Source organism: Burkholderia sp. Bp8991 (genome assembly GCF_003853795.1).
In the GTDB taxonomy this organism is placed as follows: domain Bacteria; phylum Pseudomonadota; class Gammaproteobacteria; order Burkholderiales; family Burkholderiaceae; genus Burkholderia.
Genome location: NZ_QTQJ01000004.1, coordinates 112,284 through 167,938, shown reverse-complemented (window position 1 = coordinate 167,938; position 55,655 = coordinate 112,284). Strand labels below are relative to the sequence as shown.

Here is a 55,655-nt window from a genome sequence, read left to right as displayed (position 1 = left end):
TCTTTAAAAGTGATGATTTGCTCGAGGTCGCCTTGGTGTCAAAAAATTAAAGATTACGCATAATTTCCGCTTGGCTCTTGCGGAGTGTTCGATGAATTAAAATTTTCTTCGGATGTATCACGTGCGCGAACAGTGTATTTGCGAGTTGACCTTTGAGGTGGGAAGAAAGATAAATAAACTGCTCTTGCTGCAGTAGGTGTAGATGATGAACCGATCTGGCAGCCTCGGCACATTCTGGCGGGATATCAGTCAATTATGGGAAAATTGAATGTTATTGTCGAGAAAATGAAGGCGGATTGGTCTGTGGCGAGAAGGGCTGTTCATTTTGGGAAGGAATGTCATTTTTTGCTGAGATCTGATTTTTCTGATTCGGTCGCGTTTGATTCGACGATTCGGGGTATCCCGAATTCCGCGTCCGAGCTTGCGAAATTTTGGAAAATATCCGGGCGGGCAGATTTATTCAAAGATGATGAGTACGGGCAGTGGGGCGTTGAGGTATTGTCGCCTCAAGAGGCCATTGATGAAACTGCGAGGCAAAGGGAAAGAAGGGCGCGAGAGTTTCTGAATGGTGATGTTGTTTTTGCTCGCTTTTACGGGGATTCAGAATTATTGTTGATGGATCCTGCTGGTGCGGTTTACGTTGCTTTGCCTTTGGATAGCCGATGTGACTGGCCGAAGGTTGCGGATTCATTTGAAGATTTTTTGGAAAAATTGATGGATTCTCACGGAGCGAAATATTGGGAGCCACCAGAGAAAAGTCGCTAGTCTAGGAGTGGCGCGGCATGTTTGGCAATTCAAGGGGATTGCGAAGCGGCAGTCGGGGAGTGGCGCAATCGATCCGGCTGGGAACGCAACGCACTTCGAGCATGGCTCGTATGGGTCACGCGTTCGCAAGGTGAGTGAGCATGGGCCTGCCAATGAGCTGGATCTTGAATGCAACATTTGAAACCAGCTTAATACCGTCGTGACGAAGGACTATCTTGCCGACGGACAATGCACTTCGAATTTGCGGCTGAACGACGTTTTCGGCCAGGGCACGATTGTCCGTGATGGGCAGATCGAGACGCGATACGAGCGCGATGCGATCTACAGCACATTCCGGTTCTATGATCCGGATATTGGTCTGAAAGGTGCATCCAGAGTGGTACAAATAGACGTGCTGGATGATATAGCAGGAAAAATGCATAAGGATCCACATCTCGATGGTATTGGCCCTGCTCGATATGCTGAATTAGAAGATCTTAATAATCCGAGATCGAGGACCGCTTGGAGAAAAGAGGTTGATTATTCGGGCTGTAGGTGAGGATTGGAGGTGTAAAGTGCATTCCGTTAGAGTGGTTTGGATTTCTGAGGCGAAGGGGGGGAGAAAAAAACCTCCTTCGGCAGGAAGATATTATTCTGTGTCCCGGTTTCCTGAGGATGTTGATTGGCAAAATAATGCATGGAGTGTTGTTTTTGATTTGTTCGATCCTTGTCAATCCAATGGGGAAGTGGTGAGTTTTGGAGAGGTTGATTTTCTTGTAAATAATGCTCCTAAGGAGAGGGTGTTGAATCATAAAATATTTGATATTTATGAGGGCCCCAAGAAGGTCGCGGAGGTAACTGTACTTGATTGACGTGAATTAAGAAGGGTGCATCGTGTGGGCGCAGCGACAGATGACACTGGCTTGGAATCATGTGTCGGCTACGACGCCTATTCTTGGGAATGCTGCGAGTAATTCGATGCGGATTGCCGTGAGGATAGCGACAAGCCCTGGTAAAAATCGAGCCGTTACGTTGTTTCCGAAGTGAGGATTTTTGGAAATTAAATATTATGTTGTTTCGGCCTGCGATGCCGGGTTTGGTCACGGTGATGAACTTCATCTTATTAAGATTGGCGATGGCCGCGTTATAGGTTATTCATTGGAATTCGACACTTGTACTGCGGATATTGCTGATGTATGTGTCACCGAAAGAACCGGCCGCGCTAAATGGTTTGCCTGGGATGAGGGCTGGGAGTGGTGTGCTGCAAATCTAGAAGAAATAAGAAATCTGGGACTGGCTAGATATCTTGTTGGTTCAAAGAAGGATATGAAAATCAGCGCGAAGATTGATCCACTGTAAGTGCTGCAAGTGGGATTAGTAAGGCTCATGCCCCATCTATTTGTAGACCAATAAATATAAATGATTTCGATATCGATGGATTTATTCAGTTTGATTTTTTTGGCAAATAATTCTATCTTCACGAATATACGTCGAAATGCTTCGAAGATACCTAAACTTTCTGCGATGGAAAAATTCATCGATAGTGATTTGAGGAAGGCATTTCCTGGGGTGAGCGAGGATCCCGCTGGGTTTGGAATTTCCAAGGGCCATGAATTGGATGCTCTCGCAAGGCAAGGGGATGGGCAGGTGAAAATCGGAGGGTGTTTTAAATGATTTCTAAGCGCAATCGTTGCTTGAGCGTTGTTCTTCTGGAGGATGTTGATTTTCTTGGTTTGGTTGGGAAAATCGAAAGTGCATTTGGTGTGCGCCTTTCGGTGAAGGATGAAAAGGGGCGCTATATCGCAGATTGGGATGGCGATGATTTTTCCATCGAGGTCGTTGATAGAGTCGATCGCCTTGGTGATTCTTTGTCTGATGAAAATCATGTTGCGGATATTTTTATCGAGTCGGACGAGAATTTCAATGAAGAATTTGAGGGTAAAATAAAATCCGTCTTTAGAAATGGCAAGGTTGCGTGGAGTCGCGCGGTGTGGTCGCAAGTTAGTCGAGACGAAAGTTTGCGAGAGATATATCCTGATTCGGATTGATTTTAAACGGTGAGTGTTGACGGGGTTTTGTATTGGTTGCTCGGAATTTGAGCATAGAGACGTTATTTGTTGATGCAGAGACTGCTTTTAGTGCGACAGTTGTGACCTGATTCCCGTGCAGATCGTGACGAAGGACCGATTTGATGGGTCTGAGGAACTCCGCTGGCAATCTGCTCAGGCCCGGCTACCAGATTTACTTGCCGGGGGAAGCTTGGTGTGTTCGATATAGCAACTCCCGGGCAAGGACGAAGATCGATAAGTACGCTGCCGATGTCTGTCCGGACTAATATATTTTACTGATATGAGTGACGCAAAAACGAATCAACTGAGGTGGGGTGAGAGTCTATCCAAATCGACAAATCAAGAGATAAGCCTCATGGTGAAACGGATGGGCGCTCTTCCAGCGTCACCTTTCCATAAGACGGAAGATGGGCTTGCAGACTTTCGTGGTTTCCCCCTAAAGGTTCAGCTGTCCAGGGTGGCGATAAATGACGTTGATTTTTCTTATTCTATATGTCTCCTGGCGGGATCGTTGAATAATTGCAATGTCAGGCGGAGTAAATTTTTCGGCGCCAACTTCGATGGAAGATTTTTTGGGGCTTTGTTTGAGGACTGTGATTTTGAAAAGGCATCACTGAAAAGCACTGCGCTTGGGTCGGCGTCTTTTTTGAATTGCAGTTTTTCTGGCGCAAAATTGATTGATGCGATGGGTCGGGGGGCAATCTTCGAAAAGTGTTCATTTGACCGGGCAAATATGAGGAAGGCTGTCCTCCTTGGCTGTACATTCAATGAGTGTACGTTCGAGGGTGCAGGGTTTCACAATGGGTCTTTGGTGGGTTGCAAATTTATAGGGAATCGCCCGAGTGATAATCAATTGGGTAACACAATGATTTAGCATGGTAATCGTTGGATTTGAATGAAATGAGTGACAATCTCGGCCAAACAGTCGATCTATTGATTTCCCATAGCCAGATTCTAGTTAGGTCTAGACCGTATGACGAAGGTTTGAGCCAATGGGGAACGGGCAACCTTGATCAAGGTGCGGTACTTCACGACGACTACATCATTTTTGATCCACTTCCGGACGACGCTTTTGGCGCAAAGGTGTATTTGCGAGTAGCGAATAAATTTGAGATGGACGAGCAGGCGGCGCGATGCATCGTTGCTCCGTTTCGTATCACTGATCCCGGCGCGTTGGAAGTTGCATCGGCAACTGAAAAATTCAAGATTGCGCTGCCGTTACCGCTTGCTTCTTACGATGTGTATTACGAGGTCTGTGAGGGAGAGGAAGTATTCTATAAGTTTACATTTACCTCGGATGCCATGCATCGACAAGCAATGTATTTGCGCGATGACCCATGGGGTGGAAAGAAGGGAAAGCTGCTGTTGAGGGGAAGATTTGATAGGTAAAATATTTGCCTCTCTAATAATCGGAAGGGCTGGGCTTGAATCGTCGCTAACGAGGGCGGTGGACTGGTTTCTCCAGTTCTCCGCCCATTCGAAGTGCTTGTGGGTGAAAGGGGGGTGATGATTGGGTGCGCTCATGAAAATTTATAATTCTCTGTTGGAGCTAACTGAAAATATCCGATCGTTGCCAGAAAAAAGACTGGATTTACGCAAGCGTTGATTCGTGGCGGAGTGATCCAGAGGGGACGAGGTTTTTCTACATCCCGTGGGATTACATTCAAGATCTGGATGATGATGAAATTTATCTGGACAACGAGGGCATGGAGATGCCGAAATCAGTCGAGAAGTATAACTTGAGATGTTGGATGTTGGTGAATCATCTGAGCTATATTTTAAAAGGTGGGGTTGGTGAAAATGTTAATGTCAAGTGGTTTATCGATGAGGTAAATTATTATCGTGAAAACGATGAATTTAAGACTTAATTTTCAATGTCAAGAAATTTGCGATATTGCTTAATTATTCGATTCGAGCAGCTATGTGGCATTCACTCACATTGATAAGTCGCGAGCAGAAATCGATTCAAATGCAGAGTTGATCAGGCGGTCTCGGTAAGTTGGTTTCAATGACTTGTATTGCTGGGGCGGCGAGGCTTGTGCATACGATTCCCTGACTCATTGCATACGATCCAACTGGGTTGTGCAATGGTCAAATTTTATCGCTGCCGCCATGTTCGGGATGTCGCGACAACATGAATGTACCCGCTGGTCGACGACTCTAACATTGAAATAGTCGTCGGGGATATCTCTTTGGGGGGGCAACGAAATGCATCGTGTCCGTCATGCTAGCCTCACGTGGATAAAGCTGGTGGGGTTTTTGATTAGGAGATGGGTATGTTCGATATAGAGGCACATAAAAAATATCTCAAATCGATCCTCGCTTCAGGGAAGTTGGATGCCCTTGCTCGTTTCGGTGTTTGGTGCTGCTTTGGGCTTGCGCACGATGACTCAATATTCGAGTTTCTTGGTACCCATGCGGGGAGTACGAGCGTGCAGATCAGGCAGCGAGTTGACGACTACCTGGAACATGTGTGGAATGGAAACGTAAACCCCAATCCACTAAGCGATTTAGAGCAAGTCAACTGGGATCCTGATGCAGTAAAAATAGATGACGATGCAGCAGCCCAAGGTGCGACTGATTTGCTGGCAGGGCTTTCTTTCTTGGATAAATGGCGTGCCGAACACAAATTAGAACTAGTGGTGGCGTGTGCTGAGGTTTTGGTCAATCGGATTGACTATTTGGAAGGTTTTGATCTAATCGGCGGAAATGTCGATAACCCGGTTGAAAATGAAATGAACTTTCAGAGAGAATTCGCACGAGATCTTGTTGGTGGGAGAGTGTCTGATTGGGATAAGAGGAAATATCACGAGTGGTTATTCAATCTCGGATCTCCTTAATCAAGAAAGGCTGGGGTCTTGAGTGCGACGATTGGAATAAGTTGGCGTCGGTCGTACCCAAAGGATTGGCTTGGCAATGGGACGACGCTTTGTCAGAGAAGTGGGGCACGCAATTTAAGAATGGGACGGACGACTTGCCGGGAGACAAAGGTCCGACGTCTCCCTGTCAGGAATACCGCGTCGCGCCATCGCCTGGCGTTACCGGTGCGGACACTAATCGCATTGTGGTGAACAACCAAACGGGAGGGATGTATTACATACGGACGCATTATGGCTATACAGGAAATCCTGCTGTTGTTCAGATCGGGTGATTTATGATGCTGCGTAAGCCAGGACTTTATGTGGTCGATTCGGGCGAAGCGGAACGCATTGCCGAAGAGTGTAGGCACCGCGGTTGGCTAGTCATGTGTTTGCCTGACGGAGTTGCATCCAAGGGTCAGTTTTTTGATGCGATTCGTAGCACATGCCCGCTAGATCCGCCGTTACACAGCAATCGGAGCTGGGATGCGTTGTCCGATTCTCTGTGGTCAGGTTTGGATGAGGTTGAGGAGGAGGAAGTCGCAATCTTTTTGGCCCAATTCCGACCGGATGAAAATAGCAGTGCCCGAGTCTTTCGCTATCGCGACAGATATATTCGTCGATTTGTGTATTTCGTTGGCTGACCCGAGCGTCACGGCGTCCAGAACGAAGACGTTATTGGTTTTTCAAACTCCACATTGAGTGTGGGTAAGGGCATCGGCACATACAGAAGTGTCAGGGTCACCGCGGCCACGTAATGCTCGTAGAGTCTTAGCAGCGACATGAACCTCTTTCAGTCCAAGCCAGATGGCCTTCGCGCCGGGTTCGCCGGACTCAAGGTCCAAACATCAGCCGCTTCATCGATCCGGATCCCGCCAAGTCACGTCTGCATGACCAACGACGTCAACTGCGCCGCCCGCGTCACTTCCGTCTTCGCATAGATCGACTTGATCTGCGAGCGGATCGTGCCGATCGACACGCCGCGCAGCTCGGCGCATTCCTGCGGCGAGCGTCCGTCGCAGCACAGCAGCACCGCGAGATCGGCTTCGGCCGACGACAGTCCGTAGAACACGCGCAGCCGCTGCGCGCGTGCCGCCGGCGAACGCAGGTCGGCTGCCGTCATCAATGCCGCGACGCCGGGCCGCTCGCGCACGAGGCGTGACTGTTCGGGCACCGGTATCAGCGCGAGCGGCAGCGGTTCGCCCGTCGCACGGCGCAGCAACAGCCCACCGCGCGCGAACGCGTGCCGCCATTGCGCATCGTCGACGCAGCCTTCCGGTGCGAAGCGCCCGTTCGCGATCCGCAGCGCAGGTTCCGCCGCGATCAGTTGATCGGCTGCGCGATTCGTATAGCGGAGTTCGCGTTGCGCGCCGAGCAAGAACACCGGCAACGGAAGCGCATCGAGCGCCGATTCCGCGGCGGCCACGCGTGCTTCGAGTTCGCCGATGCGTGCCTCGATCCGCAGTGCGCGGCTGATGTGTGCGCCCATGCTTTCGATCGCGACGCGCTGTGCGTCCGACAGGCCCTGCGATTCGGGGCCGCTCTGTACGCTGAGGAATGCGCCGGTGTGCTCGCCGCGATGGATATACAGGCCGGCGATGCTGCCGATCCCGTACGGCCTCAGGAATTCCTGGTAGAACACGCAGTGTTCGCGCTGCGGGCGGGACAGTTGCTTGACGTCCTCGAACCAGCGACCAGTCGGCCAGTTGCCGGCGATCGGTACGACCGGGTCATACAGATAGAACTCGGTGTTGTATGCGCGGCGGCAATCGGCAACCCACGGCTTGTCGTCGCCCGCAGCCCGGTCGATGACCGGCACTCCCGCCGCATCGTCGAACGACAGCAGCGTGGCCATGCGCACGCCTACCGACGATCGCAAGCCGTCGAGCACGACTTCCCATCTCTGATCGCCCAGTGCTGCAGCGTAGATGTCATCGAGCAATGCCGATGGAATCAACTCGTTCCGTTGCATTTGGCTACCCCGCGCGATGCGTTCTTTTTGACGGCCTTTCGGGCATCTTACTCATTCTCGCGTTGGGTTCAATATGCGTGGGTGATTTCGGCCGGAAACGTGTTGCTTTGGGTGCGTTTCTCGTCAGATGTAATGGCGGTTTTCAATATTCTTGCGCGACTTTTCTGCATGCAGGACAAGGGTTGCGGTATTGCCAGATGATTACAACATTGCAATTTTTCATTTCATGCAGATACGGATACGGAAATGTCTGGGCACGGCCAGGTACGGTCATTGGTTACGGGTGCATGTCGGACATTCGAGTGTCGGCTTCATTCAGTTGTCGACCGTTCGCGGCCTGACGATACCAGTGTGGTGCTTCGTCGATTGGCTTGATCTACCGCTCCCAGCCATGCAGCGTCATTCGTCCGTCGCGTCGCTCGGACATTCAGACGGCAGCTCTGCCCAGCGAACGGCCATTTCGATTGGCGAAGGCGAACGTTGCTTCATCTGCTAATGCTGTCGTTTGTTGGGAACGTGTCGGGTTCAGACACAAGCGCCGATACCGGCACTGTTATTTTCGCACGCAGAGTTTCGCAGCGATCGTCTCCATTGGAGTGTCAGGGACGATGTCGGCATATCCAGTGCCGAGCGAAGTCCCTACCTCAGTGCCGCGCAGGGATAGATGTGAGTCGATGGAGCTAACGCGCATAGACGCGCAGTCTATTTCGTAGCGGCCCAGCCATTGATCGTATTGACCGACATCCTGGAACGTTTGCGGTGGCGAGTAGACGGTCTTGATCCATACACGAGTAATTGGCCCGCTGCGCATCAGGGAGGCCCTGTCGTAATACGAGCGGGTGCCCGGAGAATCTGCGGGGGTTACTATTTCGATCCAATCAGACGCAATAGCCGACGCAGAGACCACGGCAAGCGCAGCGCTAACGAGCGATTCTCGCACCATTATTCACACCCGTTCCAAGTGTAATCCCGAGCATGATAACGGCACTGGCAACTAAAGTGATCAAACGAAAGGCACTTATGGACTTGAGAGCTGCCATCAAGGCGTTGCTCAGTCGCGCGGCGGCTGGGGGGCGGGTGCTGCGGCCCGCGTCGGGCGGCAGTCGGCCAGTGTCGGCCATTCCGGTTCGCGTTTGGTCGGACACTCGAACGACCGCTCCGCCATCGTAAGCGAGCAGTCAACCTTCAAGTGGACGCGTCGCGGGTACGCGATTGGAATTTTGAGAGCGGGCCGCATGTGTGATTCGCATGCCCGCTTCTAGCTCAATCTGGGGAGTGTTCCAAAACATCCCATTCTGACCACTCGGGAATCGACCCGCGTCGAATAATGGTCTTGATCAACTCGACACATTTGAGTACTGCTTCGTCGATGATCGCATCAACAGGAATCTTGGCGTTCAATATTTTCTTTGCCCCAGTCGCATCCTTGCCCTCATGGACGAGCGTGCTTCTGATCTGGTACATCTCCTTCATCAAGGCAACGTTTCTCTTTCGCTCCTCTCCGTCGCCGCCAAAGAGGCGTGTCGATCGAACAGTTATTTTGTGAGTCATCTCGGCATTGCCCTGACCCAACAGTGCCTCAAACGCAATGGCAAGCTCCAGCGCTCGATCCCCGACACTTCTACGCCGTTGTGCTTGATTGAGGCGTTGAAGTGCTAAGCGGACCTTTCCTTTCGTTGGATCGTCGAGGTTCAGGTATGCATTTACGATTTCGACTGCCTCGGTGGGATCGAGCGGGGGGTATTCCTCTGATTTGTGGGGCAAAATTTCGAGTGCTCGCATCCGCCTGGCGTTCATCGACACCGCGAGCTGTATATCTGGATCATTGTACGCAAACCAGATATAGGCCGAGATCGGAACACGGGGACCGACGACGGTCAGGGCTAACGTGATTTCGCCTAAAAGCGCCTCATCTGCAACATATGCCTTCGCTTTGTCTTGATCGATACCGTTGCCCGTTGGGTCGAATACCAGTGGCGCAACAGCTCTTTCGAGAACTAAGGCGGACTTCGGTTGTACGAAATCGAGTGAGGTCATCAGCACAGAGTCAGATGCACCGAATTTGTACTCGGTGAGCATCCGCTTTTGGGGGCCATCGGGAAGATCGGCTATTGGAACGATCTTGACGCTCTTGGTCAGCGCGATCTCTTGGTCCACTGGTACACCCCAAAGAGCTTCGATCATCTTCCCAGCCGCTTTCTTGGTTCCGAGCACCTTGAGCATCCAATCGATCGCCTCCTCTCCGGAACCAGACCGGATGGTTCTCTGTATCATCCGCTCGGCAACCTGCATTGGATAAAGGCAGCCACTCGACGCGCTGTCGTATGCTATGTGTAACGTGCGGTCACCGGGGAAACGGTTGTCCTGTTTGACCGACGCTAGGATGTTTTTAGCCAAATCTCGAATACGCATGCCGGCTGCAAATCGAACGTCGCGAACGTCGGAGTCGAGTGCCGTCTTCAAATCTAGGTCGTAAACCGCCTTGACGGTTTCTTTGGATGCAGTCTCTAGTTGTTGAGCGAGACTGAGGGTGTCGCCCCGTTGTTTTCGCTTTCTGGGTGTGTTCATGTTCGCTCATTTGTTGGCCGGTCGGCGACCATTGGCTTCGGCCGAGGACACGACATGATTGATCGAACGATTGTTATACCTTGGAAGCCGCCGTTAAGGGTACGCGGGCCCGAAGGGCAGTTCAGGGTCGAGTTCTGCCGACCATGTCGGGCGGTAGCCGGCCATAAGCGGTCACCCGGTCACTACGACTTTACGCCGCCCGACCGTCTGCTTCGGTCCGGTCAGCGAACATTCCATCTTCTGTTTCGGGAACCTTGCTGCACCAGATCACCCAGATTTCGCCAGGCAGTTGCAGCGCCGATAATCAGAAGCAGCACCGAAACGGTCAACGCTCGTTCCACCCCGTGCATGAAGGACGCCGCATCTGTCTGCCGAACGAAGAAACCGAATAAAGCGACGCCGATCACACCGCCGACCTGACGGGCGGCATTCAACAATCCCGACGCTATACCCGACTGTGCACCGCTCACAGCGGCCAGCATCGCAGCAGTGATAGTTGGAATGGTCAGAGCGATTCCACTACCCGCGAACAGCATGGGTAGCGCAAGCAGCCAGAAGGACTGTGCTGCGATGGCCGGCCACATCGCGAGATAGCCGGCTGCGGAAATCAGCAGACTGACCGTTGCCAGCGCACGCGCGCCGACCCGGCTCGCCAGTCGCCCCGCGACGATATTCACAATCACCAGGATGCCCATCATCGGCAGGAATGCCACGCCCGTTCGGACCGGCGTCATATGCCAGACCGACTGAAAGAGCAGGCTCAATGTGAAGACGATGCCGTAAAAAGCCAGATTGGCAAGCATGCCGATCAGGGTCGCGCAGCGGACAACGCGGTCCTGCCACAACGCGGCAGGCAGCATCGCGTCGGGATTGCGCGATTCCAGCCAGACGAACGCGATACTCATTCCGACGAATAGGGCGAAGGCACTCTCGACAAACGCACTACGCCAGCCCAGCGCGCTCACTTCGGTCGATGCGAACGTGAGTGCTGCCAGCGCGACCGCGCCAGTGAGTTGCCCCGGGAGATCCAGACTCCGGCCGACTTGCGCGTCCGTATCGGGCGCGAACCGCCATGTCAGCCAGATGCCTGCGATGCCCACGGGCACGTTGACCAGAAAGATGCTTCGCCAACTAACCGCGGTGATCAGCAGCCCGCCTACCAAAGGGCCAGCGGCCAAAGCTATGCCGCCGCCCGCGCCCCACCAGCCGATCGCACGGCCGCGCTCCGTCGCGTCCTCGAACGCCACCCGCAAAACGGCCAGTGAGTTCGGCACCAGCAGCGCGGCCCCCGCCCCCTGAACGAGGCGCCAGCCGATTAACGCGTGCACAGATTGAGCCACCCCGCAGCCGATCGATGAAATCGTGAATATCGCGTAGCCGGCCATGAATACTCGCTTTGCGCCCCACCTGTCGCCGAGCGCGCCCGCGATGAGCAGCAACGACGCAAAGACCAGCGCATACGCGTTGACGACCCATTGGAGGTCTGTGATATCCGCATCGAAGACCGATCTCAAAGCATCAAGCGCAACGTTGACGACGCTGACATCGATCAGCACGACCACAAAGCCAAGGCATGCCGCTGTTTGAACCAGCAACGGGCGACGTCTGGACGGTATCTGCATGGTCGATCCTTCGAGTTCAAAGGACCGAAGCGTAAAGGATTGCTTTCTGTGCGAATATTCCGCAAATCCGCATAGTAGCCTGGAGAAAATGCACAGATGTTCGACTGGGAAAACCTTCGCTATTTCGTCGCCGTGGCGCAAACCGGCAGTCTCTCCGCGGCGGCACGGCGTCTGAATGTCGATCATGCGACAGTCAGCCGTCGCCTGAGCGCGCTCGAAGCCGAACTGAAGATGCGCCTGGTCGACCGGCTGCCGCGTGCGTGTCGGCCGACATCGGCAGGCACGCTCATTCTGGAATTCGCGGAGCAGATGGAGGAGCGCGCGTTTTCGATCGAGCGCCTCGCGCTCGCGGAACAGACGCCCTTGCACGGCGTGGTTACAGTCAGCGTACCGCCGGTGCTCGCAAACAATCTGTTCGCGAATCATTTTCATGAATTCGCGCGACTACATCCGGGAATTCGCTTGGCGATCGCCAGCCAGGCACAGCGCGTTTCCCTCGGACGTCGCGAAGCGGATCTCGCGGTGCGCCTCGTTCGCCCGGAGGAACCGCAGAATGTCACCCGCAAGCTTGGGGAGATGATGTTCGGCCTCTATGCAAGCCGAGAATATGCGCATGCGTTAGCACCCGACGATTGGGCATTCATTGGATACGAAGCACAATACGCAGAAATGCCGCATCAGCAATGGCTGCAATCGATCGCTCAAGGCCGCCGCATCGTCTGCGAAGTCAGCGATATCACGACGCAGCAGGTAGCGGCGCGCACGGGTGTGGGTGTTGCAGGCCTCCCCCTCTTCATGGGTGACGGCGATCCTGAATTGCAGCGGCTGCCGTTCGATGGGGCGTCGTTCTCGCGTGAGCTCTGGCTTGTGGTGCATGCCGATCTCCGACATTCGCCAGCGATTCGTGCCGTGATCGACTTCATCTCAGACGTGGCAACCAGAACCTTCGCGCAAAATTCCGCGGTGTAGCGACGACTTCGACGTTGGCTTGCAACGCCGGAACCAGGCGTCCGATCGCCACTTCGAAGCGGCCCTTGACGGCAGTGGCCGATGACCGGCGGCTAGGGGTCGACTACGGTCAGCTCGATCGGGCCGGAATCGGCCAGTTGCGGCCGTCCGCCGTCGAAAGTACGCGGTCGTTCGAGCGGCCGCTTCCCTGGAGCAGCGGACTTGCATGCTCGGACGTGTTCGGCGGTATCGGACGCTGTAGCGTTGAGACGGGCGATCTGATAGGTTTGCCGGTGGGTCCTTCGATGACTAGTTTCTCCAGAAAAGTAGAAAAGCCCCACTTTACTCGATCAGATAGGCGAAAACACGATGTCAACGCATCAATTGCAGCTCCGTCCAATCGATGACCTTCGCAACGAAAGATTCTTTGTGCCCAATTATCAGCGCGGATACCGCTGGTCGAGACGACAGGTCACGGAACTACTTTCTGACGTCTGGGATTTTGTTCAGTCCGGGGCGAAGGCCAAAAATGAGTTTTACTGTCTTCAGCCCATCGTCGTGGCCCCAGTCGAAGGTGGCAGTTGGGAAGTGGTCGATGGGCAGCAGCGACTGACGACGTTGTATCTGATCCTGCACTTTTTCAACGGTCGTTTCCAGGAAGCATTCAGGAAGCAGCTTTACTCGATTGAGTATGAAACGCGACCAGCGAGCGCCGACTACTTGCGCGAGCTACAGCCAGAACGCGCCAAAGAGAATATTGACTTCTTCCATATGGCGGAGGCCTTCGCGGCGATTCAGGAGTGGTTCGCGGGCAAGTTCAACAGGGTGAACGACATCGAATCTGCCTTCCTAAACGACGTCAAGGTCATCTGGTACGAGATTGAAACCGGAGGCGGGAAGCCGATGGAGGTATTCAGGCGCCTCAATATCGGAAAAATTCCGCTGACAGACGCCGAGTTGGTCAAGGCCTTGTTCCTGCGGTCGAGCAACTTCCAGGGGGAAGGGCAACGGGCGCTTCAGCTGCGGCAATTGCAAATTGCACACGAGTGGGATGCAATGGAGCGCCGACTCCAGGAAGATGAGTTCTGGTTTTTCCTGACCAATGCCCGTCTAGAAGCCGGTCGAATCCAGTTTGTACTCAAGCTCTCTGCCGAACGCATTAAACACTCTGGACCTGGATGGAGCAACGCTTCAGTCTTTCACACCTTTGCCCAACGGCTGTCGGAGCCCAGTTCGCACGCATGGTCGGAGTGGGAGGACGTAAAGCGTCAGTTTCTGGCAATGGAGGAGTGGTTCCGTGACGGCAGGCTCTACCACATGGTCGGCTTTTTGGCGAGCCATGATGCGGGTGAGCCCCATCGGGCGATCGCCAACGTGTCGCGTCTGTCGGCCGAAGCCGGGAGCAAGCGCGCTTTCCGGCGAAAGTTGAAAGCAGAGATCTTCCAGCGGATCTTCCGGCGCAGCCGGGATGCAGCACCGAGTGCTGGCGTCGAACTCAGCGAGTTCGTGAAAGCGGAGCTTGGGGGCCTCGACTACGACTCCGATGCTGTTCATATTCGCAACGTACTGCTGCTGTTCAATGTGGCGTCGCTGACGGAGAGCGATTCCCGTGCTCGTTTTCCGTTCGATGCGTACAAAAACGAGAGGTGGGACATCGAGCACATTCGTTCCGTTCAGTCTCGAATGCCTCGGCGGCAGGATGATCAGAAGCGGTGGTTGAGCAATGTTCTTGAGTATCTCGGGTGCGACGCGTCGGAGGTGGACGGCGAAGGCGGGTCCATAGTGCGGCCAGATGGGCACGACGACTTGGTGCAGGAAGGGAAAGCCATTATTGGCGCTCAGAGTTTCGACAGCGAAGCATTTGAGGCTTTCTTCAAACATGTCCAGGAGCGTTTTGATACCTTCCAAGACATCGACGTTGATGACACCCTCGGCAACCTGACACTGCTCGATCACGTTACGAATCGAAGTTATGGCAATGCGATCTTTCCCATAAAACGCAAGACGGTGATTGCTTTGGATAAGGTGGGAAAGTTTGTCCCTCTGTGTACCAAAAATGTCTTTCTCAAGTACTACAGTACGAGAGTTGACCGCATGCTCGTATGGTCAAAGGAAGACGCTGCCACCTATGCGTCCGCAATTCGCGACTGCCTGACACGATTTTTTGCAGAGGAGGACCTGGCATGAGCCAAGGGAAGCTGCATACGTTTTTTGGACTTCTCGAGGACGTTGACGTCATCGAGATTCCCGTAATTCAGCGGGACTATGCTCAGGGACGGACGGAGGTGGGTGACATTCGTGAGAGCTTCCTGTCGGCGATAGCCGGAGCATTGAAGGACGAAAATTCGCCGCTCGATCTGGACTTTGTGTACGGCAGCGTGGCGCATGATGGACTACGGACACTGTCGGTGCTCGATGGCCAACAGCGCCTCACGACGCTCTTCTTGCTGCATCGGTATCTGGCGTCGTTAGACGGAAAATTTGAGAATTTCCGAGAACGTTGGTGGATAAAGGAAGGAGGGCGTACGCGTTTTGCCTACTCCACCCGTCCCAGCGCTGCCGAGTTCTTCGAGGCGCTAACGGTGAACCACTTCGATATCCCAGGCGTACACGAAAACACAGCCTTATCCGCCTTGATTGTCGACTCAAAGTGGTTTTTTGACGCCTGGCGTCGAGACCCAACCGTCCGCTCCGCCCTGGTCATGCTTGATGCTATCGACGACAAGTTTGGGAACACGGAGGGACTCTATCGGATACTCGTGGAAGAGCGACGTGTCACCTTCCATTACCTCGATCTTCGCGATTTTGGGTTGTCGGACGATCTTTACATCAAGATGAACGCTCGAGGCAAAGCCCTCACTCCGTTTGAGAACTTCAAGGCTTGGATTGTCGAGAAAGTCGCGGACGAAGCTTGGTCGGAAGACTTCACGACAAAGCTGGATCAGCAGTGGGTCGATCTTTTCTGGACGGTCGCGGGACGTAACGGCGCCGGTGGCGAAAGCTTCGATGACCTGTTCATGCGCTTCTTCTATATTTCGGCCTATTTTCAGACCTGCCAACGCGTCAGTGGGTACTGGAACGCAACCAACGATGACCGCAGTTGGCTCTCAAAGCTCCGAGACGCACGGGGCTACTGCCCGCTAAGAGAGTTCGATGCTAACGGCTCGCTTATGCCGGCACAGATCGCCGAGATCGGAGTGGTACTTGACTATCTGGCGAGCGATCGGGGGGCAAGGTTCGTTCACATTCTCCAGCGAGCCTTGGCGCCGAGAGCGGACTACTACGATCTACTTCGCTTGTACGCGGTCATGGCCTTTTTGCTATCGCCCGATGTGCAAAAGCTCGACGATGCCCCCCACGAGATGTGCTTGCGTCGGTGGTCGCGCGTGACCCGGAACTTGATCCAGAACACGCGTATCGATGAACCGAGTACGGCGGTTGGCGCAATAAAAGGCTTGACGACGTTGGCCAAGCACGCAACTTCGCTCTATGAGACTCTTGTCGGGGATACGCCGGGTAGTCTCGGGTTCAATAGAACCCAGATCGAAGAGGAGCGCCAGAAAGCTGCGCTGCTTTTGAAGGACGACGAGTGGGGGAATCTGCTCGACGAAGCAGAATCTCACTGGTACCTGCAGGGGCGCGTCGGCTTCCTTTTGAAGTTGAGCACGACAGGATCTTCAGCGCCCGGCAAGGAACAGTTTCAAAAGTACACGGCGGTCGCAAAACGGGTATTGACGCAAGACATTCTTGCGTCTCAAGAGTTCGTGCTACAACGAGCGCTGCTTTCGCTGTATGACTTCCTCCCGGCGTCAACCGGAGATAATCATACCTTCTGCGTTCCAAACGCTACCTCTTACCGCGATCGCCAGGAGAACTGGTTACCGGTCTTCGAGGATTCCCGATTCCAGGAATTTCTTGATGCCATCGGTGATGACGGTCCAACCTCGCTCAGACAACTGATCGACAACAGCGCCGCGACGGGCTGGCGCGCCTTGATGGTTCGCGATCCAAAACTGCTCGACTACTGCGGCTTGCGGCTGATACGCAAGTCCGCAGATGGTGTACTGCTCCTGTCGAAGGTACGACTGTCTGGCTACTTCGCTGAAGCGCACAGCTATGCGCTTTATCTTGAACTTAAGCGACAGCAGAGGGCTGGGGAACTCAGCGATATAAAGCAGATCACCTACCGAGATGTGTATGGCGACGACTATCCAAGCCTCTACATCAAATCGGACGCTGACTATTGGATATTTTTCAGTCGCGACCAGTGGAACTGCCGGCGTACCGGTGGCGAACCAGCAGAGATGCCGGGGTCAATCGCTCTGATAGCGGAGCGCTTCAGTTGACGTGACGATATAGCATACGCCACAGACACGTGCGAGATAGGATGACGATTCGAGGCTGACCTGACTTCAATCCGACGCACCGATTACGTGCTCAACGGCCGTTATACGTTGGGAAACGGCCATCGCGATAAACTCTGTTCGAGTGGCGGTAAGGGGTCGGCTACGGCCGACCGCGTCAGGCGGCAGTCGGTCAGTTTCGGTCATTCGGTAGCGTCGACAATGCGTCTAGCTACGCACTCGCTATGCGTGAACTGTCGGGCACCGCAGGTTAAATATTGCAAGCATTTCCGTCATCGTCCATGCTCCTGCCAGACGGGACATACACGACTCTTGCGACGGCATGGACCCATCGTCCTGGACCGAAGGGCACAATGCTTGATGTGACTTTCCAATCGACGGTGACGGAATTGTTTGCTTTGATCATGTTCATCTGCGCGCTGCTAGTTGGTCCCGCCGTGTATTTCAAGGATGCCGAACAGACTTTGTAATCAGCGGGGGCGGTGGCGGTCCAACTGCTTTGGCACGTTCCTTCCAGAGCCTGGACGCTGCAGCCTAAGTCGCCGCTCTCCTCGACTTTTTGCGGTTTAGTTTGAATGACAACTGTTTTTAGTTTGAAATCATTGGTCGATGGTATATACGCGGAGCACTGGAAATTTTGACCCGCATGGTTCCCATTAACCGCCACCAACACGGATTTTCCAAATTGTCGAGTGAGTGGCACTTGTATGGAGCCAGGATCCAACTGATACTTTAGGGGCAATAGCTTGCCTCTTGGAGTATTGTCAAATCTAGAGGTCGCTCCATCGGACACATCGGTCATCGTTACTATGAGTCTTGTGCTAGATTCTTGCTTCCAGTTTAATGTAATCAGGGCGTCTTGAGCGCCATACGGCGACGCCCAGCAGGTTAGACCTTGCTTATTTGCCATGCATTGTGCCCAACTCTGCACAATCGCATCTGAAGCTAAGCGCTGCATTAGATAATCGGCTGAGCTGGACGCGTCTCTCGAACTGGTTGTATTGCATGCGCTGCTTTTCCATGCGTTAAATTGGTTCTGACTAAAATTGCTAGAGTCGACATGTTTTCCGCCGAAATTCAACCCAAAACTGTCGTAGCCTATATCGATATTAACTCCGCCATTCAAAGAGCTTTGAGAGTTGATGAGATTTATCGCTTCTTGATACGACGAAGCGCATAGTTGAGCATACGCTGCCCTGTTAGCGGCTTCCGAAGATGCGAAATTTGTCTGGTTAAAGGCGCCATTCCTAAGGATGTCCCTGCAACTATCGGCTTGGCTAGGCTGTTGAGCATTCGCCCCACTGCAAACCGCAAGCAAAAAAGCAAGCATATGTCGCATGGCGATTCCCAAAATTATTGTTGGAATTTAGGATAGTTGTTGGAAGGAGGTGTGACCTCATAGGGATTTCCCTATGCTGAACTATATCGGTAGAAGGATCCGGCGCGTATATAAGAGTCTTCAGGTGTCGCGGGGATTCAATCGAGCTGCAGACCCAGCATAAGCGCTGCAGGCATGGGTATTGAAGTAGTTCGCCCTAGAGAATATAAGGTTGCTTGTGGAAAAGCTGCTATTTATGTAAACATGATGAATAACGTGCCATTCGGATTAATGCGGATGGGATTAACACTTTCAAAGTAGAAGGTGTAAGAAGGATCATTTTCTAGAACAAATATTCAAGAGCGTTTTGGCTGGTCTGGCTAAGTGCCTAGGAAAGGCGGGATTCGCTCTCGGGAGTTTTCGCACCTGTGTGAGCAAGGCCACGAACGCCCGCTACCCGAAAAATCGTACGTCTGTTTTGGCGACGGCCGTTGATGAAATGACGGCGAGGCCATCTTAGACGTCATCTGATGCTGACTGAGAGGTCCGGTCTTGGCTTGCGCAGGTGACCTTGCGGCGTCGGTTGCTATGGCCGGTATTGGGCGGAGGCGCGAGATCCGATTCAGGGCATGCCTCTGCCCAGGCTTCAACCTCGCGCGTCAGCCATGCTACCCGGCGGTCGGAAAGCAGGCGTGGCTTCGGGAATTCTCTCTCGCGTACTAGTTTCTGGACGGTCGCTTCCGATAGCGAAAGAGTGATTGCCACTGCAGGCAAGTCGAGGTAGAGCGGCTTTATGGTGGTCGATGCGGGCATGCTACGATCCCTCAGTCTCAAAAGGATTTACTGATGCGATGCAAAAGAAATTTGTGATGCGGGGGTGCGACCTGCGAACCGCGCGTGACGGAGGACGGCAGGTACGCCACCTAGGTCGAGGTAGCGAAGTTGGGTATCAGCCGGCAGGCTGCGTTCTGGAGTCTCGGTGAGTTCGCCACGGAGGCCGAGGCGGTCGAGTACGCGAAGAACTTCTCAGTGGAGTGGCTCAGCCGTTACGGCTAGGATTCGCAAAGGGAAAACGTATGGTTTGCCGTGCTTGCCAGGCACTTCAAGGCCGTCCACTTTCGTGTGCTCCCCATCCGTCGCTGAGGCTCAGCGAAGAAGAACAACGTTTCACCGCAATATTGCAGGGCGTTCAGGTAGCCGCAGTTCCAGCAAGCTACCGATGTGAAGCCTGTGGGGCTCTGGCTTGGCAAGGCATGCCAGGCGACGACGATTTCGATTGTTGGGTTGTTCCTGAGGCCGAACGCATGGATTGATGTTGTCTTGGCGACGAGCACGATACAATCAATGTGCCAATATTGGCGACCACTGACGGGGTTAATCATGGCGATGAATCCGAAGCAGACGTCGAAGAAGGTGGCGGCAACTGCAAGCCAGCAACTGAAAAGCAAGAGTACTGGCGCCAAGGCAAAACAGACCGCCGCAAGCGCGCTAGCTCAAGCTCCGCTAAAGAAGTCGACAGCTAAGACTCGCGGATAACATGATCCGCTGCGGGGGCGGCTCGCCCCCGTTTTCACGTTCGAACCCATCCCGTCGACGTCGAACGGTCAAAACATACACTGAACTGGCAAGAGGGGGAAGCGCTTGTATGGACAATAGCGAACGCGAGAAACTATTAAACCTTGCATTTCGCCCGCATTATCCGATCGAAGAGCGCGAAAGCTTCTTCGGTCGCGAGCAGGAACAGCAGCGTGTAATTCAGGCACTACACAGCCCTGGGCAGCACGTCGTCATCTATGGGGAGCGCGGCGCAGGTAAAACCTCATTAGCTCGCGTGAGCACGATCGGAAGCCCCCGAATTGACGTTTTCTGCGAAAGCGATTCATCCTTCTCAAAGCTTGCACGTGACGTCATTCTTAAGTATCAGCAGGCATTCCCGGCCAAGCTCGTTTATGACGCCGCGACTGACCGTGTCTCCATCGAAGGGGTCATGCGTTCAATCGACAATTTGGACGGAAACAGCCTGAAATCGCTGCTGCCCAACGAGACGCTCGTGATCATCTTCGATGAAGTTGATCGACTTCCGGCAGATACACTCGCGAGTCTTGGCGAATTTGCAAAGAATGCAGCCACCGACCTCGGTAAATCGACTCTTGTGTTCGTCGGCGTCGGCACTACAGTGAACGATCTGCTACGTGGTCACGAGTCTGTCTTCCGGAACATCAAATCTGTAGGGCTAGGCCGATTTGAGCGAGACTCAGACATAAGAGCAATTCTAGAAAAAGGTGGCGGAATTCTGGGGCTCAAATTTTCCCCATCAGCCATCTCTGATATTATCCTGGCGTCTGACCGTCTGCCGTTTTATGTTCAGTTACTCGGGATCACGTCTGCCCGTGTGGCGATGATCGAAGGCTCGAAAACAGTCACAAAGGAGCACGTTACAAGAGGCGCTGAGGATGCGGCTCAAGACGCGGATGAAACGCTGCGAGACGCGTACGAGTCGGCCATCCTTTCCTCGCGGAGTGATGTCTACAGGTACATCCTGTGGGGATTGGCGTCGTTGGACGGGCGCATGGAGGGCGCCGTCGGGCAGATCGCAGAAGTTGCATCAAAGTTCGCGCCAGGCAAAGACATAAGCGCGCAGGTAGCGGGTACCGCTTTGAAACAGCTGATCTCTGACAGCCGACAAAGCATCATTTCGGCTCGCACAATGGGACCGAGGAAAACCTTCTATTCTTTTTCACATCCGCTGATGCGCGGATATGTAAGGTTGCGAATTCATGCCGCTAACAACCGCACAGAGTGACTTCGAAAAGAATACGCAGTTGTGTTTGCATTCATATTGGCAGATTAGGGCCGCGAACGCCGCAATGATGCAGTTCACTCAATCTGGACCGTGGACGACCCTTCCACTGGAGTTCGGTAACTTGCCTCGCACGACGCAAGTTCGACCGCCGCAACAAGTGCCAGTTAGCGCTGCATTACGCGAGATCGAGAGCTATGTAAAGAATGGGAGGGCCATCACGGATTTCTTTTTTGCGGTGATCTCGCACTTTGAGTCTTTCCTTTCCGCAGCGTTGGCCGCAAAAGCTCAATCCACAGATGGGACACTTGGCCAGCTCATGGCGCGGGCGAAGCAAGGGTATGCCATCCCAACTTCGCCGGAAACAGAAATGGCGGACGAGGTTCGGGAACGCCGGAATATGCTGGTGCACCATCGAGGAGTGGCACAGCAGCGCTACGTGTCTGTTGCCAGTGTTACATCGCTGCCTAGCCATATCCGTTCGACAGCACTTGGACAGGTGTTAGCTATCGATGACAGCTATTTTGCTTACGTGTGTGATGGCCTAATCACTTACGCGCGACTTTTTTAGTGGCTCGTATATGTGAGTCGGCGCAGTGCGCATCTTCCACCACGCCGCTACGGACGGTGGATGGCGTCGACAGAAGGGTCTTCGCACGTGTTAAGGAGGAGCGGAAAGGGTTATGCGTAGGGACTTGTCGAGCGTCTTGAGATCTGAACGACCGTTGTACCTTGTAAACTGACGCGGGAGCCACGCGAGGGCGAACGACAGCAACGGGTCGGCTACGGCCGAGCACGTCGGGCGGCAGTCGGCCAATAGTTGCCATTCGCGCAACGCAGAAGGCCGTCGTTCCAATGGCCGCTTCACTTCGGAAGCTGCCGGATGCCCGGTGGAATAAAGTCGGCCTCAACTGACGGGCCGAGGCTTCCGACCACCAGACCGCCGATCTTTTGCGGATTCGCGGTGTCGATGGTGATAGCGTGCATTTTCATGTTCAATTCCTCGTGCAGGGGGTTGCAGACAGGAGCCTGACGAGCTTCGGCTCAACGTGCGCTGTCGATGATCGAGCCGCCATCGGGAGTGAGACTCGATCCCGTGATGTACTGCGAATCCTTGCTGGCGAGAAACAGGACAACAGGGGCAATGTCCTCTTCCGGCGAGCCGTAGCGACCGAGCGGATTGGTCGGCGCAGGCGCGTTGGCCTCCGGCCCCCACGTCTCAGCGACCGGCAAGACGTTGTTCACGGTGATCTTGTCAGCTCCCCATTCGCGCGCGGCCGTCCGAGTCAGGGCGCGGACGGCCTCTTTAGCCATGTTGTAGGGGCCATAACCGACGAGGCCGACGACACCTGCCATCGAGCCGAAGTTGATGATCCGACCTTCGCCGCTTGCCTTGAGATAGGGATAGCACGCCTGCATCGTGCGCAGGTAGGCAATCGGGCCAACTTCGAAATTGCGCTGCAACTTCTCCACCGACAGGTCGATAATGGACGAGAAAGGAACAGTGGGGTCGAAAGCGTTGTTTACGAGGATGTCGATGCCACCATAGCCGGCGACAACCTTGTCCACCGCCGCCTTGACATGATCGGGGTTGCTGATATCGCAAGGCACGCCAAGCGCCGTACCACCGGCGGCGGTGATGTCGGCAACGACGGCTTCTACGTTCGCAGGCGTAAGCGAGAGAACTGCGACCTTGGCACCTTCTGCTGCGAACAGCTTCGCGGTAGCTCGGCCAATGCCGCGACCGGCACCAGTGACGATGGCAACTTTTCCGTTGAGTCGGGCCATGATTTTTCCTTTCAATTGGAGATTGCTTGATGCGTTGCTGCGACTACGCCATATGGCGAGGGAATGTCGCGGGCGACGTTTTGAGTGGTGAACGAGACGATCAGCAGCACAAGGCCGATCACGGCCGGTACCGCGCCCTTGGGCTTGTGCACGCCGAGGTGCGCCGAGCCGGACAGAAGCAGGTGAAAGAAGATGCCGGCATAGGCCAGATCGCTCAGCGGCACGCTGAATCGCGACAGGATCGCAATCGGCCCGAGAACTTTGACGACGGCCATGAGAGGCACGAGGTAGGGAGCCGGATAGTTCAGCTCGGCATGCGCCTGGCGCACCCAATCCCTTTTGGCAATGTAGAGCACCGCAGATGTCATGTAGAGCAGTGCCAGCAGTGTCGTGCTGATCCAGTATGCGTAGTTCGCAGGCATTTGAGGGTTCCTAAAGATGTTTCTTATCGACGTACCTCAAGGATGTCGTCTAATATGGAAACCATCAAGTAGGATGATTAATTAACGCTTAGTATGAAAAACCATACCAAAGACCCTGACGAGATCAACATGCACGACGAAATGCGCCGGGCATTTGCGTTGCTTTCAGGCAAATGGAAGCTGGAGATCATGTGGCTGCTCAATCAGCGCATCTATCGCTTTGGAGAGTTGCGAAAAGCGATTCCCGGCATCACCCAACACATGCTGACGGCTCAGCTTCGCGAGCTAGAGGCGGACGGTCTGATATCCCGTACCGTTTTCGCGGAAGTGCCTCCGCGGGTCGAATACGAGATCACTCAAAAGGCCCGTGGACTTGGGCCTACGATGGAAGCGCTCACGGTTTGGTGGAACGAGTACGGTCGAACCCTGCCGGGCAAGCCAACTTCACGCGGTCGGAAGGCCAAAGGCAGCTAATCTGACTTTGCGGTCAGATGCGCTGATTTCCAGTCAGCCGATCAACTGGCCTCGCAGTTTCCGAAACTCCCAAGATACGACGCGACCTCGCACCGTAGGAGCATGTGTCAGCGCGACAGACTCACTCGTCGTTCCGCCAAGTCAACCAATCAGGCTGTACATCGAGTGACGGGTCCACTCCGATAACTGCCGTTGGGCGGGATCGATAACGAAGGTCTGGAGTGGGTCGATTGCAGCCTGTCAAAGCTATAGAAAGCGAACGTTTCCAGCGAGCAACTTCGTCATGACGGGAAGTCGGAAGAGACGGAGCAGCAGTAGCTTCTGTATCGAACTCTGCTCTTGCCGCGCGTGAAGCCAATTCATTCGAACTGTTTCGAATGATCGCGTCCCGAGGCCGATCGACGGCCGCGTCGATTAGCTTTTCCTTCCGCATCTGCGCATGCGATGGCGCGGCGCACGCGAGCGAAGTTGCGTACCTATGCCTAACGGCTAACGTTCGCGTAAGCCGCAAATATTGGGCGTCAGCGATGGTCTAATAGGCAATGTCCAGTGATGATCGCGCGTGCATCGCGCGCGCGAATGGACGCAACGTAACCGGTCCCTATCGAAACATTGCTTTCATCGGGGCAAAAAACAAAGGAGGAATCCAGACCACAAAAAACGCTGTAGTAAACGAGCGCGGGCCGCAAGTGCTACCAACACTCACGACCCGCTAACCACAGCCAACTTATAGAGAGTTGCCCATGGCTAAGCCGAATCATAAGGCACGACCACCGAAGACGGAACGTTTCGTCACGATCCAGGAAATGTGGGGTACCCCGAAAACGGACATCAAGCCGGAGAAGTTCTACCCGTACATGAAGATTGGTGGAATGTGGCTGATCGAAGATGCGTGTTTCGTACCCGGCCAGAAGGCGCGGATCGATATTGAGCCTGGCAGGCTGATCATCACGAAACTGTAAAAGGCAACGCCGCAAGACGCGGCCGCGCTGCGCGACGTCGCGCAGCGCGCCAGGCAACGCAGGGTAGCCGCTATCAGCCGCTCCAATGCATCACCAGGCGATATTGCACGACGACCGCGACGTTCCGGCGCCACCTGTAGCCGTGCAATGCGTACCGGCGCCATTGTCGTAGAACGTCCGGGTCTCCGGTTGCGGCACTGACGGATCAAACGGATTCGGCGTACCGTGCGGCCCGCGCGCGGCATCGTAAGTTCGCGTTGGCGCATACGAGCCGCCGCTGCCGACAGATCGCGAGCCATTTGCCCTCAGGTATTCGTTCCAGTTCTGCGCGCGCTGTTCATATCCGCGCAAAGTGCGCCCGAGGCTGTCGCTCCCACCCGCGCCGAGCGCAACGCGATTCGCGGGCAACACGAAATCGGATTCGGGTACGGCCGGAGTGTGCGATTCGAGCGTATCGCCTGACACGCGCACCGGCCGCGTATCGGGCGTATCGAACGGGCTGCGTTCAGCCGGCGCAGCATACTGTACGCGCCGGGTTGCGCGTGCCGAGCGCCCATCATCGCGAGCCACGGCCTGACGTTCCGAACGAAACACGTTGGCACCGCCCGAACGATCGACGAGCGAATCGCGGCCCGAGGCGTCGACGGTAGAAACAGAAAGCGCACAAGCAAGCGCGGCAGCGGAAGAAAGACGGAAGGGATGATTCATACGCGATCCGAAGCAGGTGATGTGCATTGAAAAAACAACGGCAGATCACTGGCTGGCGAGACTGAACGACGGACGGGCGTTGAAGCGGCCCTGATGCGACGGCGAAGCGCGGCGGGCGCGGTTCGCAGGGAGGCTGGCTGGATTGCAGAGGCGAGTTCACATTATTTCATAAAAATAACAACCAGCTTTCGTGGGTGCCGTAAACGTCAGCATATGGAAGGATTAACCGATCCAACCCGCCGCCCCGCGTTGGTGCGCGCCCACGCAATCCTCAGTCGATTGATTTAAAACACACCGACCCCTAAAAACGAAAAATCGCACGACCCACAACCACAAATCGCCGCAAACCCCCACCCATCAAGCCACTACCCCAAAACCCCACCCAAAATCGCAACCCAATTGCACCCACCGCAAACGTTCTCCACCCACCTGAGTTGCTCCCAAATCGCCACCTCTCCCCCGCCCAGTTTCTCCGTGTTTTCCCTCATAGAAGCGGCATTTTTGACAGACGATTTAAAAACCCCCATATAATTTCGACTGCCTTGCCAACGGCTGTCGGACCATCCATCCGAACAAGCAGTTGGCAAGCGGGGCAGGCGAAACGCTTGCGCAATGCAAGACGCATCACGATGTCTTTCCGAACCAGACGTCCCCCTTGGGGGACTGCAAGAGCCGGGCCCCGCTACGCAACATTCATCCGCAGGTCCGTCTTCATGTGTCTCGGGCGTGTCCCATGTCCTCGCCCCGGGTGCTGTTCGATTGCGCAAGTCATGCCGCCTTTGCCCGTATGACTAAACAACATCGAGGAGCTCCCAGATGACGCTGTCCCGTCTTACGTCCATTTCCGTCGCCGCCGTGCTGTTCGCCGCCGGCGCCGCCGCCGCGCAAGCGGAAACCGTGAAGATCGCCATCGCTGGTCCGATGAGCGGCTCGGTCGCCCAATACGGCGACATGGTGAAGGCCGGCGCGCTGACCGCGATCGAACAGATCAACGCGGCAGGCGGCGCGGGCGGCAACAAGTTCGAAGTCGTGCAGATGGACGACGCATGCGAACCGAAGCAGGCCGTCGCCGTCGCCAACAAGATCGTCAGCCAGAAGATCAAGTACGTGATCGGCCACGTGTGCTCGGGTTCGACGATCCCCGCCTCCGACATCTACGAGAACGAAGGCATCGTGATGGTCACGCCGTCGGCCACCGCGCCGCAGCTGACGGAAGGCAAGAAGCGCCACTTCATCTTCCGCACGATCGGCCGTGACGACCAGCAAGGCCCGGCCGCCGCGCACTACATCATCAACAACGTGAAGCCGAAGAAGGTCGCGATCCTGCACGACAAGCAGTCGTACGGCCAGGGCATCGCGTCGTCGGTGAAGAAGGACCTCGAAGGCGCGAAGATCCCGGTCGTGCTGTTCGAAGGCATCAACGCCGGCGATTCGGACTACTCGGCGATCATCACGAAGCTGAAGTCGCAAGGCGTCGATTTCGTCTACTTCGGCGGCTACCACCCGGAAATGGGCCTGCTGATGCGCCAGGCGCGCGAGCAGGGCGTGAAGGCCACGTTCATGGGCCCTGAAGGCGTGGGCAACAAGGACGTGACGGCGATCGCCGGCCCGGCTTCGGAAGGCATGCTGGTCACGCTGCCGGCAGATTTCTCGGCCGACCCGGCCAACGCTGCGCTCGTGAAGGCGTTCGCGGACAAGAAGCGCGACCCGAACGGCCCGTTCCAGATGCCGTCGTACGCAGCGGTGAAGATCATCGCCGATGCGATCGCCGGCGCGAAGACGACCGACCCGACGAAGGTCGCCGCGTACATGCACAAGACGACGTTCGACACGCCGATCGGCAAGGTCGCGTATGACGCCCAGGGCGACCTGAAGGCGTTCAAGTTCGTCGTCTACACGTGGCACAAGGACGCGACGAAGACCGCCGCCAAGTAATCCGGCGTACCCGCCCGCGCGCCCGCCCTGTCCGAGACCCGGACGGGGCGGGCGTGCATTCGCGCCGCGCATGACCGCATTGCGCGGCCGACGGGCGGCCCGAGACGACACCGTGCGTTGCGCGCGGCCGACCGCCGTGATCCGGCGACGGCACGCGACCCAGCGCCAACGGGAGCTTCCCGCACATGACTGACTTCTTTCCTCAATTCGCCCAGCAGCTGGTCAACGGCCTGACGCTGGGTGCGATCTATGCGCTGATCGCCATCGGCTACTCGATGGTCTACGGCATCATCGGCATGATCAACTTCGCCCACGGCGAGATCTACATGATCGGCGCATACGTGGGCCTCGTGACCCTGACCGCCATCGGCATCTCCGCCGGTTATCCGCTGCCGCTCGTGCTCGGCGCCGCGCTGATCGTGTCGGTGCTCGTCACCGGCCTGTACGGCTTCGCGGTCGAGCGTGTCGCATATCGCCCGCTGCGCGGCGGCCCGCGCCTCGTGCCGCTGATCTCCGCGATCGGCATGTCGATCTTCCTGCAGAACTACGTGCAGATCGGCCAGGGCGCGCGCGACGTGTCCGTGCCGGTGCTGATCTCCGGCGCATTCGACATCCATCTCGGCGGCGATTACGACGTGACGATTCCGTATGCGCGTCTGCTGATCGTCTGCGTGACGGTCGTGCTGATGATCGCGCTCACGCTGTTCATCTCGCATTCGCGGATGGGCCGCGCGTGCCGCGCCTGCGCCGAAGACATGAAGATGGCGAACCTGCTCGGCATCGACACGAACCGCGTGATCTCGTTCACGTTCGTGCTCGGCGCGATGCTGGCGGCCGTCGGCGGCGTGCTGATCGGGCTGACGATCGGCAAGTTGAATCCGTACATTGGCTTCGTCGCGGGCATCAAGGCGTTCACCGCCGCGGTGCTGGGCGGCATCGGCAGCATCCCGGGCGCGATGCTCGGCGGCGTGCTGCTGGGCCTCGCCGAAACCTTCGCCGCAGGCTACATGCCGGCCGAGTACAAGGACGTGGTCGCGTTCGGCCTGCTCGTGCTGATCCTGCTCTTCCGCCCGACCGGCCTGCTCGGCAAGTCGGACATCGAAAAGGTCTGAGGGAGACGCAGATGAGTCAAGTCATTTCCGTTCGCCGCCCGGCCGCCGACGCGTCGGTCGGCCAGGCGCTGAAGAACGCCGCGGCCGCCGCGCTGCTGACGGCGATCCTCACGATTCCGGTGCTCGGCCTGCAGCTGAAGCTCGACGGCTATCAGGTGGTGCTCACGCCGCACTGGCGTCCGGTGTGGATCGCGGTCGCGGCCGTGTTCCTGTTCCAGCTGTTCAAGCCGTGGCTCGTGCGCGCGAAATCGGCGGTGAAGCTGCCGGCGATGCCCGCGATGGGCGCGCAGCAGCAGCGCGCGATCATCTGGGTGCTGCTCGCGGTCGGGCTCGTGTGGCCGTTCTTCGGTTCGCGCGGTGCGGTGGACGTCGCGACGCTCGCGCTGATCTACGTGATCCTCGGCCTCGGGCTGAACATCGTGGTCGGTTTCGCGGGGCTGCTGGATCTCGGCTATGTCGGGTTCTACGCGGTCGGCGGCTATACGTACGCGATGCTGAACCAGTATTTCGGGCTGTCGTTCTGGGAGTGCCTGCCGATCGCGGCGATCGCCGCGGCGACGTTCGGCTTCCTGCTCGGCTTCCCGGTGCTGCGCCTGCGCGGCGACTATCTTGCGATCGTCACGCTCGGCTTCGGCGAAATCATCCGCCTGCTCGCGAACAACCTGACGAGCCTCACCGGCGGCCCGGACGGCATCTCGAGCATTCCGAAGCCGACGGTGTTCGGCTTCGAGATGGCGCGCTCGGCGAGCGTCGAAGGCGCGAAGACCTTCCATGAACTGATCGGGCTGGAATACAGCGGCGAACACATGGTGATCTTCCTGTACCTGATCGCGCTGGTGCTGGTCGGCTTCACGCTGTTCGTGACGAGCCGCCTGATCCGCATGCCGATGGGCCGCGCGTGGGAAGCGCTGCGCGACGACGAGATCGCCTGCCGCTCGCTGGGTCTCAACCCGACGCGCATCAAGCTGTCGGCGTTCACGCTCGGCGCGGCGTTCGCGGGCATCGGCGGCGCGTTCTTCGCGGCGCGTCAGGGCCTCGTGAATCCTGAATCGTTCACCTTCATCGAGTCGGCGCTGATCCTCGCGATCGTCGTGCTCGGCGGGATGGGCTCGCAGCTCGGCGTGATTCTCGCGGCGATCCTGCTGACCGTGCTGCCGGAAGTCGCGCGCGGCTTCGCCGAGTACCGGATGCTGATCTTCGGTCTGGTGATGGTGTTGATGATGATGTGGCGTCCGCAGGGCCTGCTGCCCGCGAGCCGTCCCCACGTGGAGCTGCCGCAATGAGCGCGAATACGGAACTGTTGAAGGTCGCCGGGCTGCAGATGCGCTTCGGCGGGTTGCTCGCGGTGGACGGCATCGATTTCGACGTGCGCCGCAACGAGGTGTTCGCGATCATCGGGCCGAACGGCGCGGGCAAGACCACGGTGTTCAACTGCGTCGGCGGCTTCTACAAGCCGACCGGCGGCGACGTCGTGCTCGACGGCCACGCGATCGCCGGGCTGCCGAGCCACCAGATCGCGTTGAAGGGCCTCGTGCGCACGTTCCAGAACATCCGCCTGTTCAAGTCGCTGACGGTGGTCGAGAACCTGCTCGTCGCGCAGCACCGCAAGGTGAAGTCGGGGCTGTTGCCGGGCCTGTTCTCGACGCCCGCGTATCGTCGCGCCGAGAAGGAAGCGCTCGAACGCGCGGCCGTGTGGCTCGACCGGATGGGGCTGAAGTCGGTCGCCAACCGGCAGGCGGGCACGCTGTCGTACGGGCACCAGCGGCGTCTGGAGATCGCGCGCTGCATGATCACCGAGCCGCGCCTGTTGATGCTGGACGAACCGGCGGCCGGTCTCAACCCGCAGGAAAAGATCGAGCTGCAGCACCTGATCGACAAGCTGCGCCACGAGTTCGGCGTGTCGGTGCTGCTGATCGAACACGACATGAGCCTCGTGATGGGCGTGTCGGACCGCATCCTCGTGATGGAGCACGGCCGGCCGATCGTGATCGGCACGCCGGAAGCGGTCCGCAACGACCCGCGCGTGATCAAGGCGTATCTGGGGGAAGAGTGATGCTGAAGCTGGAACAGGTCCATACGCACTATGGCGCGGTCGAGGCGCTCGCGGGCGTGTCGATCGAGGTGAAGAAGGGCGAGATCGTCACGCTGATCGGCAGCAACGGCGCCGGCAAGACGACGCTGATGATGACCGTATGCGGCACGCCGCGCGCGTCGTCGGGCCGCGTGCTGTTCGAGGGCAACGACATCACTGCGATGTCGACGCACCAGATCATGCGGCAGGGGATGGCAATCTCGCCGGAAGGACGGCGCGTGTTCCCGAGCCTGACGGTGCTCGAGAACCTGAAGATGGGCGGGTTCTTCGCGAGCCGTCATGAAATCGACGATGGCATCGAGCACGTGTTCAAGCTGTTTCCGCGCCTGAAGGAACGCGCGGCGCAGCGGGCCGGCACGATGTCGGGCGGCGAGCAGCAGATGCTGGCGATCGGCCGGGCGCTGATGAGCAAGCCGCGCCTGCTGCTGCTCGACGAGCCGACGCTCGGCCTCGCACCGCTCGTGATCGCGCAGATCTTCGACATCATCCGGACGATTCGTGACGAGGGTGTCACGGTGTTCCTGGTCGAGCAGAACGCGAACAAGGCGCTGGGTGTGGCCGATCGCGGCTACGTGCTCGAAACGGGGCGCGTGGTGCTCGCCGACACGGGCGCGAACCTGCTCGCGAACGACCGCATCAAGCAGGCGTATCTCGGCGGTTGACGAGAGAAAGCCGCCGGCCTGCAATGGGCTGGCGGTTTACGGGAATGGTGTAGCCGATTCGGCTTCGATCGTAGCAATTTCGACTACACCTGGCGAAGCACTCGGATCGACGCAAAATCACTACGGCGACGCGAAACACCTCTATCAGCAGCGGTTCGGCCTCGACCTGCTGATGACTCTTCTACCCTAGCTGATCCTGAACGTGCTTTTCAGCACGTCGCGTAAATGCAGCGCGGCGCGATTGCTGTCGTCCGTGAGGATCGTGATCAGGTGCGGTGGCAGATCCGGCAGCGCGATCCCCGCGACGTTGCTCGTCAGGTTGCCGGACACACGGTCGTGCTCGATGATGCCGACCGCGAGGCCATTCGCGATGCACGCTTCGACCGCCGGCGAGCTCGCGCTCTCGAGCAGCATCCGGTGCGCGATCTTCGCCTTCTTCAGTGCGTTCAGCGCGGTGTCGCGGTACGGACATCCCTGCAGCTGCACGGCGATCGGCAGCGGCGCGTCGGGATTGAACTTGAACGTGCGCGCGGCGACCCACACCGGATGGGTCTTGCTGAGCAGTTCCGCGTGCGGCAGCGCTTTCGGCACGACGGCAATCGTGATGTCGAGCTGGCCGCGGGAAAACAGCTGCTGCAGTTCCTCGCTGGAGCGCGCTTCGACGGTCAGTTCGAGCAACGGCCGGTCGGCGGCGAAGCGCGGCAGGAATTCCGCCATGAAATGCGCGGCATACGAATCGGGGATGCCGAGCCGCAACTTGCCGGTCAGGATCTGCGGCGACAGCGATTCGACCAGCCGGTCGTGGCTCGACAGAAACTCGGTGGTGTCGCCGAGCAGCTTGTGGCCGAACTGCGTGAGCTCGACGGCCTGGTTGTTTCGCGTAAACAGCCGCTGCGCGACCATCTCCTCGAGCTTCTGGATCTGTGCCGTGACCGACGACGGGCTGCGATTCACATACGCGGCCGCATCCTTGAAGCGGCCGAGCTTCGCGACGGCGTGGAAGGTACGCAGCAGGTCGACGTCCAGGGTGCGCGGCATGATTTTGATTTTCCGAATCAGTGATTCAGGTAATGTCGATTGACGGAATTATTGCGCCTCCCTATCCTCGGGTCAACAGGCGGACGACGGCAGGCATTCGATCGAGCGTGACACGTATCCCGGGGAACGATTCATGTCTATCAATGATTTTGTAGTGGATGCATTGGTGCGGGACAGGAAGCTGAAGGCGGAGTCGGTATGGACGGTCGAGAATCACGAGAAGTATTCGACGTTGCAGCGCACGGACGATGCCGCGCGGCAACGCGAGGCGGGGCGTGAAGTCTTCTCCTTGATGCGGAACCTGAACGAATTGGGGGTTCGGAGTCCTGCATTATGTGCGGATCGCAACGGAAAAGGATCGTTGCGCGAAGCGATCGGTGCATTGAGCGAGCGTCTCGCCACGTTGTCGCGCGGCCGCCATGTTCACTACATCGAACTCGGGCCAGAGCCGGTCAAGACGACCGAACTGATGAAGGGCGTCAGCGGCGGCGGGCCGGACCATCTGCGCTACACGGCGGTCGATATCAACGAGTCGTCGGAACACGCGATGCGCGACGCGATCATGCCGTTCCTGAAGACGCCCGGCTGTTTCAACTACATCGCCGACGACTACCGGAACGTGCAGTGGAACCACATCGATCTGGGCCAGGACATGACCTTCATCACGATGCTCGGGTTCCAGGAAGGCAACGAATTGCCGGTGACGATCGGCCGGCTGATCCGTAATCTCGGCGGCAAGTCGACCTACGTGGTGTCGGAGATGCAGCTGTTCGTGGAAGGCCGCGAAGCGCACATCTACGACTTCTACCGCAACGAGAACATGGTGCGGTTCTCCGAAGTCGTCAGCCGGCAGCAGGGCTTCGAGCCGCACGGCGAGCATGACGTGTCGATCGTCCGGCTGAACCTGCTGGGCGATCAGTTCCACGTTGCGGTTACGCTGCAGCCGGTGTCGAAGGCCGGCGTCCACGGGCATCTGATCACCAACGTCTGCCTGAAATACACGCCCGAGCAATTCCGCCACGTGCGCAGCAGTCACGGCAACTGTCGGGTGATCGACGAGCTGCGCAGCGGGGACGGCAGCGTCGTGTACCAGATTGCGCAGTTCAAGGGCTAGCGCCCCGGGGCCGCAACGACGAGAGCGAGGCACGCGATGAACAAGGGAAATGCACTGCCGGTGTTTGCGCGCGGGTTCGATCGGGTGAGGCTTGCGCTGCGGACCTCACTGGCCGGCGACGCGAATGTCGTGGACGACACGGTTACCGTTGCGGAACGGATGCGCTGGACGAGCGGCTTCCTGCGCGACGGCTATCAGGTGCGGTATCGCCGCAACCTCGACGATCTCGGCTATCGCGACGTGCCGATGCGCGGCACGCAATCGAACGCGCTCAACGCTGTGTGCAGCCTGCGCGGGTTGTTCTCCGACGAAGCGGTTCACGCGTTGCGCGAGATCGGCCGCACGCTGGAACGCAGTGCGTCGCACAGCAACTGGATCATCTCGAAGCGGGTGCGTGCGGTGACGAACCGCTCGCGCTTCATCGACGCCATGATGCACGACCGCGCGTTCCTGCTGCGGCTGTCGCGTCTGGCCGGCGCGCCGTTGATCCCGTATCCGATGATCAATGCGCGCTCGCAGTTCAACTATTACTACCCGACGCGCGAGCGCGACGACAAGGAACAGGTCGGCATGTGGCACACCGACGGCACCAGTTTCGTGCTGAACATCGTGCTGTCGGATCGATCCGAATACGAGGGCGGAAACTTTCTGTTTTACGAATCGACTGCCGACACGTTCGATCGGCACGATCGCGAACGCGCACATGTGAAGACGGCGGATTTGAGCCAGGCGGGCGACGCGCTGCTGATCTACGGCAGCAAGCTGTTTCATGGCGTCGAACCAGTCGAGGCAGGGCGGCGCATGTCGCTGGTGCTGTCGTTTCATTGCCCGTACACGCGCGAGGACGACAACGGCTTCTGGCATCTCGCGTCGGACGACGGCATCCCGCGCACGGTCGTCAACTGGCTGGCACTGCAACGCAGCCTTCGCGACGACGCGGCGATGCAGTACCTTCGCCTCGGTCTCGAACCGATCCGGTTCGAAGAGCTGGGCGACGCGCGCACATCCACGGTCACGTTCTGAGGGGCGCCGTTCCGATGCAGCTTTTCCTGATCCAGCTCGTGTTCGTGTTGTCGTGGAGTTCCGGCTTCATCGGTGCCAAGCTCGGCGCGGAGACGGCCGGTGCGTTCAACCTGCTGTTCTGGCGTTTTTTGCTCGTCACGCTCTGTCTGGCGATCGTCCTCAACAGGCGGCTCGGGCGCCTGACGCTGGAAAAGATCCGCTATCATGCGGTGATCGGCTTTCTGTCGCAGTTCCTCTACCTGGCCTGCGTCTACGTCGCGATCCAGCATGGGCTGCCGCCGGGCATCGCGGCGATCGTCGCGGCGTTGCAGCCGCTCATCACGGCGGCGATGACGACGTTCGAAGGCAGCGAGCGCAGCGGCGCGCGCCAGTGGGCCGGGCTCGTGCTCGGATTCATCGGCGTCGGCATCGTGATCGGCGGGCAATACGCGCTGCCGACCGAATCGGTCGGCATCGTCATGTACCTGCTGCCGCTGGTGTCCGCGCTGGGGCTGTCGATCGCGACGATCTATCAGCGGCGGCGCGCGCTCACGACGGCGCGCAGCAACGAGGACGGGTTGTTTCTGCCGCTGTTCGTGCAGGGGGGCGTGAGCCTCGTGCTGTTCGCGGCATGCGGGCTCGTCACCGGCGATCTGCATGTGCCGACGCAGCCGAACGTCTGGTTGTCCGTCGTGTGGCTGACGGTGTTCTCGACGTTCATGGCTTACCTGACGTTATGGGCGCTGCTCAAGCGCATGCCCGCGACGCGCGTGGCGACGCTCGTCTATCTCGAACCGCCCGTGACGCTGACCTGGGCCGCGTGGATGTTCGGCGACCGGATTCCGGTGACGACCTATCTCGGCATCGTCGTCGTCGCGCTCGGCGTGTGGCTCGCCAGCAAGCACGGCGAACGGTTCGGCCGGACGCGTCGGCCAGGCATGGAAGCGGCCCGCGGCAGCGAGCCGGACGCCGGGTTCACGCGTGCAACGCCAGACCCTTCACGGCTTTATCCACGGCCTTCTTCGGCCCGTGCAATGCAAGGCCGACCAGATCGAGATTCGTCGCGTCCCCGGCGCGAAACACTTCGCGATTGGCCGCGTCGTGCCCGGTCGAGAACATCGCGCGCACGTACGGCACGATCCTGACTTCGCGCGACAGCGCGTGCCGATGCGCGGCCTGCAGGCCGTCGAGATCGGCCGCGAACACCAGCATCGGCTGGCCGAACATGCGGCCGTAGCGATTCCCGGCCGCATCCTCGTAAGGCTCGCCGAGCGCTTCGGGCGCGCCGGCCGCGACGCCCGTCGCGAGAAATGCGACCACGTTGAGTTTCTGCCACGCCGCGAGATCGTCGCGCACGATCAATGCCACTTTCGTATCGAACATGAGTGCTCCTCGTTGAAGCGCTCATGATCGGATGGCCGGCGCGATCAGTCTGGAACGTTTGTGCACATCCGCCGATAGGCGGCCGGCGTCATCCGGTACGCGCGGCGGAACCAGCGGCCGAGGTGACTCTGGTCGGCGAAGCCGACGTCCGCGGCGGCCTGCGCCGGCGTGCGGCCCGCCGCGAGCAGCCGGCGCGCCGCGCGCAGGCGCAGGCGAACCAGGTACGCGTGCGGCGACGTTCCGTACGCGCGCCGGAACAGCCGTGTGAGCCGGAAGCGATCGATGCCGGCCCGCTCGGCGAGTTCGTCGAGGCCGAGATTGCCGTCCAGATGCGCGTGCAGCAGGTCGCGCACGCGCACGATCGCCGGCGGCACGGTGCCCGTGCTCGTGTCGGCGCTTGCCGTGACCGAATCGCGCAACTGACCGCCGAGGCGCGTGAGGAGACGGTCGAGCGTCTGGTCGCGCGCGAGCTTGCCTTCGTTGCCGTGGATCGCGAGAAACGCGTGGCGGATCGCGTCGACGAGGCGGCGATCGTCGACGAGCGTATGGCCGAACGCGGCTTCGACGCCGCTCAGGCCGGGAAGATCGATTCGGCGTGCCGCACGTTCGACCCACGCCTGTGGCAGGTACAGCATCGAGTAGGTGAAGCCGCCGGCTTCCGGCGCATGGCCGTCGTGCAGCGCGCCCGGTTCGATCAGGATCGCGCGGCCCGGCACGCTCGTGTGCAGCGACCGATGACACTGGAAACGCTGCACGCCTTGTTCCGTGAAGCCGATCAGCATGTCGTCGTGATCGTGCGGATCGTACGCATGCCCGCTGAAATGCGCGCGCAGGCTTTCGATCCCCGTTTCCGGATCGCGGCGCGCGACGAGCCAGTGTTCGTTCGTGCCGTTGTCGTTTGCCGCGCTTGCCATCGCTCGCCTCGCTGCCCGTCGTCGTTGCCTGCCGGATAGTGTACGCAGATCGTACGCGCTTCGTGCGGCAGCGACGGGCGGCGGGGTTACAGCACGCGTGCGATCGCCTGTTCCAGCAGCGACAGCCCGAGATCGATTTCCGCTTCGCTGACCGTCAGCGGCGGCGCGATCCGGAACACGCCGCCCATGCCGGGCAACTGCACGATGTTCATGCTGAGCCCGAGATTCATGCATTCGCGCGTGATCTTCGCGCCAAGGCCGTCCGCCGGCTCCTTCGTCCGCCGGTCCTTGACGATCTCGACGCCGAGCAGCAGGCCGCGCCCGCGCACGTCGCCGATGCAGTCGAAGCGCTCCATCAGGTCGAGCAGCCCGCGCCGCAGCCGGTCGCCCATCACGTTCGCCCGCTGGACGAGGCCGTCGCGCTGCACCACGTCGAGCACGCGCAGGCCGACCGCGGCCGGCAGCGGGTCCGACACGTGCGTCGTGTAGAACAGGTAGCCGAGTTCGTGCGCGCGTTCCTCGATCCGCGCGGACGTGACGACCGCCGCGAGCGGCAGCCCCGCGCCGAGCGTCTTCGACAGCGTGAGGAGGTCGGGTGTCACGCCGTCGCGCTGGCACGCGAACATCGTGCCGGTGCGTCCGACGCCGGTTTGCGCTTCGTCGAGGATCAGCAGCATCCCGCGCTCCTCGCACTTGCGCTTGAGCGCCGCCATGTAGCCTTCCGGCAGTTCGATGATGCCGCCCGAGCTGAGGATCGGCTCCGCGATGAACGCGGCGAGGTTGCCGCTCGACTGGCGATCGATCAGGTCGAATGCGTAGTCGAGCTCGGCGAGATAGTCGTAGGTGCCGTTGCGCTCGAAGCGCGGCCGGTACGCGAATGGCGCCGGAATCGCGAACGAACCGACGGCGGCCGGCCCGACGCCCTTGCGGCCGGCGCTGTACGTGGCGGATGCCGCCGCGCCCGTCATCCCGTGCCACGACTGCGCGAAGCCGACGATCTCGTACTTGCCGGTGACGAGCTTCGCCATCCGGATCGCCGCTTCGTTCGATTCCGCGCCGGTGCTCAGCAGCAGCGCGCGATCGAGCCCGGGCGGCGTGAGGTCGGCGAGGCGTGTCGCGAGGTCGACGACGGGGCGCGACAGCATCCCGCTGAACAGGTGATCGAGCTTGCCCGCGTATTCATTGATGACGGAGACGATCTCCGGGTGGCAGTGCCCGAGCACCGCGCTCATCTGGCCCGACGTGAAATCGAGGATCGCGCGGCCGTCCGCGTCGTAGACGAAGCTGCCTTGCGCGCGCTCGATGATCATCGGCTCGAACGTGCCGCCGTAGCGGATCAGGTGCTGCCTGGCGTTGTGCCAGAAGGTTGCGTCGTCGTTCAGGGACATCGGGCTTCTCCGGACAAGGGCCAAGGATCGCTTGCAGTCTAGGCGCCGGTCTGGTTTTATGGAAACGAATAGTTCTTATGCAAGGTAGAAAAGGAGCTAATACCTTGGCACGTTCGCTCGAAATCGACCTGCTGCGCTCGTTCGTCGTCATCGCCGAAGTGCGCTCGCTCAGCCGCGCGGCGGCGCGGGTCGGCCGCACGCAGTCCGCACTCAGCCAGCAGATGCGGCGGCTCGAGGAAAGCGTCGACCAGCCGCTGTTCCAGCGCACCGGGCGCGGCGTGCTGCTCACGCATCCCGGCGAGCGGCTGCTCGTGCATGCGCAGCGCATCCTGCGGCAGCACGACGAGGCGATGGCCGACCTGTGCGGCACCGGGTTGTCGGGCACGATCCGGTTCGGCTGCCCGGACGATTACGCGGGCGTGTTCCTGCCTTCGCTGCTGCGGCAGTTCTCGAGCCAGCATCCGCAGGCGATCGTCGAAGTCGTGTGCGGGCCGACGCCGCGGCTGCTCGAACAGCTCGACAAGCGGGCGGTCGATCTGGCAATGGTGTCCGTGCCGGACGATGGTTCGGACGGCGACTTCATCCGCCGCGAGCAACTGGTCTGGATCGGTTATCCGGGGCTCGATGCCGCGCGGTTCGATCCGTTGCCGCTCGCGCTGTCCGATCCCGATACGCTCGATCATATTGCGGCCTGTGAGGCGCTGCGTCGCGCCGGCCGCGATTATCGCGTCGCGTATGCGAGCAGCAGCCTCGCGGGGCTGACCGCGCTGGTGCGTTCGGGGCAGGCGTTCGCGGTGATGACGCAGACGGCGGTGCCGGCGGATCTGGCCATCCTCGCCGGCGATCGCGGACTGCCGCCGCTGCCGGCGGTCGGCATTACGCTGCGGTTCGACCGGAAGCGGCCGTCGCATCTGACGACGGCGTTCGCGGAGCATATTCGGGCGGTCTTGCCGGTGCTGTGAGGGCGGGGTAGGGCGTGTGGGTGATCGGTCGAGCGATGCGCCGTTTTCTGATGGAGAGGGGGAATGCTGATGCAGCAGTACCTGCGCCTTGTCTGATAGGGATCGGCACACGAAGCTACGCCACGACCTACGCTCGATCTTTTCAGGACTGGCCGATGCCGACCCGGTGCGGACAGTCAGGTTGGCCCGACATTAACGACCGCTTCCGAAGTCAAGCGGACCGCCCATCGAATCTGACCGATGGTTGCTCGCCCCGCGCGATTTCCTGGGCGCATCGAATATGGCCATTCGGCGGCTCAGTAACCATCTACCGAGTTCTGTAGATAGCGCGGGGCATTCGACACCCCCGGTTTGATTGACAGCGATATCTCGCTGCCCCGTTCCGCAAGCCTTGGCAAGGTAGCGACAATGTCGGGTAAGTCCGCCTTGGCATCTCGGAGCGATGTAGATCAATAATCCTTGTGAATGGCTGCGGGTCTGAAGGCGCGGACGATAACGGCGAACGCGCGCAACGTCGCGGCGAATTGTCCACTGGCGGAGTGCGGGTAGACTCGCTCATTCGACCGGCGCACACGAGCGGTGATGTCGTCCAGCGACAGGAAACAGCCGGGAGCACACATGGCTTTGATACCCAGGTGGATCGTAGCTTCAATTGTCGTCGCGGCATGCTGCGGCCTTGCGGTCGATGGCGGCTTAGTGGGAGGCGCAAAAGCTCAAACATTGCCGACAACGCTCGACAAGGAGATAAAGTATTTCTACCGGGCGCCGAGCACGGAAGCGGTGGCGAAGATTCTCAAGGACTTCAGCAAACCACCATACGTCGGCAATGCTGCGAGCTACCCGCCGTTGGCCGGTTTTCTCGCGGCGTTTTTTTCCAGGTATCCGGGTAGCGTCAACGCAGTTGTCACCACTGACGTCGATCCGCGTGTTCTATGGTCCGTTGCAATTGGGTTGCGCCTGGCCGGACAGGCCCAAAAAGCGGAAGCGGTTGCGGCGCGCATGCAGGCAGCGGGGCTCAAGTCACCCGAACTGGACAAACTTCCAGCATCGCTCGGCATGATACGGGCACAGACGCCATCCGACTTCGACCTGCTGTGGGGAGCGAGCTCTGCGACTGGCGATTCACGCTATTGCCTGGTCATTCTTGACGCATTTCGGTCCTATGCGAACGAGGGCAATAATGCCAAGGTGTTGGTTGCCATCGAAAAAGAGGTCGAAAAAGGACCGAAGGGCGACCTGCACTGGGTTCGCCAGCAATGGGGGAACGCGAAAGCGATTGAACTCATCTACATGGCCTCTGCGCTCTGGGGACTCAGATCGAACGCCGCCCAACATGACTTTGTCAGGGCCGCAATTGGTCAATATATAGCAGCACATCCCGACGAGCCTGCAGCCCGTGCGTTGGTGGGCAAGGTTTGATTGTAACGATTGCGCGAGACGAGATGGAGCGAGGCAGGTCAATACGGGTCGCCTTGCGCGAACGCGTGATTACCGTTTTCGTCTTCTCCATCACGTGCGATCGCTGGTGTGCGTCGTTGCGTTGCAAACGACTTAGGTATTTCTGGAACGCCCTGGGTGGCTGCCAAGTGCGGAGCGTGACGGAAAGTTACCGCCCCTTCTCAGACATTGCGGGACGTGAGACCGAACGACAGTTACATCGCAGTACCTTGCAGGGATCCGTGGCGTTTCTGAGGCATGTATGCGCCGCGTAAAGCGCAACTTGTGAGCACGAGATCAGTATCCAGATGCGCCTGAGTTGGCGCTCGACAGCAATACGTTTGATAGCGACTTACAAAAATCAGTAGTTCTTTCAAGGTGGCAACATGCGAGCACACGCAGAAGCCTGGGTTGCTGCAGCTATGCAAAGGTCCTTTTCGTGGACAAAGCCGACATTCGAGTGACAGCTCTCCGGCGCCCACCAAAGTCCGCTCCTGGCCGAACGCGACCGACCGCCGCCCGGTGACAGACGACCGGCGCAGATCGACCCGAAGCGGTCCCTCGCATTTCTCAAGATCGGTCATTGGGACGGCGTGTGGTGGGATGATCGCGCTATCGCTTCTGCCACCTAGCGTACGCGTCAGTACCCATGGCATCGAAGTTCGGCATTTCTCCGACCCGCACATGCTGAAAGAAGTCCAAACAATGACTCCATGATGATGTGTCGGGATCGGATTCAATCCAGCGCAAATATCCCAAGTGCTTCCAATCTAACGACCTGTCGTCATTGCAGCGCCAAAGGACCTCTTGTGCGATTGCCTCGCACCAAATCAAAGCGTCATCTGCTGAGTTCGCCGCGATGAAAACACCGGTCGTAGATTCATAGTCTTCGACCACTCCACGCTCGAATAGCTGCCGTGGCTCAGGCTCGTGGTACTGAAAAATGACGAGGAATTCGCGCGTCATGTCGCAGAAGGTTTGTTGAACGACAGTCGCCGTCCGTTGCCGCTGATTGTCGACGAATCCGGCACATACGTCGACCATCCGCTCGTGGCCGAACGCGGCCGGCCGCCGCCCTGTGACGCGCGACCGGCGCAGATCGACCCGTTGCGGACGATGAATGTGCTCCCCAACGGACATCTAAGGGTAGCCTGCGTGCGCATCGCACCAAAAGTGCATCAGGCACCAGTGTTCAAGGAAGCATTTCTATGTCGCGTGCAAGCGCTTCGTTCTTTCGTGCGATCCACAGAAAAAGAAGCCCGAGACCGCCAAAGATGATCACATAGCCTATGAATTCTGCTGCAAGAACGCTCCCCGATGATTTGGGGTGAATTGCTAATCCCAATCCCAGAACGAACGGGACGATAAGCAATATCCTGCCAAGCCAGCGCATCTGCTTGCCCGTCGCTCGCAGCTTCTGCGGTGAGGTGCCGTTCTCACGCGCGAACTGAGCAGGACTCAGACCCTGTGCCTTTTCACTTCGCCAGCGCATCGCTCGAAGCACTGCAACCAACAAAATTCCTACCGCAAGAAATATGTTGTACGAGGCGTGCATGGTTGGTTAGCGATAGATTATTAGATGACGATTCGGCAGGGCGCGGTGAGCGCGATCGATTGTCGACGATTCGGGGCGGCGTGTCGAATGTCTGCTTCTGGCCGACTGCCGCCCGACGCGGTCGGCCGTAGCCGACGGCGGATTCAGCCAGTCGCTTTCCTCTACAGCGGACGTTCAAGCTTTACGTTGCACATGCCCAGATCGACCACTGGCCCGGAGTCCTTAGCCAGTAAATCCACGATCTGCTCGCTGACGAGCTCAGCCCAACAGCGATATTGCCCAGCCCCGGGGTGAAATCGATCACGGGCCATCTCGAGCGGCTTTGCTGCCCAATCAAGCGATATATAGCGCGCGGCAGCGTCCTGGCTAATCCACCGCCGCAGCGTGCGGTCCAGAGACGCGGCATATCGGCCCAGGTACCAGCGCAGCGGGTGCTGCGCCGCTGGCAGAATTCGCAATGGCGGTAGCCCTGTTGCTACCAGACCGAATGCGCCGGTGCGACGGCGGACTTCTTCAACCAGTCGCCGATAGTCTTGCAGGAACTGGCGTGGCGAACGTTGCGACGTTACATCGTTAGTACCCAATGCGGTCACGAGAAAGTCCGCCGGCTGTAATTCGCTCTGCCTTAATAGCGCTAGAGACTCTTCAGTGTTGACCCCCGACTTTGCCACCAGTTGCCATGTAACGGGCCTGCCCAGTTTGATAGCCAGCATTTTGGCAACCGGTTGCGCTAATGCCTGTACCTGATCGTCGACCCCCACTCCTGCCGCCGACGAGTCACCGACAACCAGAATTCGCAAGGCCGGTTGCAGGGCCTCTCGCGAGCCTTCCCTCCCGCAACGAGGCCCTGCTGCCTCCGGTAGGCGTAGCGCCGTTCGCCTTAGCCTGCGTGCCTGTATCACCAGAATTGGGCCGAGGACAAACTTGTAGAGTGGCAACATTTTCAGTTCAGATCAGAAGAGGAACAACGGTAGCCCCATGCACGTTTTGACACGGTCTGGGCCGAACCCGGCCCCGACGATGAGCCGGCAATGCGCTCTGCCGATGATGCTTCCGAATCCGACAGTACCCGACCCATCGCGGTCAGACGGTCAACACGGAATCATCGGCTTTTGGAAATCACGTCACTCATGTAGTTATTCAGATCGCGAAAATCCTGAACGGTCCAGGAGTGCGGCGCAAGCTTTACGCCGTTCTCCCTCAAAGTTCTCGGAATCAGGTCCCCGTTCGGACGAAGTATTACCGATGAAACAATGACGCCTGGATAATCATGGAGTCGCTTTTTGAACGCAGCAGTTGTGAGGTCAGGCGTGGCAGGATTGCTTTTCTTGGCCAATGGCCCGGTGCCCCTGATATCTGCGCCATGGCACATCGCGCATCTTTGTATATAGAGATTTTTCCCGTTAATGTTTTGCGAGAAGGATGGTGAAGGTTGAGTCAATACCAACGCTCCTAGCGAAGCGATCAACAATTCTCTTGTTTTCATTTGGCCTTGTCGTGTCACGCAGATTGCTGTGCCCGGGAGTATAAACGCGTGATCGTGGAATGGTCGCTCTTGGCCGTACATGGAAATTGGCCGATCAGCCTGATTGGAGGTTGGCTACGCAATCGTTGATTGCCTGTTCTAACTGCGGATTGGATAAATCGACACCGACACGCGCAAGCGAAAGCAGCAATTGCTCCGCTGCCGACAGCCGACAGCCGCTACCGCCGCCAACCGGCGTTGCAGGCGGCCGTCACGGCCGCGATGATGGGCGCCGTCGAGAAGAGCCGTGCGGGCATCGCGGCTGGCGTGCTCAATGCGAGCAGGCAAAGCGGCTCCGGATTCGGCGTGGCGATCTTCGGCGCGCTGATGAGCACCGCGCAGACCCCGGGGGGAGGCGTGCGCGTCGCGATCTTCGTTGCGATCGGGTTGTCGCTGGCGGCGGCTGGATGCTGGCGCGTCACGCTCGTGCGAGCAGTCCGCGAGCCGAAACGCGCAATCTGATTCACTCGAGCATTCAACCGGATCGCCGTCGGACGCGGCCTGCGACGCCGTGTTGGCGGGCGCGCATCACGTGTCCGGGCCGCCGTTTCGCGCATCGATGGCGCGACGCCGGCCGCCAGCTGCGTCTCGTTCTTCGATGACGCACCGGTCCACGCATCGGCCCGCCTTGCCGATGCAATAAAAAGAACCGCGAAGCCTTGCGCTTTCGCGGTTCTTTTAACGCGCCCGAAACACGGTGCAACCGTGTTCTGGTGCCGACGGCGAGACTCGAACCCGCACAGCTTTCGCCGCTACCCCCTCAAGGTAGCGTGTCTACCAATTCGGCGGCTATCTGATCTGGCGACTGCATTTGCGCTCACGGAGGTCGCTGCGCATGGCGGCCGACCAATCCGTCGGTGTCGTCGCGTGCCTATGTGCTCTCTGCATAGGAAATGCCGAAACTTTGCATTGGACCGCATATTTTGCGATTCCTAGAATCAGGCGAACGTCGAGCCTTGTTCGACAGGTTCGTTCAGCCACGTCGCGCTTGCCGCGCGGCAGCAATCCCCGAGGAATCGTTCCATGCAGATCAGTACACCCGTCGCCGCACTGTCCGAGGACATGAAAGCGTGGCGTCGACAGATTCACAGTCGTCCGGAAATCGCGTTTCAGGAAACCGGCACGGCAGCGTTCGTCGCGGAGTTGCTGCGCTCGTTCGGCATCGATACGCATACCGGAATCGGCCGTACCGGCGTGGTGGGCGTGATCGACGGTAACGGCGGGCCGGGCCCCACGATTGCGTTGCGCGCCGACATGGATGCGCTGCCGATCCAGGAGGAAGGCCGGCCGGTTTATCGCTCGGTCCATCACGGACTGTTTCATGGCTGCGGTCACGATGGACACACCGCGATCCTGCTCGGCGCGGCGAAGCTGCTGGCCGGCCATCGCCAGTTCAAGGGGCGGGTCGTGCTGGTATTCCAGCCGGCCGAGGAAATCGTCAAAGGCAGTCAGGCGATGCTCGACGATCAGTTGCTCGCGCGTTTCCCGTTCGACGAAATCTACGGGTTGCACAACCATCCGCAGCTCGAACCGGGCAAGATCGGCGTGCGCGTCGGATCGCAGCTTGCCGCGGTGGATTTTTTCTCGATCGAGATTCGCGGCACCGGCAGTCATGGCGGAACGCCGCATCGTAGCGTCGATCCGATTGCCATCGGCGCGTTGCTCGTCACTGCATTGCAGACCGTCGTCAGCCGCGCGATCGATCCGCTCGACAGCGCGGTGCTGAGCATCTGCCAGTTCGTTGCGGGGGCGACGGCGAACGTCATTCCCGATCGCGCGTCGCTGCAAGGCACTACGCGCGCGCTGTCGCCGCTGGCGCGCGAACGCGTGCATCGGCGCATGCGAGAGATCTGCGACGGCGTTGCGCTGTCGCACGGATGCGCGATCGATCTCGACATTTCGCACGGCACGCCGGCCACGATCAATGCGGAAGCTCCGGCGCGATGTGTCATGGCGGCTGCCGATACCGTGGTCGGCGCCGCGAACGTGCTGACCGACGTGGCACCGTTGATGGCGGGTGACGATGTCGCGCGCTTTCTCGAGGCGCGACCCGGTTGTTATTTCTTTCTCGGGCAGGGCGGTCACATGTGCCATCACCCCGAATACGACTTCAACGACGACGTGGCGCCGATCGGCGTCGCGATTTTCGACGAAGTCGTGCGTCGCCGTCTCGGCGTTTGACGGAAAGCGTCGCGCGACCGAAGCATTCATAAAAAAAATGGAGGAGAACATCATGGAACATGCAACGTTTCGCGCCCGGCGGACGATGGCCTCGCTGTCGGCAGGCGTGTGCGCCGCGGCCGCAACGGGCGCGGCATGTGCGGCCGAAGCACCGGCGCAGCGCGTCGCAAGCGGGTATACGCTTGCGCCGTTTCTGCTCTTCGTTGCGTTGACGCTCGGCATCACGTACTGGGCATCGCGTCGCAACCGCTCGGTTTCGCAGTTCTATACGGCCGGCGGCAGTGTCACGCCGTTGCAGAACGGCTTCGCGCTCGCAGGCGACTACATGTCCGCATCGTCGTTCCTCGGTGCGGTCGGCATGATGGCCGGCTCGGGCTACGACTCCATCATTTACGGCGTCGGCACGCTGATCGGCTGGCCGATCCTGCTGTTTCTCGTCGCGGAACCGCTACGTAATCTCGGACGCTTCACGCTCGCCGATGTCGTCGCATTCCGTCTCGCGGAGCGTCCGGTTCGGAGCCTGGCCGCCGTGAATTCGCTGGTGATCGTGCTGTTCTATCTCGTCATCCAGCTGGTCGGCGCCGGCAAGCTGATCCAGCTGCTGTTCGGCGTGCCTTACATGGTGGCGATGCTCGCGGTTGGCGCGCTGGTGCTCGTGTACGTGCTGATCGGCGGGATGCTGGCCACTACGTGGGTGCAGATCGTGAAGGCGGTGCTGATGGTGGCGATCGGTACGTATCTGGCGTTCAAGGTGCTGCAGGCGACCGGCTTCAGCGCGAGTCGGTTGATCGCCACGGTGGTGCAGTCTCATCCGGCCGGCTCGGCCGTGCTGGCGCCGAGCCGGCTCGTCACGAACCCCGTGGATGCGATTTCGCTCGGCATGTCGTTGATCTTCGGCATGGTAGGCCTGCCGCATATCCTGAGTCGCCTGTTCACCGTACGCGACGGTGCCGCGGCCCGGCAATCGGCGTTCTACGCAACCGCGCTCATTGCGTGGTTCTATACCGCGGTCGTCGTGATCGGCGCCGGTGCGATCGTATTCGTGCTCCGCAATCCCGCTTTCCTGGATCCGGTCACGCACACGCTGATCGGCGGCGGAAACATGACGGCGATGCATCTGAGCCATTACTTCGGCGGAGACGTCTTCCTCGGCATCATGTCCGCAGTTGCGTTCGCAACGATCCTGGCGGTCGTTGCGGGGCTCACGATTTCGGGCGCATCGGCGGTCGGTCATGATCTGTACAAGCGCATCCTGTGCAGGGGGCAAGCCGATCCGGCACGCGAACTGGCGGTATCGCGCCGGGCCACGTTCGTACTGGTCGCGGCCGCGCTGCTGCTGTCGCATCTCGTGCAAAACCTGAACATCAGCTTCCTGGTCGGGCTCGCGTTCTCCATTTCGGCGAGCACCAACTTCCCGATCCTGATGCTGTCGATGTTCTGGCGAGGATTGACGACGCGCGGCGTACTGGCTGGCGGGATAGTCGGGTTGGTGTCGTCGGTCGGGCTGCTCGTGACCGGGCCGACGATCTGGGTGGGCATCCTGAAGCACGACAGTGCGCTCTTTCCGTACGCGAACCCGACCCTGTTCTCGATGACGCTGGCGTTCGGCGTCGCATGGCTCGCATCGATTACCGACTCGTCTGCTCGTGCGGCGGCGGAGCGTGCGGGATTCGATGCGCAGATGTTCCGCAGCGCGACCGGCATCGGCATCAGCGCTCCCCAAACTCACTGATCACTGGAGCAACCATGTCGAACGTCAATCACCCGGCAGTCGTCGCGCGCAGCACCGATGCGAACGCAAGCGTCGACGCACGCACGCGCGACGTGGCCCGTCTGGTCCGGCGCCGCACACGCCTGAGCATCGGCATGAGCGTGCTCGTGCTGGGCATCTACTTTGCGTTCATCCTGACCGTCGCGTTCGCTCCGGCCGTGTTGACACGCCACTTCCCGGTCGAATCGCCGATGACGGTCGGGATCGTCGTCGGGATCGGGCTTTACTGGTTCTGCGCGATCTCAACCGGCGCGTATGTGTGGATAGCCGGCCGCTGGATCGACCCGCTCGTCGGGCGGATTGCCCGATGAACGGGCGGGCGCGTCCGGGTTCGCGATGACGAAGCCCGTTGCGCGGTCGCATGGCGACCGGTACGAATCGATATGCCGCGCTGTCGGAACCACGCCGATTTGTCCGGGACTTGCGGTCGAGCCGAATGGATGTCCTGATCGTCGTGCGTCGCGGTAGTCCAAGGTCACAACGCGTCGTTCGCGCAATCCACATCGGAGCCGTGTCTCCTTGTGCGCGTGTCAGTCATGAAACTGATACGCGCTTTTTTTTGACGAGGATGGCCATGTCGGTCGTGACCGACATGATCGGAACGGTCCGGGAGCGCGATTGATTCGTCGAGATCGAAGCGCCGCTCGTGTGTTCCGCACACGATCATCGGAGGGTCATGCAACTCTTGCATCGCCGGACGACAAGAATCTCATTGGATAGTGATTTTTTAGCTGAATACGATGCATCGCGGTCTCGAAGATTCACGCGAACGCATACACCTGTGCCGCACATGCGACGAAGAAGATCGGTTTTCAAATGATTCGGTATGCGAAATGAATATGCCGTAGCGGGCGGGAATGCGTTGGGCCGGATCGAGGCACAATCCAATCAATCGATGGGGCGACATGAAAAACAGAAAATCAGTGAGGAGACTGGCGACGACCGCGTTGACGCTTGCGTGCGCGACGGGGGCGGATGGCGCCCGCGCGCAGAGCTCGGTGGTCATGTACGGCATCCTGGATATCGGCATCCAGAGCTTGACCAACGCCGGATCGAACGGGAAGTCGTCGCTTGGCATGCTGGGCAGTGCGTTTCTGCCGTCCCGCTTCGGCATCAAGGGCGACGAGGATCTCGGCGGGGGCTACGGTGCAATCTTTCAGCTCGAAAACGGCTTCGACCTCGGCAAGGGCACCCTCGTGACGCCGGGCACGTTGTTCAACCGCCTTTCGAGCGTCGGGTTTCGATCGCCTTATGGCCGGCTGACGTTCGGGCGGCAATACAGCGTACAGTTCGACAAGACGGTGCTCTATGATCCTACGTATTTCGCCAACGACTCGACGCTTTCGCTGAACGCGATCCCGCTGGCGACGCTGAGGCTGAACAATGCGGTGAAGTTCCAGTCACAGCCGTTTTACGGATTCAATGTCGAGGCTGAATATGGCTTCGGTCAACAACTTCCGGGCAACGGCCTAGCCGGCCGGTATGTCGGTGCGGCGCTCGAATATGACCGGGGAGCGCTTGCCGCTCGCGTGCTTTACGAGCAGAGTCGCGGTACGAGCGCAGGCGGCATCGATGCATCGGGGCGGGTCGATGAGCGGTACAGCGCGGCGCTTCGTTATACGGTGGGCGGCGTGACCGTTGCCGCGGGCGTCACGCGCGTGGTCGGAGACCTCCAGTTGACGCCGCGCGGCGTGGCTTACTGGGGCAGTGCGAAGGGTTTCGCGACGCCGACGATTCAATGGTACGTGCTGGGCGGCCGCTACGCGTTCCAGAGCACGCCGGGGCACCCGACGCTGTTGGTCGGCGGAGGCGAGTATCTGCTGTCGAAGGCGACGTTTCTGTATGCGCATGTCGGCACGGTCTGGAACTCCGACGAGAGCGCGTTCGGCGTCAACAGCTTTTCCAGTGTGGGCCAGCCTGGCAAGAGTCAGGTCGGCGTGAGCGTCGGCATTCATCACCGGTTCTGACGCGGCACACAGGCGCCACGATCAAGCCGTTGCGGCGAAGGGCGCGACTATACTTTCCGCACGTGGGCAGCGTCGCTGCCCGTGAACGCCTGATTTCACATGAACCTTCGCAAACTGCAACACGTCCTCGCGCTCGCTCGGTGCCAGAATTTCAGTCGCGCTTGCGCGGAGGTGCACCTGAGTCAATCCGCGCTGTCACGCAGTATCCAGTCGATCGAAGCGGAGTTCGGTATTTCGCTGTTCGATCGCGGCGCGCAACGTATCACGCTGACGCCGCACGGCAAGGTATTCGTCGAGCGGGCGCGCCGGATCGATTTCGAAGTGCGGGAGCTCAGGCGCGACCTCGCGCTGCTCGAGCGCGGGGAGTTCGGCGATCTCTGCATCGGGCTGGGCGCGACGCCAGCCGCGCTGCTCAGGCAACCCATCCTGACGTTCGGGGCCGTTAATGCGCCCCAAGTACGCGTGGTACTCAAGCGAGGCAATACTGCCGACCTGCTCGGCATGTTGCTGGCGGAGCGCATCGACATGTTCGTTGGCGATATCGCGTCGCTCACGCAGCAGCCGGAAATCGAGATCGTGCCGCTGCCGAGATGGCGGGCCGCATTCTTCTGCGGTCACGCGCATCCGCTCGCGGGCATGGCTGGCGTATCGCCCGAGAATCTATTGAAGTATCCGGTCGGCTGCACGCATCTGTCGAAGTACGCGCTCGACGATCTTCAGCAGCATCTCGGATATCCAATCGCGGATCGCATCAAGCTCCAGAGCGACGATTTCGGCGAGCTGGAGGCGGCGGCAGCCGTCAGCGATGTCGTCATTCTTGGCAGCCGGCCAGTATTCGACGAGGCGGTTCGGGCGGGAAGGTTGCATCCGGTGCCGCTCGATCCGCCGCTGGCTGGTTCGGCCTGTTTCGGGATCGTCACGCTCGCGGGCAGAACCCAGTCTGCCACGATGCTGAGAATCAATGCCTTGGTGCAACGTGTGTTCGACAATTTCGCGGAGGACTTGCCGACACGCTAGCTCGGTGAGCGGGGGCCTGTTGCTCTATGAGGCGGGCGATATCGACACGGTGCGGCGACTCGTGCACGAAGCCCGTTCAACACGGAAGGGGTCTGGAGGACGGTCGATATCCGCTTTTTTTCCTGAACCGGGCAGACGAGCATTGATGCGTGTTTTGCGTGCGGCTCATCGTATCCGGGAGGTGCGGATGCGAAAGGGCGCATGCGGATGCGGGCCGCCGTTTGCGCAGTCTCGCCGGCCGGGGTTGCCTCGGTCGTTGCGCAGCGGACAACAAAAAACCCGCGAAGCCATGCGCTGTCGCGGGTTCTGCAAATGCACGAAACACGGAAAAACCGTATCTGGTGCCGACGGCGAGACTCGAACTCGCACAGCTTTCGCCACTACCCCCTCAAGATAGCGTGTCTACCAATTTCACCACGTCGGCACTTCAGTACTGCAAGGGGCGCAATTCTAGCGCCACATTGCGCGTTTGTGAAGGGGGTGTGACGCGATCGCGGGGCAGGCGAGGGGGAACCCGGTAAAATTCGCCGGATCGATCCGACGATCCTCGCAACCGCAACCCGTTTTCTCCCCGTGACGACGACCCTCGAACAACTGCAGGCCGGCCAGCTGTCGGGCGCCCGGCAACTGAAGCTTGCGTGCGGGCTGACCGAATTCCCGCGCGAGATCTTCGATCTGGCGGATACGCTCGAAGTGCTCGACCTGTCCGGCAATGCGCTGTCCGCGCTGCCGGACGACCTGTCGCGGCTGCATCGCCTGCGCATCCTGTTCGCGTCCGGCAATCGCTTCACCGAATTTCCTGAAGTGCTCGGCACGTGCGCGCAGCTCGACATGATCGGCTTCAAGGCGAACCGGATCCGCACGGTGCCGCGCGACTCGCTGCCGCGTGCGCTGCGCTGGCTGATCCTGACCGACAACGAAATCGACGCGCTGCCCGCCGAGATCGGCGATTGCGCGCGCCTGCAGAAGCTGATGCTCGCGGGTAACCGGCTGCGTGCGTTGCCGCCCGAAATGGCCGCCTGCCGTGCGCTGGAGCTGGTGCGGCTGTCGGCGAACCGGCTCGACGCGCTGCCGGACTGGCTGTTGCGCCTGCCGCGCCTCGCGTGGCTCGCGTCGGCGGGCAATCCGTTCGGCGCCGCGCCGGAAGCCGCGGCTTCGGCCGAGCCGGGCGTCGCGGACATCGACTGGAGGTCGCTGACCTGCGACGAGAAGCTCGGCGAAGGCGCGTCGGGCGTAATCTACCGCGCGCAATGGCGTGTGGACGGCGCCGTGCCGCGAACGGTCGCGGTCAAGCTGTTCAAGGGCGCGGTGACGAGCGACGGCCTGCCCGATTGCGAAATGGCCGCCTGCCTGCACGCCGGGCGCCACCCGAACATGATTCCGGTGATCGGCAAGGTGCGCGCTCATCCGGACGGCACGCACGGCCTTGTGATGGAACTGGTCGATCCGGCGCTGACCAACCTCGCCGGGCCGCCGAGCTTCGCGTCCTGCACGCGCGACGTGTATGCGGCCGATGCGCGATTCGCGCCGGCCGACGCGTCGCGGATCGCGCTCGGCATCGCGTCGGTCGCCGCGCATCTGCACGCGCGCGGCATCATGCACGGCGACCTGTACGCGCACAACATCCTGCACGACGGCAAGGGCGGCGCGCTGCTCGGCGATTTCGGCGCGGCGTCGGTCTACGACGTGAACGACCGCGAGCGCGCGGCGCGGCTCGAACGGCTGGAGGTCAGGGCGTTCGGTCATCTGCTCGGCGAGTTGCTGGCGCGCTGCGAGCCGCCTGCGTGGGAAGGCTCGCACGCACTCGACGCGCTGGCGGCCGCGTGCCTGAACGAAGATATCGACGCGCGGCCGTCGTTCGGCGAGATTGCGGCAGCGCTGGCCGAATCGAAGGGCTGACGATTCCGCCCGCGCCGCGGCGCGGGCCGTCGCCGTGCGGATGCTTACGCCTGCCGCGCGGTCAGCAGCTTGATCCCGAGCCCGACGAACAGCAGCCCGCTCGCGCGCTTGGCCGCGCGTACCCACGGGCTGATGCCGATGCCGCGATGGAGCCGGCGCACGCCGAACGAATAGACGCTGTGCACGATGACGACGGTGCAGGCGATCGTTGCGTACATCACGACGAACTGCATCGCGAGCGGGCGATCGTGCGCGATGAACTGCGGCATGAATGCCGACAGGAAGATCATCGTCTTCGGATTGCTGCCCGACACGAACAGCGCTTCGCGGAACAGTTTCCTGCGGTCGGGCTCGACGATCGCGGCCTCGCCGTCCGGCGAACGGGGGTTGCGCCCGCCGCGCAGTTGCCGGATGCCCAGATAGATCAGATACGCGGCGCCGACGACCTTCATCGCGATGAACAGCGGCGGCATCTCGGCCAGCACGGCGCCGACGCCGAACGCGACGAGCATGACCAGCGCGCCTTGCGCGACGAGGTTGCCCGCGATCGTCGCGGCGGTGCCGCGCGAGCCGTAGCGCACCGTGTTGCGGATGACGAGCAGCACGTTGGGGCCGGGTGACAGCGTGGTGGCGAGATAGGCGGCGGCAAACAGCAGCCAGGTCTGAATGGACATGCGGCGCTCCGAAAGGCGGGTTCTGCGGTCGGGGTGAATCCGTGCATGATGCCACGGCGGCGCGGTTCACCCCGACACACGGCGTCAACGCGCGCCGCGCACGCAGTAGGCGGCGATCGACGACGGCGAATCGATCGCGGACGGCCGCGTCATCCATGCGATCCACCCCGCCCATAACCCGCAGACGATCAGCACGGCGACATTCAGCGGCGTCCGGTAGCGGACGATCAGGTTGGCCAGCGGCAGGCGTTCCTTGCTCATGTGCATCTCCTTCGGTCGTTGCGCATGCGGCGTTACTGGCCGGTGTAGGACGGCGCCTTCGCGTCGCAGGTCACGGACGCCGTCGCGCCGTCGGCGAAATGCAGCCGCAACGGCACCTTCGCGCCGGGCGCGACGGGCTGACGCGGCTCCTCGAGCATCACGTGATAGCCCTTCGGCCTGAACGTCACCGTGCCGTGCGCGGGCACGTCGACCGCTTCGACGTGAACCATCTTCGCGGTACTGCCGGCCGTCTGCGTTTCGTGCATCATCGCCATCCCGAACGCGGGCGTATCGATGCCAGTGAGCGTGACGGGCTTGTCGCCGTCGTTCTTCAGCGTGAAATAGCCGGATGACGGCACCATCGCCGGCATCGTGCGGATCCAGCATGCATCGGCCTGGACGGCCGACGCGGCGAACGTGGCGGGCGCCTGTAGCGCCAGCAGGGCGAACAGCAGGCTGGTCGGAATCGAGGGTTTCATTGTTGGTGTTCCTGATCGGGTAGGGAAGCGGTCAGCGTGTGCGTTACTTCAGCGTGAACGCGTAGCGGCCCTGCGTGCGATGGCCGTCGCTCGCCACCGCGACCCATGCGACCGTGTACGTGCCGGGCGTCAGGTTCGCCAGTGCGATATGCATCCGCTTCCGGTTGCCGGCGTCGACCGCGGATTTCCCGTCGGCGACCGACTGGCCGTGGCTGTCGGTGACGGCGATCGAACTGAATGCGGGTTCGAGCGTTTCGCTGAAGTCGATCGTGACCGCGTGCGGCGCGCTCGACAGCGTGGCGTCGGCGGCCGGTTCCAGGGTTTTCGGGTGCGCGTGCGCGTGTGCGGCCTGGGCGACGACGAAGCCGAGAGCGACGAGTGCGCCGCGGAGGAATGCAGTAGTTTTCATGACGGGATGATCCGGTTGGAAATGGTAAGGACAACGATATATTCGAATTCGGCACACGGCCGCGCGTTCGCGCACGCGCAACCAGCGGGCGAGCGCACGCACGGCACGGCGCCGCGAGCAATACGGTCGAACATGATCGTCCTTCGAAACGTGACACGGCATGCACGCGCGGACGCGTGCGGACGGCGCGATGCGCTGCGGCATCACGCGCGGTGACGACGAATCAGGACGCGAGCGGCGGGGCGCGCGGCTGCGCGGCCGTGAGCGGCAGCGCGCGGCGCAGGCTTTCGAAGCGGGTTGCTTCGCGGTGCTGGAGCGGGTGGACGTTGGCCGCGAACGTCAGTTCGGGCGCGGGCAGGGCCGGCGTATGGGCGAGCAGGCTGCAATAGCCGCAGGCCTGCAGATGCGCCTGCAGGCTTTTCGACGACGCATCGCCGGCGTGGCCGCCGTCAGCCGGCGCGGCCGTGCAGTGGCCGGCAAGCAGCGCGTCGACGCGGCCTTGCGTCGTCAGCGCCTGCGAGATCGTCGGCGCGAGCGCCGTCATCAGGATGGCGAGCATCCCGATCAGACTGACGATCTTCCGGAAACGACGACTCAGCATGCGATGCGCGGGGCGGCGTAGGGTAACGATGGAGCGGATTATGCCATGCACCCGCGGCTAGGGCATGCGGGCACGTGGATACCGGGAATGACGCGCGGCGCGCTCACGCGTGCTTCGCCAGATATTTCGTGATCAGCATCATCTGCGCGGCCCAGCCGTGATCGTTCATCTCGCGCGCCTTCGCACGGCGCGCTTCGATCAGCTGGTCGAAACCCGTCTCGGTGACCGTCAGCAGCGTGCCGCCGTCCTTTTCCGCGAGCGCGAACGTGACGAGCGTCATCGGCTCGGACGTGTAATCGAAGTTCGGGTCGATCGCGAACGGATGCCAGCGAAAGGAGAACAGTTGTTTCGGCTCGACGCGATCGACGACGATTTCGAACACAGTGCCCGCATACGGCTCCTGTGCCTTGGCGATGTCGTCGTCGACGCGCGTCGGCGTGATGCGGCCGAACAGCGGCTGGTCGGGCACGAACGGCCCGTCGAACGACACGCCGAACCAGATGCCGAATTCGCCGGCATTGCTGACGGCTTCCCAGACGCGCGCCAGCGGCGCGGTGAGCAAGGCTTGCTTCTCGATGCGATCGGTGGACTGGGTCATCATCTTCTCCAGGCAGGCATCATCGTTGCGGGACGGCGCGCGGCAGCGCGCCGCGTTCAGTC

59 protein-coding genes, 1 tRNA gene and 2 pseudogenes (2 of these 62 cut by a window edge) are annotated in these 55,655 nt (G+C 59.6%); 35 read left to right on the top strand and 27 right to left on the bottom strand.

Features of this window, described 5'->3' with window-relative positions; genetic code table 11:
• The 10 genes from DIE02_RS06235 to DIE02_RS06190 all read left to right on the top strand — a co-directional run.
• On the top strand, window positions 1-7 hold the 3' end of the coding sequence (locus DIE02_RS06235) for a hypothetical protein (protein WP_124485225.1). 605 nt of this gene lie to the left of the window's left edge; 7 of the gene's 612 nt are visible here — the last part of the coding sequence; its start codon lies off the left edge, out of view; it ends in the stop codon at window positions 5-7.
• 248 nt (window positions 8-255) lie between these two features.
• Window positions 256-765, top strand: a complete 510-nt coding sequence (locus DIE02_RS06230; protein ID WP_124485226.1) for an SMI1/KNR4 family protein — start codon at window positions 256-258, stop codon at window positions 763-765.
• Window positions 766-964: 199 nt separating this feature from the next.
• Window positions 965-1,303 carry a hypothetical protein gene (locus DIE02_RS06225; RefSeq protein WP_124485227.1) on the top strand — a complete coding sequence of 113 codons (339 nt, stop codon included), beginning with the start codon at window positions 965-967 and terminating at the stop codon, window positions 1,301-1,303.
• 31 nt (window positions 1,304-1,334) lie between these two features.
• On the top strand, window positions 1,335-1,616 hold the full coding sequence (locus DIE02_RS06220) for a hypothetical protein (RefSeq protein ID WP_221622558.1): 282 nt from the start codon (window positions 1,335-1,337) through the stop codon (window positions 1,614-1,616).
• A 181-nt stretch (window positions 1,617-1,797) separates the two neighbouring features.
• Window positions 1,798-2,103 (top strand): hypothetical protein, encoded by a 306-nt coding sequence (locus DIE02_RS06215; protein WP_124485229.1) that lies wholly within the window; start codon window positions 1,798-1,800, stop codon window positions 2,101-2,103.
• Window positions 2,104-2,178: 75 nt separating this feature from the next.
• Window positions 2,179-2,418: a hypothetical protein gene (locus tag DIE02_RS06210; protein WP_124485230.1), complete on the top strand. Its 240-nt coding sequence runs from the start codon at window positions 2,179-2,181 to the stop codon at window positions 2,416-2,418.
• The gene (locus tag DIE02_RS06205; protein WP_124485231.1) at window positions 2,415-2,792 is read left to right on the top strand and encodes a hypothetical protein; all 378 of its coding nucleotides are present in this window, start codon (window positions 2,415-2,417) and stop codon (window positions 2,790-2,792) included. Before DIE02_RS06210 ends, DIE02_RS06205 begins: the two co-directional genes overlap by 4 nt.
• A 301-nt stretch (window positions 2,793-3,093) precedes the next feature.
• The gene (locus DIE02_RS36415; protein ID WP_124485232.1) at window positions 3,094-3,687 is read left to right on the top strand and encodes a pentapeptide repeat-containing protein; all 594 of its coding nucleotides are present in this window, start codon (window positions 3,094-3,096) and stop codon (window positions 3,685-3,687) included.
• A 26-nt stretch (window positions 3,688-3,713) separates the two neighbouring features.
• On the top strand, window positions 3,714-4,202 hold the full coding sequence (comJ, locus tag DIE02_RS06195) for a competence protein ComJ (protein WP_124485233.1): 489 nt from the start codon (window positions 3,714-3,716) through the stop codon (window positions 4,200-4,202).
• A gap of 887 nt (window positions 4,203-5,089) precedes the next feature.
• On the top strand, window positions 5,090-5,653 hold the full coding sequence (locus DIE02_RS06190) for a hypothetical protein (RefSeq protein ID WP_124485234.1): 564 nt from the start codon (window positions 5,090-5,092) through the stop codon (window positions 5,651-5,653).
• 898 nt (window positions 5,654-6,551) lie between these two features.
• Here DIE02_RS06190 and DIE02_RS06185 read toward each other — a convergent pair.
• From DIE02_RS06185 to DIE02_RS06175, 4 genes are all read right to left on the bottom strand, one after another.
• A complete protein-coding gene (locus tag DIE02_RS06185) occupies window positions 6,552-7,643 on the bottom strand; it encodes a helix-turn-helix transcriptional regulator (protein WP_124485235.1) in 1,092 nt (363 codons plus the stop codon).
• 553 nt (window positions 7,644-8,196) lie between these two features.
• Window positions 8,197-8,586, bottom strand: coding sequence for a surface-adhesin E family protein (locus DIE02_RS36410; protein ID WP_409362218.1), 390 nt, complete (start codon window positions 8,584-8,586; stop codon window positions 8,197-8,199).
• 320 nt (window positions 8,587-8,906) lie between these two features.
• A complete protein-coding gene (locus tag DIE02_RS06180; RefSeq protein WP_124485236.1) occupies window positions 8,907-10,211 on the bottom strand; it encodes a HEPN domain-containing protein in 1,305 nt (434 codons plus the stop codon).
• Between the two features lie 221 nt (window positions 10,212-10,432).
• Window positions 10,433-11,833 carry an MFS transporter gene (locus DIE02_RS06175; RefSeq protein WP_124485237.1) on the bottom strand — a complete coding sequence of 467 codons (1,401 nt, stop codon included), beginning with the start codon at window positions 11,831-11,833 and terminating at the stop codon, window positions 10,433-10,435.
• Between the two features lie 96 nt (window positions 11,834-11,929).
• On the opposite strand from DIE02_RS06175, the gene DIE02_RS06170 reads away from it, so the two are divergent.
• The 3 genes from DIE02_RS06170 (at window position 11,930) to DIE02_RS06160 (ending at window position 17,127) form a co-directional block, all read left to right on the top strand.
• Complete coding sequence (locus tag DIE02_RS06170; RefSeq protein WP_124485238.1) at window positions 11,930-12,802, top strand: LysR family transcriptional regulator; 873 nt, start codon at window positions 11,930-11,932, stop codon at window positions 12,800-12,802.
• Window positions 12,803-13,150: 348 nt separating this feature from the next.
• Window positions 13,151-14,968, top strand: a complete 1,818-nt coding sequence (locus tag DIE02_RS06165; RefSeq protein WP_124485239.1) for a DUF262 domain-containing protein — start codon at window positions 13,151-13,153, stop codon at window positions 14,966-14,968.
• Window positions 14,965-17,127, top strand: a complete 2,163-nt coding sequence (locus tag DIE02_RS06160) for a DUF262 domain-containing protein (protein ID WP_185702598.1) — start codon at window positions 14,965-14,967, stop codon at window positions 17,125-17,127. The genes DIE02_RS06165 and DIE02_RS06160 overlap by 4 nt, the downstream gene beginning before the upstream one ends.
• 268 nt (window positions 17,128-17,395) lie before the next feature.
• On the opposite strand, the gene DIE02_RS06155 is transcribed toward DIE02_RS06160, so the two are convergent.
• Window positions 17,396-18,484, bottom strand: coding sequence for a hypothetical protein (locus DIE02_RS06155; RefSeq protein WP_124485241.1), 1,089 nt, complete (start codon window positions 18,482-18,484; stop codon window positions 17,396-17,398).
• Window positions 18,485-18,979: 495 nt separating this feature from the next.
• Complete coding sequence (locus tag DIE02_RS06150) at window positions 18,980-19,276, bottom strand: AlpA family transcriptional regulator (RefSeq protein ID WP_260427239.1); 297 nt, start codon at window positions 19,274-19,276, stop codon at window positions 18,980-18,982.
• Window positions 19,277-19,314: 38 nt separating this feature from the next.
• On the opposite strand from DIE02_RS06150, the pseudogene DIE02_RS35920 reads away from it, so the two are divergent.
• A pseudogene (locus DIE02_RS35920) lies at window positions 19,315-19,519 on the top strand (hypothetical protein).
• Here the strand turns inward: DIE02_RS35920 and DIE02_RS06140 are convergent.
• Window positions 19,516-19,845, bottom strand: coding sequence for a hypothetical protein (locus tag DIE02_RS06140; protein WP_124485242.1), 330 nt, complete (start codon window positions 19,843-19,845; stop codon window positions 19,516-19,518). The pseudogene DIE02_RS35920 and the gene DIE02_RS06140 sit on opposite strands and share 4 nt — an antisense overlap.
• A gap of 263 nt (window positions 19,846-20,108) precedes the next feature.
• On the opposite strand from DIE02_RS06140, the gene DIE02_RS06135 reads away from it, so the two are divergent.
• Window positions 20,109-21,266: an AAA family ATPase gene (locus DIE02_RS06135; RefSeq protein ID WP_185702597.1), complete on the top strand. Its 1,158-nt coding sequence runs from the start codon at window positions 20,109-20,111 to the stop codon at window positions 21,264-21,266.
• 64 nt (window positions 21,267-21,330) lie between these two features.
• Complete coding sequence (locus DIE02_RS06130; RefSeq protein WP_124485244.1) at window positions 21,331-21,834, top strand: hypothetical protein; 504 nt, start codon at window positions 21,331-21,333, stop codon at window positions 21,832-21,834.
• Window positions 21,835-22,127: 293 nt separating this feature from the next.
• Here the strand turns inward: DIE02_RS06130 and DIE02_RS35915 are convergent, their stop codons facing one another.
• Genes DIE02_RS35915 through DIE02_RS06120 form a run of 3 tightly spaced genes read right to left on the bottom strand, consistent with a single transcriptional unit; the run spans window position 22,128 to window position 23,473 of the window.
• On the bottom strand, window positions 22,128-22,256 hold the full coding sequence (locus DIE02_RS35915; RefSeq protein WP_260427238.1) for a hypothetical protein: 129 nt from the start codon (window positions 22,254-22,256) through the stop codon (window positions 22,128-22,130).
• 51 nt (window positions 22,257-22,307) lie between these two features.
• Entirely contained in the window at window positions 22,308-23,051 is a 744-nt protein-coding gene (locus DIE02_RS06125; protein WP_124485245.1) for an SDR family NAD(P)-dependent oxidoreductase, read from the bottom strand.
• A gap of 11 nt (window positions 23,052-23,062) precedes the next feature.
• Window positions 23,063-23,473, bottom strand: a complete 411-nt coding sequence (locus DIE02_RS06120) for a DoxX family protein (RefSeq protein ID WP_124485246.1) — start codon at window positions 23,471-23,473, stop codon at window positions 23,063-23,065.
• A gap of 93 nt (window positions 23,474-23,566) precedes the next feature.
• Here DIE02_RS06120 and DIE02_RS06115 point away from each other — a divergent pair, with 93 nt between their 5' ends.
• Window positions 23,567-23,947, top strand: coding sequence for a helix-turn-helix domain-containing protein (locus tag DIE02_RS06115; RefSeq protein ID WP_124485247.1), 381 nt, complete (start codon window positions 23,567-23,569; stop codon window positions 23,945-23,947).
• Between the two features lie 743 nt (window positions 23,948-24,690).
• Window positions 24,691-24,909, top strand: a complete 219-nt coding sequence (locus DIE02_RS06110; protein ID WP_044846844.1) for a hypothetical protein — start codon at window positions 24,691-24,693, stop codon at window positions 24,907-24,909.
• Window positions 24,910-24,999: 90 nt separating this feature from the next.
• Here DIE02_RS06110 and DIE02_RS06105 read toward each other — a convergent pair whose 3' ends face one another.
• Window positions 25,000-25,617: a hypothetical protein gene (locus DIE02_RS06105; RefSeq protein WP_260427236.1), complete on the bottom strand. Its 618-nt coding sequence runs from the start codon at window positions 25,615-25,617 to the stop codon at window positions 25,000-25,002.
• 816 nt (window positions 25,618-26,433) lie between these two features.
• Here DIE02_RS06105 and DIE02_RS06100 point away from each other — a divergent pair.
• The 5 genes from DIE02_RS06100 (at window position 26,434) to DIE02_RS06080 (ending at window position 31,418) form a co-directional block, all read left to right on the top strand.
• Complete coding sequence (locus DIE02_RS06100) at window positions 26,434-27,552, top strand: branched-chain amino acid ABC transporter substrate-binding protein (protein ID WP_044846845.1); 1,119 nt, start codon at window positions 26,434-26,436, stop codon at window positions 27,550-27,552.
• Between the two features lie 185 nt (window positions 27,553-27,737).
• Window positions 27,738-28,664 carry a high-affinity branched-chain amino acid ABC transporter permease LivH gene (livH, locus tag DIE02_RS06095; RefSeq protein ID WP_044846846.1) on the top strand — a complete coding sequence of 309 codons (927 nt, stop codon included), beginning with the start codon at window positions 27,738-27,740 and terminating at the stop codon, window positions 28,662-28,664.
• Between the two features lie 11 nt (window positions 28,665-28,675).
• Window positions 28,676-29,947: a high-affinity branched-chain amino acid ABC transporter permease LivM gene (locus tag DIE02_RS06090; protein ID WP_044846847.1), complete on the top strand. Its 1,272-nt coding sequence runs from the start codon at window positions 28,676-28,678 to the stop codon at window positions 29,945-29,947.
• Window positions 29,944-30,717 (top strand): high-affinity branched-chain amino acid ABC transporter ATP-binding protein LivG, encoded by a 774-nt coding sequence (gene livG / locus DIE02_RS06085; RefSeq protein ID WP_044846848.1) that lies wholly within the window; start codon window positions 29,944-29,946, stop codon window positions 30,715-30,717. The genes DIE02_RS06090 and livG overlap by 4 nt, the downstream gene beginning before the upstream one ends.
• The gene (locus DIE02_RS06080) at window positions 30,717-31,418 is read left to right on the top strand and encodes an ABC transporter ATP-binding protein (RefSeq protein ID WP_044846849.1); all 702 of its coding nucleotides are present in this window, start codon (window positions 30,717-30,719) and stop codon (window positions 31,416-31,418) included. Before livG ends, DIE02_RS06080 begins: the two co-directional genes overlap by 1 nt.
• Window positions 31,419-31,604: 186 nt before the next feature.
• Here the strand turns inward: DIE02_RS06080 and DIE02_RS06075 are convergent, their stop codons facing one another.
• On the bottom strand, window positions 31,605-32,456 hold the full coding sequence (locus tag DIE02_RS06075; protein ID WP_124485249.1) for a LysR substrate-binding domain-containing protein: 852 nt from the start codon (window positions 32,454-32,456) through the stop codon (window positions 31,605-31,607).
• A 133-nt stretch (window positions 32,457-32,589) separates the two neighbouring features.
• Between DIE02_RS06075 and DIE02_RS06070 the strand changes: the two genes are divergently transcribed.
• The 3 genes and pseudogenes from DIE02_RS06070 to DIE02_RS06060 form a co-directional block, all read left to right on the top strand.
• Entirely contained in the window at window positions 32,590-33,570 is a 981-nt protein-coding gene (locus tag DIE02_RS06070; protein ID WP_044846851.1) for a hypothetical protein, read from the top strand.
• A gap of 36 nt (window positions 33,571-33,606) precedes the next feature.
• Window positions 33,607-34,593, top strand: a complete 987-nt coding sequence (locus DIE02_RS06065; protein WP_124485250.1) for a 2OG-Fe(II) oxygenase — start codon at window positions 33,607-33,609, stop codon at window positions 34,591-34,593.
• A 14-nt stretch (window positions 34,594-34,607) separates the two neighbouring features.
• Window positions 34,608-35,411, top strand: a pseudogene (locus tag DIE02_RS06060) (DMT family transporter); the annotation flags it as partial.
• A 136-nt stretch (window positions 35,412-35,547) separates the two neighbouring features.
• On the opposite strand, the gene DIE02_RS06055 reads toward DIE02_RS06060, so the two are convergent.
• From DIE02_RS06055 to DIE02_RS06045, 3 genes are all read right to left on the bottom strand, one after another.
• On the bottom strand, window positions 35,548-35,955 hold the full coding sequence (locus DIE02_RS06055) for a DUF2000 family protein (RefSeq protein ID WP_124485251.1): 408 nt from the start codon (window positions 35,953-35,955) through the stop codon (window positions 35,548-35,550).
• 44 nt (window positions 35,956-35,999) lie between these two features.
• Window positions 36,000-36,869 (bottom strand): AraC family transcriptional regulator, encoded by an 870-nt coding sequence (locus DIE02_RS06050; RefSeq protein ID WP_124485252.1) that lies wholly within the window; start codon window positions 36,867-36,869, stop codon window positions 36,000-36,002.
• Between the two features lie 86 nt (window positions 36,870-36,955).
• Window positions 36,956-38,257: an aspartate aminotransferase family protein gene (locus tag DIE02_RS06045; RefSeq protein WP_124485253.1), complete on the bottom strand. Its 1,302-nt coding sequence runs from the start codon at window positions 38,255-38,257 to the stop codon at window positions 36,956-36,958.
• A gap of 77 nt (window positions 38,258-38,334) precedes the next feature.
• Here DIE02_RS06045 and DIE02_RS06040 point away from each other — a divergent pair, with 77 nt between their 5' ends.
• Window positions 38,335-39,219 carry a LysR family transcriptional regulator gene (locus DIE02_RS06040; RefSeq protein ID WP_185702596.1) on the top strand — a complete coding sequence of 295 codons (885 nt, stop codon included), beginning with the start codon at window positions 38,335-38,337 and terminating at the stop codon, window positions 39,217-39,219.
• A 618-nt stretch (window positions 39,220-39,837) separates the two neighbouring features.
• Complete coding sequence (locus tag DIE02_RS06035) at window positions 39,838-40,638, top strand: hypothetical protein (protein ID WP_124485255.1); 801 nt, start codon at window positions 39,838-39,840, stop codon at window positions 40,636-40,638.
• Between the two features lie 630 nt (window positions 40,639-41,268).
• Here the strand turns inward: DIE02_RS06035 and DIE02_RS06030 are convergent.
• The 4 genes from DIE02_RS06030 to DIE02_RS06015 all read right to left on the bottom strand — a co-directional run bounded on the left by DIE02_RS06030 (window position 41,269) and on the right by DIE02_RS06015 (window position 43,697).
• Window positions 41,269-41,796 carry a hypothetical protein gene (locus tag DIE02_RS06030; protein ID WP_260427235.1) on the bottom strand — a complete coding sequence of 176 codons (528 nt, stop codon included), beginning with the start codon at window positions 41,794-41,796 and terminating at the stop codon, window positions 41,269-41,271.
• Between the two features lie 52 nt (window positions 41,797-41,848).
• Window positions 41,849-42,211 carry a hypothetical protein gene (locus tag DIE02_RS06025; protein ID WP_124485256.1) on the bottom strand — a complete coding sequence of 121 codons (363 nt, stop codon included), beginning with the start codon at window positions 42,209-42,211 and terminating at the stop codon, window positions 41,849-41,851.
• Between the two features lie 161 nt (window positions 42,212-42,372).
• Entirely contained in the window at window positions 42,373-43,011 is a 639-nt protein-coding gene (locus DIE02_RS06020; RefSeq protein ID WP_260427234.1) for an SGNH/GDSL hydrolase family protein, read from the bottom strand.
• A gap of 302 nt (window positions 43,012-43,313) precedes the next feature.
• Window positions 43,314-43,697 carry a cytochrome c gene (locus tag DIE02_RS06015; protein ID WP_124485258.1) on the bottom strand — a complete coding sequence of 128 codons (384 nt, stop codon included), beginning with the start codon at window positions 43,695-43,697 and terminating at the stop codon, window positions 43,314-43,316.
• A 237-nt stretch (window positions 43,698-43,934) separates the two neighbouring features.
• Here DIE02_RS06015 and DIE02_RS06010 point away from each other — a divergent pair, with 237 nt between their 5' ends.
• From DIE02_RS06010 to DIE02_RS05985, 6 genes are all read left to right on the top strand, one after another.
• Window positions 43,935-44,198, top strand: a complete 264-nt coding sequence (locus DIE02_RS06010) for a hypothetical protein (protein WP_185702595.1) — start codon at window positions 43,935-43,937, stop codon at window positions 44,196-44,198.
• A 561-nt stretch (window positions 44,199-44,759) separates the two neighbouring features.
• Window positions 44,760-45,917 (top strand): M20 aminoacylase family protein, encoded by a 1,158-nt coding sequence (locus DIE02_RS06005; RefSeq protein ID WP_124485259.1) that lies wholly within the window; start codon window positions 44,760-44,762, stop codon window positions 45,915-45,917.
• A 52-nt stretch (window positions 45,918-45,969) separates the two neighbouring features.
• Window positions 45,970-47,649 (top strand): sodium:solute symporter family transporter, encoded by a 1,680-nt coding sequence (locus DIE02_RS06000; protein WP_260427233.1) that lies wholly within the window; start codon window positions 45,970-45,972, stop codon window positions 47,647-47,649.
• Window positions 47,650-47,663: 14 nt separating this feature from the next.
• Window positions 47,664-47,999, top strand: coding sequence for a DUF485 domain-containing protein (locus tag DIE02_RS05995; RefSeq protein WP_185702594.1), 336 nt, complete (start codon window positions 47,664-47,666; stop codon window positions 47,997-47,999).
• A 594-nt stretch (window positions 48,000-48,593) separates the two neighbouring features.
• Window positions 48,594-49,655 (top strand): porin, encoded by a 1,062-nt coding sequence (locus DIE02_RS05990; RefSeq protein WP_185702593.1) that lies wholly within the window; start codon window positions 48,594-48,596, stop codon window positions 49,653-49,655.
• 99 nt (window positions 49,656-49,754) lie between these two features.
• Window positions 49,755-50,672: a LysR family transcriptional regulator gene (locus tag DIE02_RS05985; RefSeq protein WP_124485262.1), complete on the top strand. Its 918-nt coding sequence runs from the start codon at window positions 49,755-49,757 to the stop codon at window positions 50,670-50,672.
• A 339-nt stretch (window positions 50,673-51,011) separates the two neighbouring features.
• Here DIE02_RS05985 and DIE02_RS05980 read toward each other — a convergent pair.
• Window positions 51,012-51,096 (bottom strand) — tRNA-Leu (locus tag DIE02_RS05980).
• Window positions 51,097-51,245: 149 nt separating this feature from the next.
• Between DIE02_RS05980 and DIE02_RS05975 the strand changes: the two genes are divergently transcribed.
• Window positions 51,246-52,571: a leucine-rich repeat-containing protein kinase family protein gene (locus DIE02_RS05975; RefSeq protein WP_124485263.1), complete on the top strand. Its 1,326-nt coding sequence runs from the start codon at window positions 51,246-51,248 to the stop codon at window positions 52,569-52,571.
• 44 nt (window positions 52,572-52,615) lie between these two features.
• Here DIE02_RS05975 and DIE02_RS05970 read toward each other — a convergent pair whose 3' ends face one another.
• The 7 genes from DIE02_RS05970 to DIE02_RS05945 form a co-directional block, all read right to left on the bottom strand.
• Entirely contained in the window at window positions 52,616-53,245 is a 630-nt protein-coding gene (locus tag DIE02_RS05970) for a LysE family translocator (protein ID WP_124485264.1), read from the bottom strand.
• Window positions 53,246-53,329: 84 nt separating this feature from the next.
• Complete coding sequence (locus DIE02_RS35425) at window positions 53,330-53,506, bottom strand: hypothetical protein (RefSeq protein ID WP_185500404.1); 177 nt, start codon at window positions 53,504-53,506, stop codon at window positions 53,330-53,332.
• A gap of 32 nt (window positions 53,507-53,538) precedes the next feature.
• Window positions 53,539-53,985, bottom strand: a complete 447-nt coding sequence (locus DIE02_RS05965) for a copper chaperone PCu(A)C (protein WP_124485265.1) — start codon at window positions 53,983-53,985, stop codon at window positions 53,539-53,541.
• Window positions 53,986-54,028: 43 nt separating this feature from the next.
• Window positions 54,029-54,394 carry a copper homeostasis periplasmic binding protein CopC gene (gene copC / locus DIE02_RS05960; RefSeq protein WP_124485266.1) on the bottom strand — a complete coding sequence of 122 codons (366 nt, stop codon included), beginning with the start codon at window positions 54,392-54,394 and terminating at the stop codon, window positions 54,029-54,031.
• Between the two features lie 223 nt (window positions 54,395-54,617).
• Window positions 54,618-54,995: a DUF2946 domain-containing protein gene (locus tag DIE02_RS05955; RefSeq protein WP_044846867.1), complete on the bottom strand. Its 378-nt coding sequence runs from the start codon at window positions 54,993-54,995 to the stop codon at window positions 54,618-54,620.
• A gap of 103 nt (window positions 54,996-55,098) precedes the next feature.
• The gene (locus tag DIE02_RS05950; RefSeq protein ID WP_124485267.1) at window positions 55,099-55,593 is read right to left on the bottom strand and encodes an SRPBCC family protein; all 495 of its coding nucleotides are present in this window, start codon (window positions 55,591-55,593) and stop codon (window positions 55,099-55,101) included.
• 56 nt (window positions 55,594-55,649) lie between these two features.
• Window positions 55,650-55,655 carry the final stretch of a 2Fe-2S iron-sulfur cluster-binding protein gene (locus DIE02_RS05945; RefSeq protein WP_059527056.1) on the bottom strand. The gene runs 297 nt beyond the window's last position, so only the last 6 of its 303 coding nucleotides appear in the window; the start codon falls outside the window, past its right edge; its stop codon occupies window positions 55,650-55,652.

Coding starts and splice junctions, on each gene's coding strand:
- DIE02_RS06230 (WP_124485226.1), top strand. CDS start 256: ATGGGAAAATTGAATGTTATTGTCGAGAAAATGAAGGCGGATTGGTCT.
- DIE02_RS06210 (WP_124485230.1), top strand. CDS start 2,179: ATGGATTTATTCAGTTTGATTTTTTTGGCAAATAATTCTATCTTCACG.
- DIE02_RS06205 (WP_124485231.1), top strand. CDS start 2,415: ATGATTTCTAAGCGCAATCGTTGCTTGAGCGTTGTTCTTCTGGAGGAT.
- DIE02_RS36415 (WP_124485232.1), top strand. CDS start 3,094: ATGAGTGACGCAAAAACGAATCAACTGAGGTGGGGTGAGAGTCTATCC.
- comJ (WP_124485233.1), top strand. CDS start 3,714: ATGAGTGACAATCTCGGCCAAACAGTCGATCTATTGATTTCCCATAGC.
- DIE02_RS06190 (WP_124485234.1), top strand. CDS start 5,090: ATGTTCGATATAGAGGCACATAAAAAATATCTCAAATCGATCCTCGCT.
- DIE02_RS06185 (WP_124485235.1), bottom strand. CDS start 7,643: ATGCAACGGAACGAGTTGATTCCATCGGCATTGCTCGATGACATCTAC.
- DIE02_RS36410 (WP_409362218.1), bottom strand. CDS start 8,586: ATGGTGCGAGAATCGCTCGTTAGCGCTGCGCTTGCCGTGGTCTCTGCG.
- DIE02_RS06180 (WP_124485236.1), bottom strand. CDS start 10,211: ATGAACACACCCAGAAAGCGAAAACAACGGGGCGACACCCTCAGTCTC.
- DIE02_RS06175 (WP_124485237.1), bottom strand. CDS start 11,833: ATGCAGATACCGTCCAGACGTCGCCCGTTGCTGGTTCAAACAGCGGCA.
- DIE02_RS06170 (WP_124485238.1), top strand. CDS start 11,930: ATGTTCGACTGGGAAAACCTTCGCTATTTCGTCGCCGTGGCGCAAACC.
- DIE02_RS06165 (WP_124485239.1), top strand. CDS start 13,151: ATGTCAACGCATCAATTGCAGCTCCGTCCAATCGATGACCTTCGCAAC.
- DIE02_RS06160 (WP_185702598.1), top strand. CDS start 14,965: ATGAGCCAAGGGAAGCTGCATACGTTTTTTGGACTTCTCGAGGACGTT.
- DIE02_RS06155 (WP_124485241.1), bottom strand. CDS start 18,484: ATGCGACATATGCTTGCTTTTTTGCTTGCGGTTTGCAGTGGGGCGAAT.
- DIE02_RS06150 (WP_260427239.1), bottom strand. CDS start 19,276: ATGCCCGCATCGACCACCATAAAGCCGCTCTACCTCGACTTGCCTGCA.
- DIE02_RS06140 (WP_124485242.1), bottom strand. CDS start 19,845: ATGATTAACCCCGTCAGTGGTCGCCAATATTGGCACATTGATTGTATC.
- DIE02_RS06135 (WP_185702597.1), top strand. CDS start 20,109: ATGGACAATAGCGAACGCGAGAAACTATTAAACCTTGCATTTCGCCCG.
- DIE02_RS06130 (WP_124485244.1), top strand. CDS start 21,331: ATGATGCAGTTCACTCAATCTGGACCGTGGACGACCCTTCCACTGGAG.
- DIE02_RS35915 (WP_260427238.1), bottom strand. CDS start 22,256: ATGAAAATGCACGCTATCACCATCGACACCGCGAATCCGCAAAAGATC.
- DIE02_RS06125 (WP_124485245.1), bottom strand. CDS start 23,051: ATGGCCCGACTCAACGGAAAAGTTGCCATCGTCACTGGTGCCGGTCGC.
- DIE02_RS06120 (WP_124485246.1), bottom strand. CDS start 23,473: ATGCCTGCGAACTACGCATACTGGATCAGCACGACACTGCTGGCACTG.
- DIE02_RS06115 (WP_124485247.1), top strand. CDS start 23,567: ATGAAAAACCATACCAAAGACCCTGACGAGATCAACATGCACGACGAA.
- DIE02_RS06110 (WP_044846844.1), top strand. CDS start 24,691: ATGGCTAAGCCGAATCATAAGGCACGACCACCGAAGACGGAACGTTTC.
- DIE02_RS06105 (WP_260427236.1), bottom strand. CDS start 25,617: ATGAATCATCCCTTCCGTCTTTCTTCCGCTGCCGCGCTTGCTTGTGCG.
- DIE02_RS06100 (WP_044846845.1), top strand. CDS start 26,434: ATGACGCTGTCCCGTCTTACGTCCATTTCCGTCGCCGCCGTGCTGTTC.
- livH (WP_044846846.1), top strand. CDS start 27,738: ATGACTGACTTCTTTCCTCAATTCGCCCAGCAGCTGGTCAACGGCCTG.
- DIE02_RS06090 (WP_044846847.1), top strand. CDS start 28,676: ATGAGTCAAGTCATTTCCGTTCGCCGCCCGGCCGCCGACGCGTCGGTC.
- livG (WP_044846848.1), top strand. CDS start 29,944: ATGAGCGCGAATACGGAACTGTTGAAGGTCGCCGGGCTGCAGATGCGC.
- DIE02_RS06080 (WP_044846849.1), top strand. CDS start 30,717: ATGCTGAAGCTGGAACAGGTCCATACGCACTATGGCGCGGTCGAGGCG.
- DIE02_RS06075 (WP_124485249.1), bottom strand. CDS start 32,456: ATGCCGCGCACCCTGGACGTCGACCTGCTGCGTACCTTCCACGCCGTC.
- DIE02_RS06070 (WP_044846851.1), top strand. CDS start 32,590: ATGTCTATCAATGATTTTGTAGTGGATGCATTGGTGCGGGACAGGAAG.
- DIE02_RS06065 (WP_124485250.1), top strand. CDS start 33,607: ATGAACAAGGGAAATGCACTGCCGGTGTTTGCGCGCGGGTTCGATCGG.
- DIE02_RS06055 (WP_124485251.1), bottom strand. CDS start 35,955: ATGTTCGATACGAAAGTGGCATTGATCGTGCGCGACGATCTCGCGGCG.
- DIE02_RS06050 (WP_124485252.1), bottom strand. CDS start 36,869: ATGGCAAGCGCGGCAAACGACAACGGCACGAACGAACACTGGCTCGTC.
- DIE02_RS06045 (WP_124485253.1), bottom strand. CDS start 38,257: ATGTCCCTGAACGACGACGCAACCTTCTGGCACAACGCCAGGCAGCAC.
- DIE02_RS06040 (WP_185702596.1), top strand. CDS start 38,335: ATGCAAGGTAGAAAAGGAGCTAATACCTTGGCACGTTCGCTCGAAATC.
- DIE02_RS06035 (WP_124485255.1), top strand. CDS start 39,838: ATGGCTTTGATACCCAGGTGGATCGTAGCTTCAATTGTCGTCGCGGCA.
- DIE02_RS06030 (WP_260427235.1), bottom strand. CDS start 41,796: ATGTCCGTTGGGGAGCACATTCATCGTCCGCAACGGGTCGATCTGCGC.
- DIE02_RS06025 (WP_124485256.1), bottom strand. CDS start 42,211: ATGCACGCCTCGTACAACATATTTCTTGCGGTAGGAATTTTGTTGGTT.
- DIE02_RS06015 (WP_124485258.1), bottom strand. CDS start 43,697: ATGAAAACAAGAGAATTGTTGATCGCTTCGCTAGGAGCGTTGGTATTG.
- DIE02_RS06005 (WP_124485259.1), top strand. CDS start 44,760: ATGCAGATCAGTACACCCGTCGCCGCACTGTCCGAGGACATGAAAGCG.
- DIE02_RS06000 (WP_260427233.1), top strand. CDS start 45,970: ATGGAACATGCAACGTTTCGCGCCCGGCGGACGATGGCCTCGCTGTCG.
- DIE02_RS05995 (WP_185702594.1), top strand. CDS start 47,664: ATGTCGAACGTCAATCACCCGGCAGTCGTCGCGCGCAGCACCGATGCG.
- DIE02_RS05990 (WP_185702593.1), top strand. CDS start 48,594: ATGAAAAACAGAAAATCAGTGAGGAGACTGGCGACGACCGCGTTGACG.
- DIE02_RS05985 (WP_124485262.1), top strand. CDS start 49,755: ATGAACCTTCGCAAACTGCAACACGTCCTCGCGCTCGCTCGGTGCCAG.
- DIE02_RS05970 (WP_124485264.1), bottom strand. CDS start 53,245: ATGTCCATTCAGACCTGGCTGCTGTTTGCCGCCGCCTATCTCGCCACC.
- DIE02_RS35425 (WP_185500404.1), bottom strand. CDS start 53,506: ATGAGCAAGGAACGCCTGCCGCTGGCCAACCTGATCGTCCGCTACCGG.
- DIE02_RS05965 (WP_124485265.1), bottom strand. CDS start 53,985: ATGAAACCCTCGATTCCGACCAGCCTGCTGTTCGCCCTGCTGGCGCTA.
- copC (WP_124485266.1), bottom strand. CDS start 54,394: ATGAAAACTACTGCATTCCTCCGCGGCGCACTCGTCGCTCTCGGCTTC.
- DIE02_RS05955 (WP_044846867.1), bottom strand. CDS start 54,995: ATGCTGAGTCGTCGTTTCCGGAAGATCGTCAGTCTGATCGGGATGCTC.
- DIE02_RS05950 (WP_124485267.1), bottom strand. CDS start 55,593: ATGACCCAGTCCACCGATCGCATCGAGAAGCAAGCCTTGCTCACCGCG.